Source organism: Streptomyces sp. NPDC111628, from assembly GCF_055635195.1.
Map to the genome: position 1 here is coordinate 1,312,370 of NZ_JBVKBZ010000002.1, position 56,895 is coordinate 1,369,264.

48 protein-coding genes (2 of these 48 only partly in view) are annotated in these 56,895 nt (G+C 73.3%); 25 read left to right on the forward strand and 23 right to left on the reverse strand.

Annotation, left to right across the window (positions count from 1 at the left end):
* Nucleotides 1-315 carry the 3' end of an ATP-binding cassette domain-containing protein gene (locus ACZ7MF_RS13630; RefSeq protein ID WP_471476806.1) on the forward strand. 612 nt of this gene lie to the left of the window's left edge, so only the last 315 of its 927 coding nucleotides appear in the window; the start codon falls outside the window, past its left edge; the stop codon is at nt 313-315.
* A gap of 11 nt (nt 316-326) precedes the next feature.
* On the opposite strand, the gene ACZ7MF_RS13635 is transcribed toward ACZ7MF_RS13630, so the two are convergent.
* On the reverse strand, nt 327-1,265 hold the full coding sequence (locus ACZ7MF_RS13635; protein ID WP_471477233.1) for an ROK family protein: 939 nt from the start codon (nt 1,263-1,265) through the stop codon (nt 327-329).
* 62 nt (nt 1,266-1,327) lie between these two features.
* Between ACZ7MF_RS13635 and ACZ7MF_RS13640 the strand changes: the two genes are divergently transcribed.
* The 4 genes from ACZ7MF_RS13640 (at nt 1,328) to ACZ7MF_RS13655 (ending at nt 6,706) form a co-directional block, all read left to right on the forward strand.
* Nucleotides 1,328-2,110, forward strand: a complete 783-nt coding sequence (locus ACZ7MF_RS13640) for a creatininase family protein (protein WP_471476808.1) — start codon at nt 1,328-1,330, stop codon at nt 2,108-2,110.
* A gap of 23 nt (nt 2,111-2,133) precedes the next feature.
* Nucleotides 2,134-3,261 carry a mandelate racemase/muconate lactonizing enzyme family protein gene (locus ACZ7MF_RS13645; RefSeq protein WP_471476810.1) on the forward strand — a complete coding sequence of 376 codons (1,128 nt, stop codon included), beginning with the start codon at nt 2,134-2,136 and terminating at the stop codon, nt 3,259-3,261.
* The gene (locus tag ACZ7MF_RS13650) at nt 3,258-3,671 is read left to right on the forward strand and encodes a RidA family protein (protein ID WP_471476812.1); all 414 of its coding nucleotides are present in this window, start codon (nt 3,258-3,260) and stop codon (nt 3,669-3,671) included. The genes ACZ7MF_RS13645 and ACZ7MF_RS13650 overlap by 4 nt, the downstream gene beginning before the upstream one ends.
* Before the next feature lie 92 nt (nt 3,672-3,763).
* A complete protein-coding gene (locus tag ACZ7MF_RS13655; protein ID WP_471476813.1) occupies nt 3,764-6,706 on the forward strand; it encodes an FAD-binding and (Fe-S)-binding domain-containing protein in 2,943 nt (980 codons plus the stop codon).
* On the opposite strand, the gene ACZ7MF_RS13660 is transcribed toward ACZ7MF_RS13655, so the two are convergent.
* Nucleotides 6,703-7,047: an STAS domain-containing protein gene (locus ACZ7MF_RS13660; protein ID WP_361009065.1), complete on the reverse strand. Its 345-nt coding sequence runs from the start codon at nt 7,045-7,047 to the stop codon at nt 6,703-6,705. The two genes, ACZ7MF_RS13655 and ACZ7MF_RS13660, sit on opposite strands and share 4 nt — an antisense overlap.
* A gap of 67 nt (nt 7,048-7,114) precedes the next feature.
* Entirely contained in the window at nt 7,115-9,874 is a 2,760-nt protein-coding gene (locus ACZ7MF_RS13665; RefSeq protein ID WP_471476816.1) for an AAA family ATPase, read from the reverse strand.
* A 226-nt stretch (nt 9,875-10,100) separates the two neighbouring features.
* On the opposite strand from ACZ7MF_RS13665, the gene ACZ7MF_RS13670 reads away from it, so the two are divergent.
* The 3 genes from ACZ7MF_RS13670 to ACZ7MF_RS13680 all read left to right on the forward strand — a co-directional run bounded on the left by ACZ7MF_RS13670 (nt 10,101) and on the right by ACZ7MF_RS13680 (nt 14,189).
* Complete coding sequence (locus ACZ7MF_RS13670; RefSeq protein ID WP_471476818.1) at nt 10,101-10,823, forward strand: sigma-70 family RNA polymerase sigma factor; 723 nt, start codon at nt 10,101-10,103, stop codon at nt 10,821-10,823.
* Nucleotides 10,824-10,877: 54 nt separating this feature from the next.
* Nucleotides 10,878-13,652 (forward strand): helix-turn-helix transcriptional regulator, encoded by a 2,775-nt coding sequence (locus ACZ7MF_RS13675; RefSeq protein WP_471476820.1) that lies wholly within the window; start codon nt 10,878-10,880, stop codon nt 13,650-13,652.
* A gap of 390 nt (nt 13,653-14,042) precedes the next feature.
* Nucleotides 14,043-14,189: a hypothetical protein gene (locus tag ACZ7MF_RS13680; protein ID WP_109032326.1), complete on the forward strand. Its 147-nt coding sequence runs from the start codon at nt 14,043-14,045 to the stop codon at nt 14,187-14,189.
* A gap of 86 nt (nt 14,190-14,275) precedes the next feature.
* On the opposite strand, the gene ACZ7MF_RS13685 is transcribed toward ACZ7MF_RS13680, so the two are convergent.
* The 3 genes from ACZ7MF_RS13685 to ACZ7MF_RS13695 all read right to left on the reverse strand — a co-directional run bounded on the left by ACZ7MF_RS13685 (nt 14,276) and on the right by ACZ7MF_RS13695 (nt 17,045).
* Complete coding sequence (locus tag ACZ7MF_RS13685; protein ID WP_471476822.1) at nt 14,276-15,133, reverse strand: glycoside hydrolase family 16 protein; 858 nt, start codon at nt 15,131-15,133, stop codon at nt 14,276-14,278.
* A 98-nt stretch (nt 15,134-15,231) separates the two neighbouring features.
* Entirely contained in the window at nt 15,232-16,425 is a 1,194-nt protein-coding gene (locus tag ACZ7MF_RS13690; RefSeq protein WP_471476824.1) for a glycoside hydrolase family 64 protein, read from the reverse strand.
* Between the two features lie 146 nt (nt 16,426-16,571).
* Nucleotides 16,572-17,045 carry a hypothetical protein gene (locus ACZ7MF_RS13695; RefSeq protein ID WP_388519949.1) on the reverse strand — a complete coding sequence of 158 codons (474 nt, stop codon included), beginning with the start codon at nt 17,043-17,045 and terminating at the stop codon, nt 16,572-16,574.
* A gap of 274 nt (nt 17,046-17,319) precedes the next feature.
* On the opposite strand from ACZ7MF_RS13695, the gene ACZ7MF_RS13700 reads away from it, so the two are divergent.
* A complete protein-coding gene (locus ACZ7MF_RS13700; RefSeq protein WP_471476826.1) occupies nt 17,320-18,195 on the forward strand; it encodes a helix-turn-helix domain-containing protein in 876 nt (291 codons plus the stop codon).
* 44 nt (nt 18,196-18,239) lie between these two features.
* Nucleotides 18,240-19,055 (forward strand): SAM-dependent methyltransferase, encoded by an 816-nt coding sequence (locus ACZ7MF_RS13705; RefSeq protein WP_471476828.1) that lies wholly within the window; start codon nt 18,240-18,242, stop codon nt 19,053-19,055.
* Between the two features lie 42 nt (nt 19,056-19,097).
* Here ACZ7MF_RS13705 and ACZ7MF_RS13710 read toward each other — a convergent pair whose 3' ends face one another.
* Complete coding sequence (locus ACZ7MF_RS13710) at nt 19,098-20,588, reverse strand: vWA domain-containing protein (RefSeq protein ID WP_471477234.1); 1,491 nt, start codon at nt 20,586-20,588, stop codon at nt 19,098-19,100.
* A gap of 164 nt (nt 20,589-20,752) precedes the next feature.
* Entirely contained in the window at nt 20,753-21,970 is a 1,218-nt protein-coding gene (locus ACZ7MF_RS13715) for an AAA family ATPase (RefSeq protein ID WP_471476830.1), read from the reverse strand.
* A gap of 136 nt (nt 21,971-22,106) precedes the next feature.
* Here ACZ7MF_RS13715 and ACZ7MF_RS13720 point away from each other — a divergent pair, with 136 nt between their 5' ends.
* On the forward strand, nt 22,107-23,981 hold the full coding sequence (locus ACZ7MF_RS13720; RefSeq protein ID WP_471476832.1) for a glycoside hydrolase family 9 protein: 1,875 nt from the start codon (nt 22,107-22,109) through the stop codon (nt 23,979-23,981).
* Nucleotides 23,982-24,024: 43 nt separating this feature from the next.
* On the opposite strand, the gene ACZ7MF_RS13725 is transcribed toward ACZ7MF_RS13720, so the two are convergent.
* The gene (locus ACZ7MF_RS13725; protein WP_471476834.1) at nt 24,025-24,597 is read right to left on the reverse strand and encodes a TetR/AcrR family transcriptional regulator; all 573 of its coding nucleotides are present in this window, start codon (nt 24,595-24,597) and stop codon (nt 24,025-24,027) included.
* Between the two features lie 60 nt (nt 24,598-24,657).
* Entirely contained in the window at nt 24,658-25,023 is a 366-nt protein-coding gene (locus ACZ7MF_RS13730) for a MerR family transcriptional regulator (protein WP_361009088.1), read from the reverse strand.
* 116 nt (nt 25,024-25,139) lie between these two features.
* Here ACZ7MF_RS13730 and ACZ7MF_RS13735 point away from each other — a divergent pair, with 116 nt between their 5' ends.
* On the forward strand, nt 25,140-26,213 hold the full coding sequence (locus tag ACZ7MF_RS13735; RefSeq protein ID WP_471476836.1) for an alkene reductase: 1,074 nt from the start codon (nt 25,140-25,142) through the stop codon (nt 26,211-26,213).
* Nucleotides 26,214-26,394: 181 nt separating this feature from the next.
* On the forward strand, nt 26,395-27,684 hold the full coding sequence (locus ACZ7MF_RS13740; RefSeq protein ID WP_471477235.1) for a phosphatase PAP2 family protein: 1,290 nt from the start codon (nt 26,395-26,397) through the stop codon (nt 27,682-27,684).
* Nucleotides 27,685-27,702: 18 nt separating this feature from the next.
* On the opposite strand, the gene ACZ7MF_RS13745 is transcribed toward ACZ7MF_RS13740, so the two are convergent.
* The 3 genes from ACZ7MF_RS13745 to ACZ7MF_RS13755 all read right to left on the reverse strand — a co-directional run bounded on the left by ACZ7MF_RS13745 (nt 27,703) and on the right by ACZ7MF_RS13755 (nt 32,009).
* A complete protein-coding gene (locus ACZ7MF_RS13745) occupies nt 27,703-28,623 on the reverse strand; it encodes an SDR family oxidoreductase (RefSeq protein WP_471476837.1) in 921 nt (306 codons plus the stop codon).
* Nucleotides 28,624-29,066: 443 nt separating this feature from the next.
* Nucleotides 29,067-30,587 (reverse strand): catalase, encoded by a 1,521-nt coding sequence (locus ACZ7MF_RS13750; protein WP_471476839.1) that lies wholly within the window; start codon nt 30,585-30,587, stop codon nt 29,067-29,069.
* A gap of 462 nt (nt 30,588-31,049) precedes the next feature.
* Nucleotides 31,050-32,009 (reverse strand): LysR family transcriptional regulator, encoded by a 960-nt coding sequence (locus tag ACZ7MF_RS13755; RefSeq protein ID WP_471476841.1) that lies wholly within the window; start codon nt 32,007-32,009, stop codon nt 31,050-31,052.
* Between the two features lie 112 nt (nt 32,010-32,121).
* Between ACZ7MF_RS13755 and ACZ7MF_RS13760 the strand changes: the two genes are divergently transcribed.
* The 3 genes from ACZ7MF_RS13760 (at nt 32,122) to mgrA (ending at nt 34,620) form a co-directional block, all read left to right on the forward strand.
* Nucleotides 32,122-33,015 carry an NAD(P)H-binding protein gene (locus ACZ7MF_RS13760; protein WP_471476843.1) on the forward strand — a complete coding sequence of 298 codons (894 nt, stop codon included), beginning with the start codon at nt 32,122-32,124 and terminating at the stop codon, nt 33,013-33,015.
* 68 nt (nt 33,016-33,083) lie between these two features.
* On the forward strand, nt 33,084-33,449 hold the full coding sequence (locus ACZ7MF_RS13765; protein ID WP_471476844.1) for a darcynin family protein: 366 nt from the start codon (nt 33,084-33,086) through the stop codon (nt 33,447-33,449).
* A 124-nt stretch (nt 33,450-33,573) separates the two neighbouring features.
* On the forward strand, nt 33,574-34,620 hold the full coding sequence (mgrA, locus tag ACZ7MF_RS13770) for an L-glyceraldehyde 3-phosphate reductase (RefSeq protein WP_356857464.1): 1,047 nt from the start codon (nt 33,574-33,576) through the stop codon (nt 34,618-34,620).
* Nucleotides 34,621-34,644: 24 nt separating this feature from the next.
* On the opposite strand, the gene ACZ7MF_RS13775 is transcribed toward mgrA, so the two are convergent.
* From ACZ7MF_RS13775 to ACZ7MF_RS13785, 3 genes are read right to left on the reverse strand one after another with little or no spacing between them, the layout of a single operon-like run.
* A complete protein-coding gene (locus tag ACZ7MF_RS13775; RefSeq protein WP_471476847.1) occupies nt 34,645-35,820 on the reverse strand; it encodes an anhydro-N-acetylmuramic acid kinase in 1,176 nt (391 codons plus the stop codon).
* Nucleotides 35,821-35,857: 37 nt separating this feature from the next.
* A complete protein-coding gene (locus ACZ7MF_RS13780; protein WP_471476849.1) occupies nt 35,858-37,429 on the reverse strand; it encodes a sodium:solute symporter in 1,572 nt (523 codons plus the stop codon).
* Between the two features lie 8 nt (nt 37,430-37,437).
* Nucleotides 37,438-38,427 carry an N-acetylglucosamine kinase gene (locus tag ACZ7MF_RS13785; RefSeq protein ID WP_471476851.1) on the reverse strand — a complete coding sequence of 330 codons (990 nt, stop codon included), beginning with the start codon at nt 38,425-38,427 and terminating at the stop codon, nt 37,438-37,440.
* Nucleotides 38,428-38,634: 207 nt separating this feature from the next.
* Here ACZ7MF_RS13785 and ACZ7MF_RS13790 point away from each other — a divergent pair, with 207 nt between their 5' ends.
* Nucleotides 38,635-39,573, forward strand: coding sequence for a MurR/RpiR family transcriptional regulator (locus tag ACZ7MF_RS13790; RefSeq protein WP_471476853.1), 939 nt, complete (start codon nt 38,635-38,637; stop codon nt 39,571-39,573).
* A gap of 7 nt (nt 39,574-39,580) precedes the next feature.
* Here the strand turns inward: ACZ7MF_RS13790 and ACZ7MF_RS13795 are convergent, their stop codons facing one another.
* Nucleotides 39,581-40,795: an alanine--tRNA ligase-related protein gene (locus tag ACZ7MF_RS13795; protein ID WP_471476855.1), complete on the reverse strand. Its 1,215-nt coding sequence runs from the start codon at nt 40,793-40,795 to the stop codon at nt 39,581-39,583.
* Between the two features lie 327 nt (nt 40,796-41,122).
* Here ACZ7MF_RS13795 and ACZ7MF_RS13800 point away from each other — a divergent pair, with 327 nt between their 5' ends.
* The 4 genes from ACZ7MF_RS13800 to ACZ7MF_RS13815 all read left to right on the forward strand — a co-directional run bounded on the left by ACZ7MF_RS13800 (nt 41,123) and on the right by ACZ7MF_RS13815 (nt 47,197).
* Nucleotides 41,123-41,815: a helix-hairpin-helix domain-containing protein gene (locus ACZ7MF_RS13800; protein ID WP_471476857.1), complete on the forward strand. Its 693-nt coding sequence runs from the start codon at nt 41,123-41,125 to the stop codon at nt 41,813-41,815.
* Nucleotides 41,816-41,945: 130 nt separating this feature from the next.
* Nucleotides 41,946-42,776 (forward strand): hypothetical protein, encoded by an 831-nt coding sequence (locus tag ACZ7MF_RS13805; protein WP_471476859.1) that lies wholly within the window; start codon nt 41,946-41,948, stop codon nt 42,774-42,776.
* Entirely contained in the window at nt 42,773-44,959 is a 2,187-nt protein-coding gene (locus tag ACZ7MF_RS13810; RefSeq protein WP_471476861.1) for a bifunctional serine/threonine-protein kinase/ABC transporter substrate-binding protein, read from the forward strand. The genes ACZ7MF_RS13805 and ACZ7MF_RS13810 overlap by 4 nt, the downstream gene beginning before the upstream one ends.
* 3 nt (nt 44,960-44,962) lie before the next feature.
* Nucleotides 44,963-47,197, forward strand: a complete 2,235-nt coding sequence (locus ACZ7MF_RS13815; RefSeq protein WP_471476862.1) for a bifunctional serine/threonine-protein kinase/ABC transporter substrate-binding protein — start codon at nt 44,963-44,965, stop codon at nt 47,195-47,197.
* Here ACZ7MF_RS13815 and ACZ7MF_RS13820 read toward each other — a convergent pair.
* Complete coding sequence (locus ACZ7MF_RS13820) at nt 47,170-48,651, reverse strand: amidase (RefSeq protein ID WP_471476864.1); 1,482 nt, start codon at nt 48,649-48,651, stop codon at nt 47,170-47,172. The genes ACZ7MF_RS13815 and ACZ7MF_RS13820 overlap by 28 nt on opposite strands.
* Before the next feature lie 88 nt (nt 48,652-48,739).
* On the opposite strand from ACZ7MF_RS13820, the gene ACZ7MF_RS13825 reads away from it, so the two are divergent.
* On the forward strand, nt 48,740-49,327 hold the full coding sequence (locus ACZ7MF_RS13825) for a TetR/AcrR family transcriptional regulator (protein WP_356857486.1): 588 nt from the start codon (nt 48,740-48,742) through the stop codon (nt 49,325-49,327).
* Between the two features lie 50 nt (nt 49,328-49,377).
* Here ACZ7MF_RS13825 and ACZ7MF_RS13830 read toward each other — a convergent pair whose 3' ends face one another.
* Complete coding sequence (locus tag ACZ7MF_RS13830) at nt 49,378-50,316, reverse strand: LysR family transcriptional regulator (RefSeq protein ID WP_471476866.1); 939 nt, start codon at nt 50,314-50,316, stop codon at nt 49,378-49,380.
* 73 nt (nt 50,317-50,389) lie between these two features.
* Nucleotides 50,390-51,010, reverse strand: a complete 621-nt coding sequence (locus tag ACZ7MF_RS13835) for a TetR/AcrR family transcriptional regulator C-terminal domain-containing protein (protein WP_471477236.1) — start codon at nt 51,008-51,010, stop codon at nt 50,390-50,392.
* A gap of 79 nt (nt 51,011-51,089) precedes the next feature.
* Here ACZ7MF_RS13835 and ACZ7MF_RS13840 point away from each other — a divergent pair, with 79 nt between their 5' ends.
* Both ACZ7MF_RS13840 and ACZ7MF_RS13845 read left to right on the forward strand, forming a co-directional pair.
* Nucleotides 51,090-52,358, forward strand: coding sequence for an FAD-dependent monooxygenase (locus ACZ7MF_RS13840; protein ID WP_471476868.1), 1,269 nt, complete (start codon nt 51,090-51,092; stop codon nt 52,356-52,358).
* Between the two features lie 70 nt (nt 52,359-52,428).
* The gene (locus ACZ7MF_RS13845; RefSeq protein ID WP_471476870.1) at nt 52,429-53,295 is read left to right on the forward strand and encodes an endonuclease/exonuclease/phosphatase family protein; all 867 of its coding nucleotides are present in this window, start codon (nt 52,429-52,431) and stop codon (nt 53,293-53,295) included.
* Nucleotides 53,296-53,302: 7 nt separating this feature from the next.
* On the opposite strand, the gene ACZ7MF_RS13850 is transcribed toward ACZ7MF_RS13845, so the two are convergent.
* Both ACZ7MF_RS13850 and ACZ7MF_RS13855 read right to left on the reverse strand, forming a co-directional pair.
* Entirely contained in the window at nt 53,303-54,724 is a 1,422-nt protein-coding gene (locus tag ACZ7MF_RS13850) for a M1 family metallopeptidase (RefSeq protein ID WP_471476872.1), read from the reverse strand.
* Nucleotides 54,725-54,777: 53 nt separating this feature from the next.
* Nucleotides 54,778-55,584 (reverse strand): hypothetical protein, encoded by an 807-nt coding sequence (locus tag ACZ7MF_RS13855; protein ID WP_471476874.1) that lies wholly within the window; start codon nt 55,582-55,584, stop codon nt 54,778-54,780.
* Between the two features lie 68 nt (nt 55,585-55,652).
* Here ACZ7MF_RS13855 and ACZ7MF_RS13860 point away from each other — a divergent pair, with 68 nt between their 5' ends.
* Nucleotides 55,653-56,774: an ABC transporter substrate-binding protein gene (locus ACZ7MF_RS13860; protein ID WP_471476876.1), complete on the forward strand. Its 1,122-nt coding sequence runs from the start codon at nt 55,653-55,655 to the stop codon at nt 56,772-56,774.
* Between the two features lie 33 nt (nt 56,775-56,807).
* Here ACZ7MF_RS13860 and ACZ7MF_RS13865 read toward each other — a convergent pair whose 3' ends face one another.
* Nucleotides 56,808-56,895 carry the final stretch of a serine hydrolase domain-containing protein gene (locus tag ACZ7MF_RS13865; protein WP_471476878.1) on the reverse strand. Its footprint extends 1,031 nt past the window's final position, so 88 of the gene's 1,119 nt are visible here — the last part of the coding sequence; its start codon lies beyond the right edge, outside the window — the gene reads right to left on this strand; it ends in the stop codon at nt 56,808-56,810.

A 56,895-nucleotide genomic window follows, 5' to 3' on the forward strand; every position in this document is an offset into this window, starting at 1 on the left:
GCGACCGTCCTCGACCTCCTGGCGGACCTGCAACGGCGGCTGGGCCTCACCTACGTCTTCGTCTCGCACAACCTCGCCGTGGTGGCGCAGGTGGCCGACCGGGTCGCGGTGATGAGCCGGGGGAGCCTGGTCGAGGTCGGCGAGGCGGCGGCGGTGCTGCGCACCCCGCGCCACCCCTACACGCGGCAGCTCCTCGACGCCGTACCGGTCCTCGACCCGCGCCGGGGCCGACGGGCCGCGGCACGCGCGACCGCCCCGACGGACGAACCCACGGACGCACCGACGGACGAAGCGACGGACGAAGCGAGCCGATGAACCGCCCCACCCTAGAGGTGCGACAGCACCAGACCCGCCCCGCCCAGAAGCGCCACGTCGTCGACCGCGGCGGTGCCGACCAGCACCCGCGGCTGCTCGGCCCCCGCGAAGGCGACCGCGTCCCGCAGCCGCTCCTCCACCACGGTACGGAAGCGCTCACCGCCCTCACGGGCCTCACCGTGCAGGATGAACAGGCCCGGCGCGAAGAGCTGTTGCACGTTCACCAGCCCCAGGGCGAGGTTGTGCGCGTACTCCTCCACCACCCGCCCGGCGAGCGGGTCCCCGCTGCCGACCAGCTCGGCCAGCGACACCGCCGCCCCGAGCCCCGCGGCACGCGCCCCGGCCCGCAGCCAGCCGGTCGTGGCCAGGGTCTTCCAGCAGCCCCGGTTCCCGCAGGTGCAGCGCTCGCCGCTGGCCGACACGGTCATGTGCGCGCCACTGCGCCCGCCGGGCGGAGCCATCACCTCACCGTCGTAGAGGACACCCACCCCGAGGACCTCGCCGGTCGAGACCGAGGCGAAGGTGCGCCGCCCGCGGCCCGCGCCGAACCAGCGGTCGCCGAGCACCTGGAGCCGCGCCCGGTGCTCCACCCGGACCCCGACGCCGGTGAGGGCGCCCAGCCGTTCCGTCACCGGAAAGCCGTGCAACGCCGGCACGTCGTTGACCTCCAGGATCAGTCCCGTGCGGGGGTCCACCAGCCCCGCGGCGGCCACGCCGATCCCCTGGACCTCGTGGGCGGCGAAGACACCGGCCACCCCGGCCAGTGCCCCGTCGATGTCCGCGGGGGTCGCGGTGGCCGCGTCGTACGACGCCTCGGTGCGGGCGAGCACCCGGCCGGCCATGGACAGCACGGCCGCCGTGACCCGGCCGGGCACCAGCTCGACGGCACCCAGCCGCCGGGGTGCCGCGGGAGTGGCCGGTTGCCGCGCGGCCTCGGGGACCAGTCGCAACGGAGAACTTTCGTGGACCATGCGCCGACTCTGCCATGGCCGTGTTTGGGAGAGGTAGCACTGTGAGCCAATCGAGACTGACCGAACTCACCTGGCGGGAGGTGCGCCGGGCCGGCGAGCAGGGCATCGCCCTGCTGCCCATCGGCTCCCAGGAGCAGCACGCCGCGCACCTGCCGATGGGGACCGACACCCTCCTGGTGGAGGAGGTCGTGGACCGGGCGCTGGCCCTCCTCGACCACGAGACCCCCGCGTCCCCCGAGCTCCCCGCTTCCCAGGTCGTGCGGCTGCCCGCGCTGCCCTTCGGGCACAGCCCGCACCACCTGTTCGCGGCGGCCGTCTCGCTCTCCGCGGCGACCCTGGGCGCCGTGCTCGACGACGTCCTCGACTCGCTCGTGACCAGCGGCTACCGCCGGATCATGGTCGTCAACGGCCACGGCGGCAACGACGAGATCATGCGGCTCGCGGTGAAGCGGTTCGCGCTGCGCGCCCGGGTCACGGTCGCCGCCTGCTCGTACTGGACCCTCACCGCGGGCGAGGACGAGGCCGGACGGCCGGACGTCACCCCGGGGCACGCCGGATGGTTCGAGACGTCCCTCATGCTCGCCGCCCGTCCCGCCCTGGTGCGCACTCCGGTGCCCGCCCGCACCCCCGTCGAACCACCACCGCTGTTCGACCACCCGCCCCACCCCGGCCTGACCGTCGAGCGGCACGGCGAGTGGGAGCGGGTCGACGGCTCCACCGACGACGCCTCCGGCGCCGACGCCGACCGGGGCGGCCGGCTCCTGGACGACCGGGCGCGGGGACTGGCCCGCGCGATCCGGGCCTTCGACGCGGCGAGCCGGTGACCCCCATGATGCGAGGAGAAGAAATGAAGATCACCGACGTCGACGTGTGGGTCGTCAACCTCCCACTCGTCAACCCCTTCACCAGTTCCTTCGAGACCAAGACCGGGGAGACCCGCACCGTCGTGCGGGTGCGCACCGACGCCGGCGTCGAGGGCTGGGGCGAGACGATGTGGGGCGCGCCGGTCGCCGCGATCGTGCGCCGGATGGTGCCGGACCTGATCGGGACCAGCCCGTTCGCGCTGGAGGGCTTCCACCGCAAGCAGCACATGGTGCCCTTCTTCTACGGCTACCTCGGCTACGCGGCGATCGCCGCCGTCGACGTCGCCTGCTGGGACGCGATGGGCAGGGCCACCGGCCAGTCCGTGACCGACCTGCTGGGCGGCGCCGTCCGCGACGAGGTGCCGATCACCGCGCTGATCACTCGCGCCGACGCGCCGGGAGCGACCCCGGCCGACCTGCCGAAGGCCATGGCCGAGCACGCGGTGCGGGTCGTCGAGGAGGGCGGTTTCGACGCCGTCAAGCTCAAGGGCACCAAGGACTGCGCGGGCGACGTCGCCATCCTGCGCGCGGTCCGCGAGGCGCTGCCCGGCGTGAACCTGCGGGTCGACCCGAACGCCGCCTGGTCGGTCCCCGACTCGGTCCGGGCCGGTATCGCCCTGGAGGAACTGGACCTGGAGTACCTGGAGGACCCCTGCGTCGGCATCGAGGGCATGGCCCAGGTGAAGGCGAAGGTACGCATTCCGCTGTGCACCAACATGTGCGTCGTCCGCTTCGAGGACTTCGCCCCGGCGATGCGCCTGAACGCGGTCGACGTCATCCACGGTGACGTCTACAAGTGGGGCGGCATCGCCGCGACCAAGGCGCTCGCCGCGCACTGCGAGACCTTCGGCCTGGGCATGAACCTGCACAGCGGCGGCGAACTCGGCATCGCCACGGCCGCGCACCTCGCCGTCGTGTCGAGCACGCCCGTCCTGTCGCGGGCCATCGACAGCATGTACTACCTGCACGCGGACGACATCATCGAGCCGCTGCACCTGGCGAACGGCCGGCTGCGGGTGCCCTCGGGACCGGGCCTGGGCGTGAGCGTGGACGAGGACAAGCTCCGCCACTACGCGGGCGTCAACGAACGGGACGGTGACCTGACCGGATGAGCGAGCCGAACGGCAAGCAGGCGGTGCACACGGACGGGGCGCCCCGTCCCGCGGGCGCCTACTCCCAGGGGCTGGTGGCGGGCGGGTTCCTGTTCACGGCCGGTTTCGGCCCCCAGGACCCGGCCACCGGCGCCGTACCGGAGGGCGTCGGAGCGCAGACCGTGCAGGTGCTGCGCAACGTCGCAGCGGTCCTGGCCGCGCGGGGCCTGTCCCTGCGGGACGTCGTGAAGGTCACGGCGCACCTCCAGCACCTGCGGCGGGACTTCGCCGCCTACGACGCGGCCTACCGCGAGTTCTTCGAGGAACCCTGCCCGGTGCGCACCACGGTCGGGTCCGACCTGATGGACATCCTCGTGGAGATCGACGTGGTGGCCCTGCTGCCGGGCCCGGGCCCGGACCTGCCCGGGTGATCCGTCGGTGCTCGCCGGTCCCGCCGGGGCCGGCGGGCACCGCAGTCGTACGCTGATCAGCACCGACCGACATCGTGTGGGAGTCGAACGTCATGCCCCTGCTGGAGCCCAAGCCGGAAACCCTCCGTCCCGGCACGCACCGTGCCGCGTCCGCCGACCGGGTGCCCGACGCCGGGGCCACGGGTACCCCCGAGCCGCTGCGGGCCGGCCTGACCGCTCTGCTGGGCCCCGACAAGGTCCGGTGGAAGGTCTCCGACCTGGTGAAGTACGCCTCCGACGCGAGCCCGTACCGGTTCGTGCCGCAGGTCGTCGTCCTTCCCGAGAACATCGAGGACGTGGCCGCGGTGCTGGCGTACGCGCGCGACCACGGCCGCCAGGTCGTCTTCCGCGCCGCCGGCACCAGCCTCAACGGCCAGGCCCAGGGTGAGGACATCCTGGTCGACGTGCGGCGGCACTTCACGGGCATCGAGGTCCTGGACGGCGGCGCGCGGGCCCGCATCCGGCCCGGCACCACGGTCATGCGGGCCAACGCCACCCTCGCCCGGTACGGCAGGATCCTGGGGCCCGACCCGGCCAGCGCCATCGCCTGCACCGTCGGCGGGGTGGTCGCCAACAACGCCTCCGGCATGACCGCGGGCACCACCCGCAACTCGTACCGCACCCTCGCCTCACTGACCTTCGTGCTGCCCGGCGGCACCGTCGTCGACACGGCCGACCCGCACGCGGACGAGACGCTGGCGCGGACCGAGCCGGAGTTGTGCGAGGGGCTGCTGGCGCTGAAGGCGGAGATCGAGGCGGACCGGGAGCTCACCGCCCGCATCCGGGCCAAGTACGAGATCAAGAACACCAACGGCTACCGGCTGGACGCCTTCCTGGACGGCGCGACGCCGGTGCAGATCCTGCGCGGGCTCATGGTCGGCTCCGAGGGCACCTTCGGCTTCATCTCCGACGTCGTCTTCGACACCCTGCCGCTGGACCGCAGGGTCTCCAGCGGCCTGCTCTTCTTCCCCTCGCTGACCGCCGCCGCGGCGGCCGTACCCCTGTTCAACGAGGCCGGGGCCCTCGCCGTCGAGCTGATGGACGGCAACACGCTGCGCGCGTCGGTGAGCGTGCAGGGCGTACCGGCCGACTGGGCCGGTCTGCCACGCCGGACGGCGGCGCTGCTGGTGGAGTTCCGGGCGCCCGACGAGGCGGGGCAGGCGGCCTTCGAGCGGGCGGCGGCCCAGGTGGTGGAGCGCCTCCAACTCGTCGCACCGGTCGCCTCGGTGACCAACGAGTTCACCCGCGACGCCAAGGTCGTCTCCGGCTACTGGAAGGCCCGCAAGGCCTTCGTCACGGCCGTCGGCGGCTCCCGCCCGGCGGGCACCACCCTGATCACGGAGGACTTCGCGGTCCCGCCGTCCCGGCTGGCCGACGCCTGCGAGGCGCTGCTCGGCCTCCAGGCGGAACACGGCTTCGACGCCGCCGTCGCCGGTCATGCCGCCCACGGCAACCTGCACTTCCTGCTCGCCTTCGACGCGGCACAGGCCTCCGACGTCGACCGGTACGCCGCGTTCATGGACGACTTCTGCCGGATGACCGTGGAGCGTTTCGACGGGTCGCTGAAGGCGGAGCACGCCACCGGACGCAACATCGCCCCCTTCCTGGAGCTCGAATGGGGGCCCCGGGCCACCGAGTTGATGTGGCGGCTCAAGCGGCTGATCGACCCCGAGGGCGTGCTGGCGCCCCGGGTCGTCCTCGACCGGGACCCGAGGGCCCATCTGCGCGGACTGAAGACGATCCCCGGGATCGAGCCGGTCGCCGACCCCTGCATCGAGTGCGGCTTCTGCGAACCCACCTGCCCCAGCCACGACCTGACGACGACTCCGCGCCAACGCATCGTGCTGCGCAGGGAGATGCTGCGACAGCCGGACGGCTCGCCGGTGGAGGAGCAACTCCTCGCCTCCTACGGCTACGACGCCGTCGACACCTGCGCGGGTGACTCCACCTGCGCGATCGCCTGTCCGGTCGGCATCGACACCGGCGCCCTGATGAAGGACTTCCGCCACCGCAGGCACTCGCCGCGCGAGGAGCGGATCGCCGCACTCACCGCCAGGCGGTTCAAGACCGTCGAGGCGTCGGCCCGCCTGGCGGTCGGCGCGGCCGAGAGGATCAGCGACCGGCTGCTGGAGGCCGCCACCAACCTCGCCCGCAAAGCCGTACGCCCCGATCTGGTGCCCGAGTGGCTGCCCCAGATCCCGGGCGCCGCCGCCCGCACCGCGCCGCCCACCTCCCGGGCGGGAGCGAGCGCCGTCTACTACCCGGCCTGCGTCAACCGGATCTTCGCCGGCCCCGACGGCGACGGCGCCCCCTCGCTCCAGCAGGCCATGGTCGACGTCTCGGCCCGCGCCGGCCGGCCGGTGTGGATCCCGGACGACGTGGCGGGCACCTGCTGCTCGACGATCTGGCACTCCAAGGGCTACGAGGAGGGCAACACCGTGATGGCCAACCGCGTCGTCGAGGCCGCCTGGGCCTGGACCGACGGCGGACGGCTCCCGCTCGTCGTCGACGCCTCCTCCTGCACGCTCGGCATCCAGCACGACGTCGTCCCCCACCTCACCCCGGCCAACCGGGAACTGCACGCACGCCTGAAGGTGGTCGACTCCGTCGTGTGGGCCGCCGAGGAGCTCCTGCCGCGGCTGACGATCCGCCGTACGACCGGTTCGGCCGTGCTGCACCCGACCTGCTCGATGCAGCACCTGGGCGACGTCGACCGGCTCCGCGCGGTCGCCGAGGCGGTCGCCGACGAGGTCGTCGTCCCGGACGACGCCGGGTGCTGCGCCTTCGCCGGGGACCGGGGCATGCTGCACAAGGAGCTGACGGCGTCGGCGACGGCGAAGGAGGCCGCGGAGGTGACCTCGCGCGCCTACGACGCCCACCTGTCCGCCAACCGCATGTGCGAGATCGGCATGGACCGCGCGACCGGCCGTACGTACCACTCGGTCCTCATCGAGCTGGACCGGGCGACCCGACCGGACCGGCCGGCCGGTACCTAGGACGTGCGGCGTGCCTGGTACACCGAGTCGTAGATCGGGAAGACGTGCCGCAGGCCGGTCAGGGCGAAGAGCTGCTTGGTGTTGGCGTCCGTGATGACGAGCTTCAGCTCGCCGTGCACCGACTGGACCCGTTTGAGGGCGCCGACCAGCACGCCCAGGCCCATGGAGTCGATGAACGCCACCGCGCGCAGGTCGACGACGAACCGCCGGTGACCGTCCGCGAGTCGCTCGATCATGTACTGCTTGATCGTGGGCACGGTGTACACGTCCACCTCTCCGCGGATCTCCACGATGGTCCAGTCCCCGACGGCGCTGTGGTTGATCTCGATGGGAGGTTCCATACGTACTCAACGGCATGCCGTGGGCAGAGGTGGTGCCGCACATTCGTTCTGCATATGCGTGCGGGCGTCAGGGCCTCGGGACCGACCGGTCCAGCTCGGCGAGCGCCGTCCTCAGCTCGGTGCGCCGCTTGATGCCGAGCTTGGTGAAGACCTTGCGCAGGTGGTACTCGGCGGTGTGCGCGCTGATGAACAACCGGGCACCGATGTCCCGGTTCGTCAGCCCCTCGCGCGCGAGCCGGGCCACATTGAGTTCCTGGTTGGTCAGCTGCGCCGCCGACCCCCGCACCGGCACGCGCAGGGTCTCCCCGCTCGCCCGCAGCTGCTCCGCCGCGCGCCGGGCGAAGCCGTCCAGGCCGCACTCCGTGAGCACCGTGTGCGCGGACCGCAGGTGCTCGCGCGCCTCGGCATGCAGGCCCCGCCGGCCCAGTGACTCGCCGTACAGCAGGTGGCAGCGGCCGACCATGACCGGGATCCGCTCGCAGGTGAAGCGTTCGATCGCGTCCTCGTAGAGCGCCCCGGCCGCGTCGCCCTCCCGCAGCTGCGCCTCCGCCATGGCCAGGACGGCGGACGCCCAGTTCGTCCCCACCGGCCGGGTGACGCCCGCCAGCTTCTCGAACGCGTGCTCCGCGAGCGAGGTGTCTCCGGTGTGCGTGGCCGCCTCCACGAGTTCGAGCAGGGTGCGCATCGCATGGTTCAGTTCGTGCGTGTACGGCAGTTCACGGCTGCCGGAGGCCACCGCCTCGGTGAACCGCCCCAGCCCGTTGTAGAGGATGGCCTCCGAGAAGTTGACCGCGCTCAGCCCGTACCCCTCGCCCCGGGCGTGCGCGTCGGTGCGGATCCGCGCCGCCCAGCGCTCCGCCTCCTCGGCGTGTCCACGGTAGGCGGCGAGGAAGAGCCGGCCGTACTGCGGCAGCGGATTGCCGGTGACGTCCTTGATGGCGTCGATCTCGTCGCAGGAGGCCTCGGCCGCGTCCAGGTCGCCGTCGACCGTCTGCGCCAGCATCAGCAGGCTCAGCGCGATCGGCAGCACCGTCACGATGCCGCCCGCGCGGGCCAGCTCCACCTGCCGGTCGGCGAGGGCGCGCAGCGCGTGGGCGTCCCACAGATCCTGGGCCGCGCGCGAGGCGAACCACATCCAGTGCGCGCCGAGCGAGTCGGGGGCCTGGTCGAGGAAGGCGCGCTGCGCCCGGCGCAGGGTGTCGAGCGCCGCCTCCTGCCCCTTGGCGGCGAGCAGCGCCTGGCCGCGCAGGATCAGGTCGCGCGCGCTCTTGGACTCCTCGGCGTCGGTCGCCTCCAGGATGGCGTTCGACACGGCGGCCACCTGCTCGGCGTCACCGAGCCGGCCGCCGTAGATCGCGGCCGCCAGCGCCTCGATGTAGGTGTCACGGGCGAGGGCCCGGTCCAGACCCTCCAGCCCCTGCGCCGCCGCGAGGAGGAGCGGCGCCCCGCTGCTGTCGCGGCGCAGCGCGTATCCGGCGCGGGCGCGCAGCCGGGCCACCAGCGCCTCCTGCAACGCGGTCAGGGGGAGGCCCCGGGCGGTGTCGAGCAGGCGCAGGGCCGCCGCGGGTGCCCCCGCGTCGTGCTTCGCCCCGGCCGCCGCGATCAGCCGCCGGCCGCGGTCGACGGGCGCGGGCGTCAGTTCCGCGGCCCGCTCCAGGAACGCGCCCGCGGCGGCCGCCCCGCCCCGGGTGCGGGCCCGCACCGCGGAGCGCTCGAGGTCCGCGGCGACCTCCTCGTCCGGGCGCAGCGTCGCGCCGGCCAGATGCCACGCCCGGCGGTCGGGGTCCTGGTCGGCGCCGGTGACGTCCGCCAGAGCGGCGTGGACCCGCCGCCGCTCCTCCGGGGACGCGGCCCGGTACACCGCGGAGCGCACGAGGGGGTGGCGGAAGCCGACGCGGGTACCGACGACGAGCGCGTCGGCGTCCTTGGCGGCGTCGAAGGCGTCAGGTCCCAGTCCCAGTGCCGCGCTCGCCCGCCACAGCAGCCCGGGATCGCCGGTCGGATCCGCGGCGGCCAGCAGCAGGAGCAGGCGTGCGGCTGGGGGCAGCGGCTCGAGCTGCACGAGCAGGCTCTGCTCGATGCGGTGCTCCAGCGGCATCGAACCGGTCAGCGCGAACCCGCCGGCGATCTCGGCCGGGCTCAGCGCCCGGGGGAGTTCCCGCAGCGCCAGGGGGTTGCCCCGCGCCTCGGCGATCAGCTGGTCGCGCACCCGCCGGTCGAGACCGCCGGGAGCCGACAGGCGCAGGAGATCGGACGCGTCACCGTGCGCCAGCCCTTCGACGACCAGCTGGGGCAGTCCCGCGAACACCTCGTCGACCCGTCGCATGGAGAGCACGAGGACGACACCCTCCGCGTCCAGACGCCGGGCGGCGAACGCGACCGCGCGCGCCGACGCCTCGTCCAGCCATTGCGCGTCGTCGACCACACAGAGCAGCGCCTGGTCGCCCGCCGTCTCCGTGAGCAGCCCGAGCAGCGCGAGCCCCACCAGGAACGGGCTGGGCGCGGAGGCCGGGCGCAGACCGAACGCGGCCTCGATCGCCTCGCGCTGCGGGGCGGGCAGCACACCCGCCGAGCCCATCATGTGCCCGCACAGCTGGTGCAGACCGGCGTAGGCCAGCTCCATCTCGGACTGCTGCGCGACGATGCGTTCGACGCGGGCATGGTCCGCGGCGCGGGCCGCCATCACGTCCAGGAGCGCGGTCTTGCCGACGCCCGCCTCCCCGGAGACCACCAGCGCGCCGCTGCGGCCCGCGCGGGCCCGGCTCACCAGCGCGTCCAGCTCCGCCGACTCGCGTCGCCGGCCGCGCAACGGAGTGGGGTGGGCCACGGTGTCCGCCTTCGCCGTCGAGTGCCGACATATGAGGTCTCAGACATCAAATCCTATCGAAGGCTCGCGGGGCGCATCGGCGTCCGCGCGCTCCCCGGCCACGCACCCGTGACCGGACACTACGCGCACGGCTACGGCTTCCCCGGGGCGCGATCGGACACCCCCGGGCGCGACGTTGGAGTCAGCCGCCCTTCCGGGGCGGCCGAACCACCGAGAGGAGCCGGCCGTGAACCACCGACTGACCCAAACCGGGCGTGACCCGGAGGCGCTCCGTTCCCCGGCCGGCCCGGGGAGCGACGCGCTGGGTGAGGCCGTGTCGGTGTTCACCCGGGCCAGGCCCCAACTCCTGAAGGTCGCCGGCCGTATCCTCGGCGACGCGGAGGAGGCCGAGGACGTCCTGCAGGAGACCTGGGTCCGCTGGCAGGGAACCGACCGAACGGTCGTCCTCAACCCGTCCGCGCTGCTGCGGACCACGACCGTGCGGCTGGCCGTCAACGTTCTCCAGTCCGCCCGCAGGCGCCGGGAATCCAGCGCCGGCCCCTGGCTGCCCGAACCGGCGGACGACCGGACGACCCCGGAGGCGATGGCCGAACGCCAGGACACCGTCGAGCGGGCCGTCTACCTGCTGCTGGAGACGCTGACTCCGAGACAGCGCACGGCCTACGTCCTGCGGGAAGGGTTCGGCTACCCCTACGCCCGGATCGCCGAGCTGCTCGGCATCAGCGTCGTCAACGCCAGGCAGCAGGTCAGCCGCGCCCAGGACCGCCTCGACGCGGACCGCCGCAAGCGGCCGGTGGACTCCGTCGAGCACCGCCGGCTCGTCCAGGCGTTCCTCGGGGCGGCCCGGTTCGGTGACCTCGCACGACTGGAAGACGTCCTCACGGACGGAGGGCAGCCGTCGTCCTCCGTGGCACCCGGTGCGCACCCGACGGCCCCGTGCACACCCTGACAAGCCCGGATTCAGCCGGATGACGGCTTGATATGCTCGCCGTGTGCGGTGCTCATGGTGAGTGAGGCTCGGCTCAGGCGGTTGCGCGGCCGGCGCGGCGAGTTGGAGACGCTCGATCGGCTCGCGGCCGATGTGGAGTCCGGACAGAGCGCGGCACTGGTGCTGCGGGGCGAGGCAGGCATCGGGAAGACCGCACTTCTGGACCACCTCGCGGACCGGGCCGCCGGCCACCGCGTGGCCCGGGCGACGGGCGCCGAGTCCGAGATGGAGCTGCCCTTCGCGGGCCTGCACCAACTGTGCGCCGCCTTCCTGGGCCGGATCGACCGCCTTCCGAAGCCGCAGGGCGAGGCCGTCGCCACGGCGTTCGGACTGAGTGCCGGACCCCCGCCGGACCGCTTCCTGGTCGGCCTCGCGGTGCTCAGCCTGCTGGCCGACGCGGCCGCCGAGCAGCCGCTGTTCTGTCTTGTGGACGACGCCCAGTGGCTCGACCGGGCCTCCGCGCAGACTCTGGCCTTCGTCGCGCGGCGGATGTACGCCGAACCGCTCGCGCTGGTCTTCGCCTCGCGGGAACCGAGGGGCCGGGGTGACCTGGCGGGCCTGCCCGAACTCGCCGTCGAAGGCCTGGGCGACGCCGACGCCCGCGCGCTCCTGGACTCGGCGGTGCGCGGTTCCATGGACGAGCGGGTCCGCGACCGCATCCTCGGCGAGGCGCGCGGCAACCCCCTCGCCCTGCTGGAACTGCCCCACGGCCTGGTCGCGACCGGGCCGGTCGACGGGTTCGGGCTGCCCGACCCCGGACCGGTGCCCGGGCGCATCGAACGCAGCTTCCTCGGGCGGGTCACGTCCCTTCCGCCCGCGACACGGCGGCTGCTGCTGACCGCCGCCGCCGAACCGATCGGTGACGTGACGCTGCTCTGGCGCGCGGTGGACCGGCTCGGCATCGATCCCGGCGCGGCCGGCCCCGCCGTAGCCGCCGAACTGATCGACATCGGCGCCCTGGTCCGGTTCCGGCACCCCCTCCTGCGCTCGGCCGTCTACCGGTCCGCCGGGCTCGCGGAGCGGCGCGAGGCCCACCGGGTGCTGGCGGAGGTGACCGACCCCGTCCGCGACCCCGACCGCCGAGCCTGGCACCTGGCGCGCGCGACGATGCGGCCGGACGAGGCGATCGCCGCCGAACTGGAGTCGTCGGCGGGGCGGGCGCGGGCGCGCGGCGGCGCGGCGGCCGAGGCGGCCTTCCTCGCGCGCGCGGCCGTGCTCACCCCCGAGCCGCGGCGCAAGGCCGTACGCGCCGTCACCGCCGCCGAGGCGAAACTGCGGGCCGGAGCCCCGGCGGACGCCCGCGACCTGCTGGCCGTCGCCGAACGGGAAACGCTGGACGAGCTCACCGACGCGCGCGTGGACCTCCTCCACGCCCGGACCGCCTTCGCGTCGAGCGGGGGCGGGGGAGCCGCCCCCCTGCTGCTGGCCGCCGCGGAGCGCCTCGTGCCGCTCGACGCCGGGCTCGCCCGCGCGACCTTCCTGGACGCCCTCTCCGCGGCGATGTTCGCCGGCCGCCTCGCCGGTGACTGCGACGCGCGGAAGGTCGCCCGCACCGCGCGCGAGGCCCTGCCCGCGGCGCGGCCCCGGGACGCCGCCGGACTGCTGCTGGACGCCCTGATGCTCCGGTTCGCGGCCGGATACGGCGACGCCGTCCCGGCCGCGCACGAAGCGGTGCGGGCGCTGCGCGCGAGCGACGACGCGGAGGAGGTGCTGCGCCGGTCGTGGCTCACGTCGGCGCTCGCCGCCGAGACCTGGGACGACGAGGGCTGGGAGGCACTGGCCGCACGCCACGTGCGGACCGCCCGCGCCGTCGGAGCGCTGAGTGAACTGCCCCTCGCACTCAACTCGCAGGTCGTCGTGCACACCTGCTTCGGGGACCTGGACGCGGCGGCCTCGCTCGTCGCGGAGATCCCGGCGGTGCAGGACGCGGCGGGAGGCAGCCTCACGCCCTACGGCGCGCTGGTGCTCGCCGCCCTGCGGGACGGCGGGGACGCGGCGGACGCGCTGATCAGGGAGGGCCTGGAGGGGGCCGTCACGCGCGGTGAGGGGATCGGTGTCGCCATCGCACAGCGGGCCAGGGCCCTGCTCTGCAACGGCCGGAGCGAATACGAACGGGCGTTCGAGGCGGCGCGTCGGGCGAGCGAGTACCCGGACGACCTGGTCGCGGGCAACTGGGGCCTGACCGAGCTGGTCGAGGCCGCGGCCCGCACCGGCGACCGCGAGGCGGCCGGCGCCGCGCTGGACCGGCTTGCCGCGACGACCCGCGCCGCCGGCACCGACTGGGCCCTGGGTGTCCAGGCCCGCTCCCGTGCCCTGCTCGCCGAGGGAGACGCCGCCGAGGAGCTGTACCGCGAGGCGATCGAGCGGCTCGGCCGCACCCGCGTACGGGTGGAGCTGGCTCGGGCGCACCTGCTGTACGGCGAGTGGCTGCGCCGGGAGAACCGCCGCGCCTACGCCCGCGAGCAGCTGAAGCGGGCCCACGGCATGTTCACCCGGATCGGCGCCGCCGTCTTCACCGAACGCACCCTGCGCGAGCTGAAGGCCACCGGCGAAACGGTGGCCAGGCGGCGCACCGCTGCCACGCCCGAGGCGCTCACCGCTCAGGAGGCGCAGATCGCCCGGCTGGCCCGGGACGGGTACACCAACGCCGAGATCGGGGCCCAGCTGTTCCTCAGCCCGCACACCGTGGAATGGCACCTGCGCAAGGTGTTCGCCAAGCTCGGCATCACCTCCCGCCGCCAGCTGCGCACCACCCTCACCGACAGACCCGCGACCACCGCTCCCGCTTAGGGGGTGTCGTTTGGATCTTGCCGGGGTCGCGGGGTCTGGCACGCACTCCCCCACTGCCCCAAAGGCGTGGGAGGTACCCCCAGCGGCGTTGTCGTCGGTTGCCAGGGCTCCGCCCTGTCGCCCTCCTCCGCCTTGCAGCTGCACGCTCCCCCACGCTCGGCTTCGCTCGCGCGGGAGGGGCCCCCATCGCCCCCGCTCGGGTCGGCCACAAGGCACCGTCTCCCGGAGCCGGCCTGATCCGGACGACACCCCCAGGGCCTGTCCGCAGGAGCGGCCGGCGTCGCCCGCGGCGTACCGGCTCCGTCGGCTCCCGCCGTGCGGGTTCAGCCATTCGGGCCCATCCTTGAAGCCGGGCCACGAAGCCCACAGACCGACCCACCGGGAGGTCCTGTGATTCTGCTCGCGCTGCTTCTCCCAGTCGTGATGATGGCCTTCCTCTTCGCCGCGGACGCGCTCGAGGATCTGATCTTTCCGCCCCCGGCGGCCCCGGACGAGGACGCCCCGGCCGCGGACATCGCCCGGACGACGTCCCCCTGACCGGAGTCGGGCCGGCCGAACGGGAGGCGGACCGGGGGAGGCCGCGGTCCGCCTCGGGTTCCGGGCGCGGCCCGGGACGGCGGGGCTCAGCCGTCGCTCGTGGTCACCTTCACCTCGTCGACCACCAGTTGCTGCGGGAAGGTGGTCGAGCCGTCGGGGTCGCCGGGCCAGTAGCCGCCGACCGCGAGGTTCAGGATGAGGAAGAACGGCTTGTCGAAGACCCAGTCCTTGCCGCCCAGGTCGGCCGGCGTACGGGTCTGGTAGACGTTGCCGTCGACCGACCAGGTGATCCTGTCCGGCGCCCAGTCCACCGCGAAGGTGTGGAAGGCGTCGGCGAACGCCTCGCCGTTCGGCAGCGTGTAGGCCGCGCCGATGCCGCCCGAGCCGGAGTAGCCGGGGCCGTGGATGGTGCCGTGGACCGTGGACGGCTCGAAGCCGACGTTCTCCATGACGTCGATCTCGCCCGAGTTGGGCCAGCCGACCTCGCCGATGTCCTGGCCGAGCATCCAGAACGCGGGCCAGATGCCCTGCCCGCGCGGGATCTTCATCCGGGCCTCGACGTGGCCGTAGGTCGCGGTGAACCTGCCGGAGGTGTTCAGCCGCGCCGAGGTGTACTCGCAGGTGCCGTACCAGCACTGGTAGTTGCCCGGGTTCTCGCGCCGGGCCTCGATGACCAGATTGCCCTGGCCGTCGAGCTTCGCGTTGTCGGTGCCGGGCGTGTAGTACTGCCGCTCGTGGTTGTTGACGTTGTCGCCGGTTTCGAGCTGCCACTTGGAGGTGTCGACGCCGGATCCGGCGGGTCCGTCGAAGGTGTCGGAGAACGTCACCGCCGCGGCGGTCTCCGGACCGCGCTCCGCCTGGGCGGGTGTCACCGCGGCGGCCGCGACCAGGGTGGCGGACAGGGTGGCGAGCAGGCAACTGCGGAGCAGTCGTGGGGAGGCCATGTCTCTCCCTTTCGTGGGCCCGCTCCCACGGGGCGGGAGCGGGCGCGGGGTGGGGGGATGGTGGTGCGTCGGTTCGGGCGCGGGTGGGGCCGGCCCGGTCAGTCGAAGGACTCCAGCGTGATCGCCGCGTCCTTGGGGTCGCCGTCGTGCACCAGCGACTCGTGGTTGCCGACGTCGTCGAAGGCGAAGGCGTACGCCTGGCCGTCGCGCATCTGGGCGTGGACGAGGCGGGCGTAGTGGTTGGTGACGTCGTCCTGGTAGAAGCCGGAGGCGTCGGCGTCGGGCTGCTGGGAGTTGGTGAGCAGCGTGGAGCGGTTGTACGCGGCGCACAGTGTCCGCGAAATGGGGCCGCGCACCTGGTCGTTGGGGGCGTCGAGCTTGTTGTAGCAGCCGAAGACCGAGTCGGAGTCCGGCTTCTCGAAGGAGGTCACCACCGCGCCGCTGCCGTCGGTGAAGTCCATCTTGCCGCCGTTCACCTTGCCGAAGTACTTCGTGTCCGGCTGCTCCTTGAACGGCGTCACCGTCAGCGTCTCGGAGGCGTACTTGCTCCAGACCCGGTCGATGTAGTCGTCCATCACGCCGGCGGGCAGGTCGCCGGAGCCGATGCCGTGCCCGGGGGCCAGGACGCGCAGCGGCGAGCCGTCGCTCCGCGTCTGGACCAGCCCCTGCCAGCCGCCGCCCTGCTGGGTGAGACCGTCGGCGACCGCCTTGTACCCGCCGGGCTTCAGCGAACCGGTCTGCTTCGTGGAGCCGTCGCCCGCCGTCAGGCCGACGGAGTAGGGGGCCGAGAACATGTCCACCTGGGTGGAGTTGATCCACAGCCCGGAGTCGTTGAGCGTGTACTCGGTCCAGTTGAACAGCGTGTCGTGGTTGGGGTCGGCGGCGTTCTGGACGGCGGGCTGCACGAGGCCGCCGTCGGCGAGCCGGAAGTCGAGCTTCTGGCCGTACGAGAAGTAGACCCGGCCCGAGAACTTCGGAAGCTGAACGGTCTTTGACCCGCCGTTTGCGGGCCCCTCGAACGAGGCGTCGGGCGCCGGGACGGGCGGCGCGCCACCGGCCGGCCAGGCGTGGAAGGCGCCGCTCTCGTCGGCGTATCCCTGTTGCCCCGAGGCGAGTTCGGTGCCGATCACGTAGACGTAGACCTGTTCGGCACTGCCGGAGTCGTTCTTCAGGGTGAGCGGGATGGTGTCCGGCACCGCCGACGCCGGTTCGGCCGGCCCGACGACGACGGCCACGGCGCCGATCGACGCCGCGACGGCCAGGGACGCCGTCAGCTTGCGTGGGGAAAGCACACGGTCCTCCTTGGTGTGGGGGACTTGCAGCGTTGTAGTCCTTCCCTGTGCATGTCAACTAGTTGAACGAGATCAATCGGAAGAAGGCGCTCCAGGTTCGGAAGGTGAAGCGGGGTGCGCTCATTGACATGTCCGCTATTAATTACTCAGGGCGCGAGGGACCAGCGCGGCGCCACTCCGGCGAGCCCGCAGACCAGGAAGTACAGCGGAAGGGGCGCGGTGTAGGGCGAGTCGCCGTCGGGGCCGTGGACCAGGCGCGGCCCGGCCGGGCGGCCGCCGGGCCGCGGCCGGGTCCAGGACGGGTCGCCGACGACGTAGTGGGTGCCGGACGGCCACGCGATCCCGATGTCGGATCCGGAGGGCACGATCCACCACCAGCGCCCCTCGTCGGCGAACACGCAGCCCGCACGCGGAAGACGTGCCAGGATGCGTTCGCCGTGTGACGCGGAGGTGCCCACGGCGTCGTGCCCCAGGTCGGCGCGGAGTCCGGCGGGAAGGCTGAGCGGGGCCGGGCCCGGACGCCGTCGGCGGGGCGGGCGGGCCGCGGCGCCGGACGAGCACGGGCGGTCACGGACGGTGGCTGCGGACGGACGTGGATCACGGGTGTGCTGCAGGTCCATGGGGGGTGGTCCTTTGGCCGCGACGGACGGCAGGAGAACGTTGTCAGGCGAGATCGCCCCATGGGTGGGGGACGGGTCTCCAGCAGGACGGTCCTGGTGTGAGGGGTCGGGAAGCGCAGGGGGCGGTGAAGCCACTGTGTCATCCGTCAACAACCCTGCGCAACCAGCAAGTTGAAATTTGCAGCGGACCGGAGGCATGCTCCTGCGGCGGGGCGGAGCCCGTGACAGACTGGCGTGTCCGGGCCCGGGCGCGGGACGGCGAAGGGGAGACGGTGTGACCGCGGAGACCGACTGGGGCGGAGCACCCTCCGTGCTGCGGATGATCCTCGGCAGACAGCTGGAGGAGCTGCGCACCCGCGCCGGTCTCACCTTCGAGCAGGCCGGCGAGGCGATCGGCGTGAGCCACTCCACGATCCGCCGGCTCGAGGCGGCGAAGGTGGCCCGGCTGCGCCTCCCGGACGTCGAGAAGCTGCTCCAGATCTACGGTGTCCGCGACCAGCAGGAGATCGACACCTTCCTGAAGTCGGCGCGGGAGGCGAACAAGCGCGGCTGGTGGCACACCTACCGCGACGTCATGCCGGACTGGTTCGCGGCGTACCTGAGCCTGGAACAGGCGGCCCTGCACATCCGCGCCTACGAGGCCGGTTTCGTGCACGGCCTGCTGCAGACCCCGGCCTACGCGCGGGCCCTGCTGAGCGCCGGCAACCCGCACGCCTCCTCGGTCGACACCGAGCGGCGGGTGGCCCTGCGCATGCGGCGCCAGGAGATCCTCACCCGCACCAGTCCGCCCCGCCTGTGGGTCGTGATGGACGAAACGGCCCTGCGCTGGCCGGTCGGAGGCGCCGAGGTGATGCGGCAGCAGGTGGACCATCTGATCGAGGTGGGCAGGCTGCCCCACGTGACACTCCAGATCATGCCGTTCGCCGCGGGCCCGCACCCCGCCATGCGGGCCGGCGCGTTCGACCTCTTCCGGTTCCGGGCCCCCGAACTTCCCGACATCGTCTACCTCGGCGGCCTCGTGGGCGCCGTCTACCTGGACAAGGGCGACGACGTGGTGGTCTACCGCGAGGCCCTGGACCGCCTGGGCGCCCAGGCGGTGCCGGCCCGAGGCACCGAGGAACTCCTCGGCGCGCTGCGCAAGGAGCTGTGAGGACTTCCCCTCGTACCGCACAACCCCACGGAGAAAGGCGAACGATGTCCGACAGCGGATGGCCGGCCGACCGGATCGACACCGAGCACGCGCACTCGGCCCGGATCTACGACTACATCCTGGGAGGGAAGGACTACTACCCCGCCGACCGCGAGGCGGGCGACGCGATGGCCGGGGAATGGCCCGCCCTGCCCGTCCACATGCGCGCCAACCGGGACTGGATGAACCGCGCGGTGCGATGGCTGGCCGAGGAGGCGGGGATCCGCCAGTTCCTCGACATCGGCACCGGCATCCCCACCTCGCCCAACCTGCACGAGATAGCGCAGTCGGTGGCCCCCGAGTCACGCGTGGTCTACGTGGACAACGACCCCATCGTCCTCACCCTGTCCCAGGGGCTGCTGTCCAGTACGCCCGAGGGCCGGACGACGTACATCGAGGCGGACTTCCAGCGTCCCGAAGCCGTCCTCGAATCCGACGAGTTCCGCAGGACACTGGACCTGGGCAGGCCCGTCGCGCTCACGGTGATCGCGATCGTCCACTTCGTCCTGGACGAGGACGACGCGGTCGGCATCGTCCGCCGCCTCCTGGAGCCCCTGCCCGCGGGAAGCTACCTGGCCATGACCATCGGCACCGCCGAGTTCGCCCCCGAGGAGGTGGGCCGGGTCGCGCGCGAGTACGCGGCGCGCGACATGCCGATGCGGCTGCGGACCATCGACGAGGCGCACGAGTTCTTCGACGGGCTGGACCTGGTCGCACCGGGCATCGTCCAGGTCCACAAGTGGCATCCGGACGGCAGCGGCGAGCAGGGCATCCGGGACGAGGACATCGCGATGTACGGGGCGGTGGCCCGCAAGCCGTGACGGCCCCGAAGCCGTGACTGCCGGGCGAGCCGGGCGGTCCGCTCAGATGACGCGGAACAGGTCGGCGGCGGCGTGGACGTCGGTGAAGTCCTCGACGGAACGGAGGTTGTCGCACAGGGCCTCGAGGACCGAGCCGGCCGCCGCGACGCGCGGCGAGCCGACGCCCACGCCGAAGACCCGGAAGCCCAGCCGGCGCTTGGCCTCGTTCCAGCCCCGCATCCACGCCTCGGTGACACCGCAGTCGTCGTCGGTGAGCATCACGATGTCGCCGCGCGTGCGGGCGGCGTCGTCGAACTCCGCCTCGAGCAGTTCGCCCGCCGCCGACAGGGGCCGCTCGTAACTGGTGCCGCCGCCGAGGAAGGTCTCCGCGAAGTCGAGGGTACGGGCGAGATCGGCGGGTTGGTCGGCCGGGAACCGGAAGACCTGGAGCCGGTCGGCTGCGGAGAACACGATGCCGACGAAGTCCCGCCCCGCGTGACGGGCCTGGTCCAGCAGGGCCAGCGCGCACGCCTTCGCCCAGGCCTCCCGGGTGATGCCGCCGGGCCCCGCCTCGTACATGGAGTGCGAGGTGTCCACGCAGGCGATGACGGCGCCCCGGCCGGTGGCCTGTTCCCCCTGGCTGTCGTAGAGCATCAGCTCTCCGGCGGCGTAGCGTGCGGCGAACACCGCCCGCAGTTCGGGCAGTCCGAGATTGGCCAGCTCGGACGGGATGACCCGGGAGAGGTCGTCGCCGAGCGTGACCCCGATCAGCTCCCCGGTGGCGTTCTCCACCTTGCGGGCGCGTTCGCCCTCGGCCATCTGCCGGAAACGGCCGATCAGTTCGGCCCACCGGGCGAGACGTCCGGTGCGCAGCCGCTCGGCCAGCCGGGCGCGTTCCTCGAACGGCATCCGCTCCAGCTCGCCGGAACCGACACCCCAGGCCCGCATGAGTGCGGTCTCCTCCCGCGCGGCCGCCGCCGACTTCGCCACCGCGCCGCGGGCGGCGGCACGGACGCCGGGAACCGCCACGGCGAGCGACCGGGCCGCGTCGGAATGGGCCCGTCTCCCGGCGGCGTCCGCCTCCTGGACCGCCCGTCGTACGGCGTCGGCCGCCGGTCCCGGCACGGTGCCGTCCTCGTCGGCCTCGTCGGCGGCCTGCCGGAGCGCCTCGGCGACGGCGTCCGCGGCGTCCTCGGCCTCCCGCCCGGCCCGCTCCGCCCGCTCGTCCCGGTCCCGGGCGGGCCGGGAGTCCGCCAGCATCCGGCGCAGCGCGCTGCCCTGGACGAGCACGGCCATGGCCGCGGCGTACGGGTCGCCGGCCGTCTCCCGGTGCAGCTCGGCGAAGTCCGGTGACTCCAGCAGCGCCGCGAGGAGACGGTGGTTGACCAGCCGGGAGGGCTCCAGCTCGGCAGGCTCGCGCAGCCGCGGGGCGGTCTTGTAAGCCGCCAGGAAGACGTCGGTGAGGAGGTCGGCCGTGTGCGCGTGGTGCTCGCCCAGCTCGTCGGCCAGCTCGCGCAGCGCGGGCGACTGCTCGTAGGTGTCGCGCCAGGCCATGCGGTCGAAACGGTCCGCGGCCACGGCCCCGGTGTGCCGTGCGGGGGCGCCCCCCGACCGGGCCAGCCACGTCCCGGCGCGGTCCGCCAGCACGTCGAGCCGGCTCGCCGTCCCGGCCCCGTGCGTGTCCGTGTTCTCGTCCACGGTGCCGTCCGCCGCGGTGCTCAGAGCTGGGCCTGGACCGTGCTCGCGTCCACGCCGAGGGCCTCGGTGAGCACCCGGGCGCGGACGGCGCGCTGGCGGCCGGTGACCCGGTCGATGGCGGTGGTGGAGCGGCCCGCGCCCACCGCCTCCGCGCGCAGTCTCTCCAGCCGCTTGCCCGCCATGGCCAGCTGGTTGTGTGCCTTCTTGATGACCCACTCGCTCAGGGCCTCGCGGGACTGCCCGGCCATCGCGTCGAGCTGGGCCTCCAGCTCCTCGATGGTGTCGGCGAGGTCGAGCGCCTCCTTGGCGTCCGGATTGACCAGGTGCAGTACTTCACGCTCGACCGTCGGGCGTTCGGCGGGAGAGTTCCACAGCACGTGGGTCAGCACCGACAGATCGCTCTCCGTGACCGAGGGACGCCCGTCGAGGTACGCGGACGCCTGGAGCAGGCCCACCGCCTGTCGCCAGCGGCGGTCGGAGGCGATCAGCTCCTTGCGGCGCAGGGCGGCCCGCAGCGTGCACACGGCGTCCACGATCCCGTCGGGCACCTCCACGGCGGGGACGGCCTCGGCCACGGCGTGCCGCAACGCGGCCAGGTCCACGGTGGTCCGCTTCGGCGTGGCCGGGCGGCTGACGGCGGAGCGCACCAGAGCGGCGAAGTTCGACGGATCCTCCAGGTACGTGACCTCGATCCGCACCAGAAGCCGGTCGTAGATCGCGGCCGAGTCCTCGCCGTCGGGCAGCTCGTTGCTCGCCGTGATGGCGCCGATGAGCGGGCAGCGGACGGGCTCACCGCCGCTCTCGGGGTGGTAGATCCGCTCGTTGAGGTAGCCCAGCGTCTCGTTCAGCGCCGCCGTGGAGCACTTGAAGATCTCGTCGATGAACGCGACGTGTGCGGTGGTGGCGCGCCCTTCGTAGACCTGGCGGTACTCCCCGCGCGCCAGCGCGGCGACGTCGACGGGCCCGAACATCCTCGTCGGCGCCGTGAACTTGGACAGCAGGATCTCCCAGTAGGACGCCCCCACGATCCGGCCCGTCAGTTCCCTGGCCAGCTCGGACTTCGCGGTTCCCGGCGGGCCGAGTATCAGCGAGTGCCGACCGGCCAGCAGCGTCACCAGCAGCGTCCGTACGACGTCGGCCCGTTCGTAGAAGCGGTCCGACAACTCGTCGCCGATCGCCCGGAGCCGCTCGGCCGTGTCCTGGGCGGCCGGTGCCTCCTGCGGGTCCTTCTGGCCCATGGCCGACTCCTCCTGTGGCGGTCCGGGTGGGCTGGCGGATCAGAGCCTATCCCGCACAAACGTCCACTTCCCCGCCGTGCCCCCGGTCGGTACCTCGGCCCGCGCCGCGGTGGTGCCATCGACCAGACTGTGCGCCATGAACCACTTCCTCTCGCCGTCGGCCCGCTCCGTGTCGGCCGTGACCGCTTCCGTCCTGGCGGCCTGCTGCCTCACCGCGTGCTCCGGGGACGGCGGCGAGGCGCCGGCGGCCATCCGCGTCAACCAGGTCGGTTACGTGGCCGGCGAGAAGAAGTTCGCCTATGTCATGGGCGACCGGGACACCTTGGCGGACGCCGGGTTCGAGGTCCTGGACGAGCGCGGCGACACGGCCGGGCAGGGCACCCTCGGGCCCTCCCTCGGCGGCTGGAACGACACGTACACCGCCGTGCGCACCATCGACCTCTCCTCGCTGCGCCGCACCGGCACCTACCGGCTGCGTCTGGTCGGCGCGGGCGGTGACCCCGAGGTCCGCTTCCGGGTGGCGCCGGCGGGACGGTTGCTGGACCCGCTGCGCGCGGACGGCGTGCGCTTCTTCGGCACCCAGCGGGACGGCGAGGACGTACTGGCGGACGCGACCGGGCGGGAGCCCTCGCACCTGACCGACGAGCGGGCGCGTGTCTACGAGCCGGCGGGCACCGGTCCGCCGGCCGAGGTCGGCGGTCCCGTGGACGTCTCGGGCGGGTGGTTCGACGCGGGCGACTTCCTGAAGTTCACGCACACGACGTCCTACGTGGTGGCACAGATGCTGAGCACCGTCCGCGACACACCGCCGGTGCCCGGACTGCGGGAGGAGGCACGGCACGGTCTGGCCTGGCTGGACCGGATGTGGGACGGGAAGACGGGCACGCTCTACGCACAGGTGGGGCTCGGGTCGGGCGGCCAGGAGGTCCGCGGCGACCACGACGTGTGGCGGCTGCCCGAGCAGGACGACCGGCTCACCGCGCGACCCGGGGACCCGGACTACCTCCTCAAGTACCGGCCCGTCTTCCGCGCCAACGAGCCCGGCGAGCCCCTCAGCCCCAACCTCGCGGGCCGGGTGGCCGCGGCCTTCGCCCTCGCCGCGCAGACCGGGGCCGAGGACCATCCGGCCCAGGCCCGCGAGTGGCTGGACAAGGCGGCCGCCGTCTACGCACAGGCGGACACCCGGCCGGACGCCGGGAAACTGGTCACCACCGTGCCCGCCGACTACTACCAGGAGCACTCCTGGCGCGACGACATGGAGTACGCCGCCGTCGAACTCTCCCGCGGCGCCGACGCCCTGGGCGACGCGCGAGCCCAGCGGTGGCGCGGCGAGGCGGTCGGCTGGGCCCGCGCGGCCCTGCGCGAGGAGCGCGGCGGCACCCTCGGCCCCGGCGACGTCAGCGCCCTCGCCCACACCGGCGTGCTCACCTCGGCGGACCCCGACGCCGACCTCGCGGGCGCCCTGGAGGCGGACCTGAGGCGGCAGGTGGAGACGGGGAGAAAGCGCGCGGCCGAGGACCCCTTCCGGTCGGGCGTCATACCCACCGACTTCGACGCGGTACCGAACACCTTCGGGCTGCTCGCGACCGCCGAGCTGTACGCGCGCGTGACCGGCGACCACCGGTACGACGACTTCGCCGCGCAGCAGCGGGCCTGGGTCTTCGGAGCCAACGCCTGGGGCACCAGCTTCGTCGTGGGCGCCGGCGACCTCTACCCGCACTGCCTCCAGCACCAGGTCGCCAACCTGGCCATGAGCCGCACCGGCCGCGGTGACATCCTGCGCGGCGCCGTCGTCAACGGGCCCAACGACGCGGACCTGCTGAAGGAGCCGGACGCCTTCGACGGGAGCCGGCCCTGCTCCTTCGCCCCGGAGGGCGGGCCGTGGTCGCGCTACGACGGTCACGGCGCGGGCTATGTCGACGACGTGCGGGCCTGGCAGACGGTGGAACCGGCCGACGACTTCACCTCGACGGCCCTGTACGCACTCTCCCTCACCGTCGCGCGGTCCTGACGCGAAGGGGGGACACCGCCCGTTGTCCGTGTCCGAGGCCGGGTCAGGACGTGGTCGGCCAGGTCCGCAGCAGGACGTCCAGCGCGTCGAGGATCTCCGTCCAGCTCTCCTGCGAGCCGGGGGCGCTGTGGCTGAAGCCTCCCGAGGCCTCCAGACCGACGAAGCCGCTGAAGACGCTGCCCAACAGCCGCACGGCATGGGTCTGGTGCGGTTCCGCCAGGCGGTATCCGCGCAGGATCGCCCGTGACATCTGGGAGTGCCGGACCCCGGCACTGGAGGCCGCCGCCTCCGCGTCGAGGGGGAACTGCGTGGCGGCGAAGCGGCCCGGGTGCTCATGGGCGTAGTCGCGGTAGACGTTCGCGAACGCGGTCAGCGCGTCCTTGCCGGCCCGTCCGGCCACCGCCTCGGAGGCCAGGTCGGCCAGCTCCTCCAGGGCGAACAGCGCGATCCCGGTCTTGAGGTCGTGGGCGTTCCGCACGTGCGAGTACAGGCTCGCCGTGCGGACACCGAACCGCCGGGCCAGCTCCGTCGGCGTGGTGCGCTCGAAGCCGATCTCGTCGGCCGTCTCGGCCCCGGCCCTGATCAGGCCCTCGGTCGTCAGCCCTACCCGAGCCACACCCGTCCTCCGCATCGCTCACCCGGCAACCGGGGAAGATTATGAGCTTGCCTGACATGACTAGGCAAACTGGGCGTCCCGGTATTCGCGGGCCGCCGTCATCAGGGCGTTGAGCGCGTCCCTGGTGCGGATGAGGTCGGCGATGTGCTCGCTCAGCCGGTCCCGCTCCTGCGCCATGCGCTCCAGCGCCGCGTCGGAATGGGCCTCGCTGGGCGCGTCCACGCAGGGCAGCAGTTCGGCGATGGTCCGGCTGGACAGGCCCGCGGCGTACAGCCGCTGGAGGAACCTGACCCGCTCGACCTCGTGCTCCGTGTACTGGCGCTGGCCGCCGGCGCTGCGCGTGCTCGCCAGCAGCCCCTGGTCCTCGTAGTAGCGCACCGACCGGACGCTGACCCCGGCCCGAGACGCCACTTCCCCGATGCGCATGCCCTGCTCCCTGCTGTGATCCGCGGCACACATACTTGCCTCTGACGTCAGTGTCAGGTTCTAGCGTAGCCGTCGTGCCCGAGATCCGGGCCCGCGGACGACCAAGGAGTCCTGACATGACGTCCCTCTTCGACAGTTACCGGCTCGGCGACCTGACGCTGCCCAACCGGATGGTCATGGCCCCGATGTCGCGGGTGCGTGCCGCCGAGGGCGGCCTGGCCACGCCGTCGATGGCCACGTACTACGCCCAGCGCGCCACCGCCGGACTGATCGTCTCCGAGGGAGTGCAGCCGAGCCTGGTCGGGCAGTCCAACCCGGGGACGCCGGGACTGCACACCGACGAGCAGGTGGCCGCGTGGCGCCCCGTCACCGCCGCCGTGCACGCCAACGGCGGACGGATCTTCGCCCAGATCATGCACGGCGGCCGCGTCTCGCACCCCGACACCACGGGCATGGTGCCGGTCGGTCCCTCGGCCGTCCCGGCCGTCGGGGAGGTGTTCACCCCGACCGGCCCGCAGCCCGTGCCGATGCCGCGCGCCCTGGAGACCGCCGAAGTGCCGGAGCAGGCCCGGTCCTACGCCGGGGCAGCGCGCCGCGCCGTCGACGCCGGCTTCGACGGCGTCGAGCTGCACGGTGCCAACGGCTACCTCATCTCGCAGTTCCTCTCCTCGAACGCGAACCTGCGCACCGACCGCTACGGCGGCCCGGTGGCCCACCGGATCCGCTTCGCCGTCGAGGCCGTGTCCGCGACCGTCGAGGCCGTCGGCGCCGACCGGACCGGTATCCGCCTCTCCCCGGCGGGCACGTTCTGGGGTGTCGAGGAGGCCGAGGTGCTCGACCTCTACACCGAGCTGCTGACCGAGCTGGCGAGCCTCGGGATCGCCTACGTCCACATCGAGGCCACCGCCGACGAGGACCTGCTGGTCGCCCTGCGCCGGGTGTGGCCGGGCACGCTCGTCATGAACCCGGTGCTGCCGATGGGGCCCAAGCAGACCGGTCGCGACGACGCCGACCACTGGCTCGGGCTCGGGGCGGACCTCATCAGCTTCGGCCGCGGCTTCATCGCCAACCCGGACCTGGTCGAGCGGCTGCGCACGGGCCTGCCGGTGGCGCCGGTGGACGAGGCCACGTACTACCAGGGCGGTGACGCGGGCTACCTGACCTACCCGGCGTACCAGCACACGGCCTGACGCACGCCCGGGGTCGGCTCAGCGGTGCCGTTAGCATGTTCGAACTCGTGACGATCCGTACGAGTGACCTATTTGTCCGACCCCTAGCAAACGGGCCAAACAATTGAAAACCCTACCGACACGAATATCCTCGCGAAGAGACCGCGGCCCTCTGTCCGCCGCGCTGCGTCGGCCGCGGGTCCTGCTGTGGACCGCGGCCGGCGTGGTGACCCTCGGTTTCCTCGTCGCGCTGGAATTCGCCGCGCGCCACTACGGCGTGCGGGGCCCGATCACCGAGCAGGCGCGAGAAGTGGTCTTCGCGCCCGCCTCGGGGCCGCTGCTGTACGCCGGCCTCGCCCTGACCATGGTGGTGCTGACCTGGCGGCAGCGCCTGGTCGCGGCCGGTGCCGCGATCGGCATCGACGTCGTCTTCTGGCTGGTGCGCTGGGCGGCCGGCGCCGACATGAACTTCGGCAACGGCGCCCTGTGGGTGGTCCTGGGCTGCGCGGTGGTCGCCGTGACGCGCCGCGAGGGCGGCGAGCGTGCCCTGCTGCTGAAGGGCGTGGGGCTGGGGCTGCTCCTGGTGGCCGGTCACAAGACGGGCGACACCTGGCTGCTCATCACCTCGGAGACCCGCAAGGCGGTGCTCGACCCGTACGTGGCCACCGCCGACCAGGCGCTCGGCAACCCCTCGTGGCTGGTCGGCCGGTTCGTCGAGGCCACCGAGCCGGTCGGCGGCCACGTGCTCCACCTCGTCTACGGCCAGCTTCCCCTGGCCGCCGCCCTCGTCGGGCTGTACCAACTGCGCCACGTGGCGTTCGAGCGCCGGTTCCCGAGCCACCACCTGGTGCGGACCTTCCTCGTCATCGGTCTGCTCGGGCCCGCCGTCTACATGGTCTTCCCGGTCGTCGGACCGGTCTTCGCCTACGGCGCCGACGGCGGCCAGTGGGCGGTGGCCAACCTGTGGCCGCACACGCTGCCGCCGACCGGTGCGCCGCACCCGATCCCGTTCGACGACATCACCCCGCGCAACTGCATGCCCAGCCTGCACACGGCGTGGGCCACGACGCTGTTCGTCCACTCCCGCAGGGGCTCACGGGGCATGCGCTTCGCGGGCACGTTCTGGCTGGTCGCCACCCTCACCGCGACCCTGGGCTTCGGCTACCACTACGGCGCCGACCTCGTCGCCGGCGTGGTCTTCGCGCTCACGGTCGAAACCGCGATGCGCGCGTCCGCGCGGGGCTGGGACCGTGCGGCCGTCCGGCTGGTCGCGTACGGCACGACGGTGTTCGCCGTGCTCCTGGTGTCCTACCGGTACCTGCCGGTGGAGATGGCCGAGCACCCGTGGGCCGCGGGGCCGCTGCTTCTCCTCGCGATGGCCTCCGTGATCCTCGGGTACCTGCGGACCACCCGGCGGTGGGAGGCGAAGGCCGTGCCGGCGCGGCAGCCGGAACCGCCGCGCCCCGCGGAACCGCAGCCCGAGCTGGTCTGAGACCCGGAAGGACCGGGGCTACTTGAAGTAGTGGCCCTGCTCCAGGTCCTCGACGAGCCCGGGCTGGACGGGCTCCCACCCCAGCAGCTCGCGGGTCAGGACGCTGGAGGCCGCGCGGTTGGCGGCGAGGGGGCCCGCCAGCCAGCCGAAGTGGGCGTCCGCGTCCGCGGCCGGGACCGACACCACCGGCAGGCCCAGCTGCCGGCCGACCACCTCGGCGAGGTCCCGAACCGGCAGGCCCTCCTCCGCGACGGCGTGCAGCGTCGAGCCCGCGGGAGCCTTCTCCAGCGCGAGGCGGAACAGGTGCGCGGAGTCGAGACGGTGCGCGGCCGACCAGCGGTTGGTGCCGTCCGCGAGGTACCCGGAGACGCCCTTGTCGCGGGCGATCCCGATGAGCGCCGGTACGAATCCGTTGTCCCCCTCGCCGTGATTGGTCGGCGCCAGCCGCACCACGGAGGAGCGGACACCGCGGGCCGAGAGGGAGAGGGTCAGTTCGGCGGTGACGGCCCGGATGTGCTGGGCGTCGCCCCGGGCGGCCGCGGCCCGGTCCACGTCGTGACCGTCGTGTTCGGTCGCCACGTGCCCGGGAATCGCGGGCGTCCCGGACGCGATCGTGAACGGCCGGTCGGACCCGGCGAGCGCCTCGCCGATCACCTCGACGGCCCGCCGGTCGGCCTCGCCGGCGCCCTTGAAGTCGCCCGAGAACGCGATGTCGTGCTTGAAGGCCAGGTGGACGACCCCGTCCGAGTCGGCGGCGGCCCGCCGCAGGACGTCGAGGTCGTCCAGGGTGCCCCGGACCACGCCGGCCCCGGCCGCGGCGAGTGCCTCGGCCGAGGCGTCCGAACGGGCGAGTCCCACGACCTGATGACCGGCCCCGATGAGCTCGGGAACGACGGCTGAGCCGATCCAGCCGGAGGCGCCGGTGACGAAAACACGCATGAGATTCCTCCAGGTATGTCGGTATGCGGCGACTGCCCGTCCGGGATCGAGTGCGGGTGCGTGCGACGAGCGCGGCACCGGGACCTTCGATGACAGCCGCTGTCATCGAAGGTAACACGCGATGTCAGCGACTGTCATCGCTGGCCCTCAAGGAACGCGCCGCGGTGCCGAGCGACGCATCAGCGCGAGGTCGTCGCCCCAGACGTCCAGCGTCGCCGCGTGGCCCGGCTCGCGCGCGTCCCACCCCGGCAGCGGGAACCGGTCCGTTCCCACTCCAGGTACGTGCGCCCGCCGAGCCGGTCGACAAGAGGGCGGTCACTCCGTCCGCGGCGGCCGAGGCCACCGCACCGCAGATCAACGCACGCCCGGATGCCGGCAGCCCGAGAAACGGGGCGTGCGCCGGTCGGCGCACGCCCCGTCGGAGCGGAGAACCACGGGAGGACTCAGGCCTTGTCCTGCATGGACTGCCGGGCCGGATTGCGCTGCTCGGCGGCCTTGAAGTCCTTCTCGCCCGCCTTCGCCCGCACCCCCTTGGCGATGCGCTCGCCGATGGTCCTGTCGATGTTCGACCAGTACTCGAAGGCCCGTTGCAGCACGGGTTCGGTCACCTCGTTGAGGAGGTGGTCCACCACGTTGTCGACCAGCCGGTCCCGGGCCGCGTCGTCCAGCACCTCGCGCACCAGGGTGCCCGGCTGCCCCCAGTCGTCGTCCTCGGCGTGGCTGACGTAGGCCGTGCGGGTGATGGACCCGTCCGTCTCCCAGCTGGGCGGCGTGCCGAAGTGCTCGGTGTCGGCGGCCGGACCCCCCTTGGAGTTCGGCGCGTAGACCGGGTCGGTCGTCTTCCGGTAGGCCATCGCACCGTCCTTGGAGTAGGTGCGGACGTCGACCACCGGGGCGTTCACGGGAAGCTGCTGGTAGTTCGCGCCGATGCGGTGGCGGTGGGCGTCGGCGTACGAGAAGAGCCGGGCCAGCAGCATGCGGTCCGGGCTCGGGCCGATGCCCGGGACCAGGTTGTTGGGCTGGAAGGCCGCCTGCTCGATCTCGGCGTGGTTGTCCGTCGGGTTCCGGTCCAGCGTCATACGGCCGACCGGGATCAGGGGGTAGTCGCCGTGCGGCCAGACCTTCGTCAGGTCGAACGGGTTGAACCGGTAGCCCGCGGCGTCCTCGTACGGCATGACCTGCACGTGCAGCGTCCAGCTCGGGAAGTCGCCGTCGCGGATGTGCTCGAAGAGGTCCCGCATGTGGTAGTCGGTGTCGGCCGCCGCCATCTGGTCGGCCTCGTGCTGGGTGAAGTACTCGATGCCCTGGTCCGTCTTGAAGTGGTACTTCACCCAGAAGCGCTCGCCCGAGGCGTTGATCCACATGTAGGTGTGGGAGGTGTAGCCGTTCATGTGGCGCCAGGTGCGCGGGATGCCGCGGTCCCCCATGAGCCAGGTGACCTGGTGCGCGGATTCCGGCGAGAGCGTCCAGAAGTCCCACTGCATGTCGTGGTCGCGCAGGTTGCTGTCCGCCCGGCGCTTCTGTGACCGGATGAAGTGCTGGAACTTCATCGGGTCCTTGACGAAGAACACCGGCGTGTTGTTGCCGACCATGTCGTAGTTGCCCTGGCTGGTGTAGAACTTCACCGCGAAGCCGCGCGGGTCGCGCCAGGTGTCCGGGCTGCCGCGCTCGCCCGCGACGGTCGAGAAGCGGGTGACCAGGTCGGTCCGCGTGCCCGGCTGGAAGACGGCCGCCTTGGTGTAGGCGCTCACGTCGTGCGTCACCTCGAAGTGGCCGAAGGCGCCGCTGCCCTTGGCGTGCGGCTGGCGTTCGGGGATGCGCTCCCGGTTGAACTGCGCCATCTGCTCGATGAGGTAGGCGTCCTGGAGGAGGACCGGACCCGCCGGGCCCGCGGTGAGCGAGTGTTCGTCGCTCTCCGCCGGTGCGCCGGAGTCCGTGGTGGTGGCAGGCGGGGTGTCCGTCATGAGACTGCCTTTCGTCGGGGAGTGGCTGACGCTCAGGGGCCGCGCGACTCGGACACGGGGCACGGGACCCTCTTCGCCCTGCCCGGCAGAGCGGATCCGCCGACGCCCGGGCCGTCCCCGGGCCCCCGGCCCGCGCGGTTCCCGCCGCACGTGTGCCCTGGAGCGGCCGCGCCAATCGGATGCGGATGCGGGTGCGGGGACGGACCGGGCAGGGGGGAGGAGGGGGCGGAGTCCGTCGGCCCGTCGGCTCGTCGGCCGTGCCGCGTCCCGGCGCCGGGACGCACCGCGTGCTCGCCCATCCGTCCAGGCCTTCCGGAGTGCCGTCGTCCGTATCAGTCTCCGCCGCCGCCCGGCCCCCGCAAGCGGAGCGGCCGACGGGTGCGGGGGCGGCGGGACGCGGGGGCGGCGGGTGCCGCGGTGGGGACGGCGGATCGGCACCTGCCCCGCCACCCCGTCACCCCGTCACCCGCGCCGGCCGGACGGCTCGGCACGCAGCACCCGGCGGACCGCGGCGCGCAGCCAGTGGTGCGCGCCGTCGGAGGTGTGCCGGGGGTGCCAGGCCATGCCGATGGCCACCGGCGGCAGGGGCAGCGGGATGTCGAGAAGCCGCAGTCCGAGGACCGAGGCCTGTTCGGTGAGGGGGCTGGGTGAGGAGTCGCCGTCCGGCGCGGCGGGCACCAGCGCGACGACGTCGGTGCGGGCGGCGAGGGACAGTGCGGCCAGATGTCCCGGGAGGACGACGGCGACCCGGCGGCTGAGGCCGTGCTCGGCGAGGGCGGCGTCGACCGGACCGTCGAACCGGCCGCGGCGGCTGACCGCGACGTGCTCGGCGGCGGCGAACCGCGCCGGGGTCAGGGGCCCCTCGGCGAGCGGGTGGCCGGGCCGGACGGCGGCCGTCATCCGCAGGGTGACCAGCTCCTCGACCCGCGTCTCGGGATCCACGTGGTCGATCGCCCCGACCTCCAGGTCCACCCGGCCGTCGCGCAGGGCCGGTCCGGCCTCCAGTTCCTCGGCCCGGAACCGCAGCGAGATCCCCGGCGCCTCCTGCCCGGCCAGCGTCAGCAGACCGGCGGCGAGGGCCGCGCCGACCAGGTCGGCGGCCTGGAGGCTGAGGGTGCTGCGCAGCGTGGCCGGGTCGACGCCGGTGGCCGGGGTCAGCAGCGCGCCGAGCCGGTGTACGACGGTGGCGGCCTCGTCCCGCAGGGCCAGCGCCCTCGGGGTCGGCACCATGGTCTGCCCCGCCCGGACCAGCAGGGGGTCCTGGAGGATCCGCCGGAGGCGGCCGAGGGTGCGGCTCATGGCCGCGGGGGAGGTGCGCAGGCGGGCGGCGGCGCGGGTGACGCTCTGCTCGGCCAGCAGGGCGTCGAGCGCCACGGCGAGGTTGGCGTCGATGACCGGCGCGATCCGGTCTGTGCTGTTCACCAGTGTTATTCCGTTCCGGGCAACAATCCCTTGCTGAAGTTCCCATTGTGGCAACATCTCGTGGCTCCGCAGGATGTGGGCGTACCCGAACGGAACGACCCACGAGGTTTTCATGATCGTCATCACTGCACCCACCGGGAACATCGGGCGCCGACTGCTGCCCCTGCTCCTGGACTCCGCCCCCGCCCGGGGCGAGGAACTGCGCGTGATCGTGCGCGACCCCGCACGCCTGGCCGCCCCGGTGCGGGAGCGCGTCGAGGTGGTCACCGGCTCGCACGGCGACCCCGCCGTCGTCGACCGGGCCTTCGACGGCGCCGACGCCGTCTTCTGGCTCGTCCCGCCGGACTCCTCCCGCGCCCCGGACGACGCCTACCGGGGCTTCACCCGGCCCGCCGCGAAGGCGCTCGCCGCGCACCGCGTCGGCCATGTCGTCGGCGTCTCCGCACTCGGCCGCGGCACCCCGGTCGCGGCCCGGGCGGGGCTCGTCACCGCGTCCCTCGCCGTGGACGACCTCATCGCGGAAACCGGCGTCGCCTACCGGGCCCTGGCCAACCCGTCGTTCTTCGAGAACCTCCTGGAGGAGGCCGGCTCGATCCGGGAGCGCGGCTGTTTCACCGACGTCGTCGACGCCGAGCGCAAGGCCCCGCTCGTGGCCGTCGCCGACATCGCCGCGGTGGCCGCCGGTCTCCTGCTCGACCGGTCGTGGACCGGCACCGGCAGCGTCCCGGTGCTCGGACCGCGGGACCTGTCACCCAACGACCTGGCCCGCATCATGACCGAACAGCTCGGCCGCCCCGTCCGCTACGAACGCCAGACGTACGACGACCTGCGCGCCGCCCTCGTCGGCCACGGCCTGGACCGGGAGTTCGTGGACGGCGTCGTCGACATGAAGCGGGCCAAGGACGACGGTCTCGACGCGGGCGTCACCCGAACCCCGGACACGGCCACCCCGACCACCTTCGAGGACTGGGTCGCCCGGACCCTCGGGCCCGTGGTCCTGTCCTGAATCCTCACCCACCCCCACCCCCACCCCCAGCCCTCACACTCACTCTCACCCCGGAACAGGGAGCAACCATGCCGGAAGAGACGACCCACACCCCGGTCACCGCGTTCATGCTCGTCAAGACCACACCCGAGTGGCTCGCCCTGACCGTCGAGCAGCGGGTGCACGCCTTCACCACGGAGGTCGTTCCCGTCGTGAAGGCCAGGACCACCGGCGTCCGGTCACGCTTCTACGACACGGAGTTCTACTCCGCCCGCGTCACCGACGTGTGGGTCTGGGAGGCCGACGACCACCACGCCTACCAGCTCCTCGTCGACGCCCTGCGCGAGACGCCCTTCTGGGACCGGTACTTCGAGGTCGTCGACCTCCTGGTGGGCACGGAGAACGGTTACGCGCGCACCTACGGAGTCGACGCGGTCACCACCATCTCCACCTGACCGGACCGGGTGGATCACGCCGTCGCCGACGACGGTGAGAAACTGACGGCGCCCGCGATGCCGCCGCGGCCGGACGGTCAGGTGGCACGGGCCGTCCGACCCGCTTCCCCACCGGAGAACCCCCATGAACCACGTCGCGGACCCCAGCCGCTACGACGGCACCATGCAGTACCGCCGCACCGGACGCTCCGGGCTCGACCTGCCCGCGTTCTCCCTCGGCTACTGGCACAACTTCGGCGACGACAAGCCGTTCGAGACCCAGCGGCGGATCGCCCTGCGCGCCTTCGACCTCGGCATCACCCACCACGACCTCGCCAACAACTACGGTCCGCCGTACGGGTCCGCCGAGATCAACTTCGGCCGGATCCTGCGGCAGGACCTGGCGCCGTACCGCGACGAGCTGGTGGTGTCCACCAAGGCCGGGTGGGACATGTGGCCCGGCCCCTACGGCCAGGGCGGCGGCTCCCGCAAGTACGTGCTCGCCTCCCTGGACCAGTCCCTGAAGCGGACGGGTCTCGACTACGTCGACATCTTCTACTCCCACCGCCTGGACGCCTCCACCCCGCTGGAGGAGACCATGACGGCACTGGACACGGCGGTGCGGCAGGGCAAGGCGCTCTACGTCGGCATCTCCTCCTACGACGCCGAACGCTCCCGGCAGGCCGCGGCGATCCTCCGCGACCTGGGCACCCCCCTGCTCATCCACCAGCCGTCGTACAACATGCTCAACCGGTGGATCGAGACCGAGGGTCTGCTGGACGCGGCCGCCGACGAGGGCTTCGGCGTCATCGGGTTCACCGCGCTGGCCCAGGGGCTGCTCACCGGCCGCTACCTCGACGGCGTGCCCGAGGGGTCCCGCGCCACCCAGGGCAAGTCCTTCGCGACCGGCTGGCTCACCGAGGACACCGTCCGGCGGCTGCGCGCCCTGAACGACATCGCCGCCCGCCGGGGCCAGAGCCTGGCGCAGATGGCGCTCGCCTGGGCGCTGCGCGACCCGCGCGTCACCTCGCTCGTGATCGGCGCCTCCCGCCCCGAGCAGCTGGAGGAGAACGTGGCCGCCCTGGCCAACCCGTCCTTCAGCGACGACGAACTGGCCGAGATCGACAAGTACGCGGTCGTCGACGGCGACGTCGACCTGTGGCGGCGGGCCCGCACCGGCGACCTCGGCTGAGGCGTCCCCCGTCCGCGGAAGTGCTCAGGGCCCGCCGACGACACGCAGCACCCGGGGCGGCTCGCCGGCCGGTTCGGGCAGCCGCAGCGGCTCCCGACCGGGTGTGATGCTGCCGAGCAGGGACGCCCGGCGGGCGCCCGTCCCCGAGGGGATCGCGCCGGGCAGGCCGTTGACGGTCAGGAAGCCCAGGAGGGCGAAGGCAAGTGCCTCCTTGGCGTCGGACGGCAGCCCGAGCGCGTCGCTGGAACCGAGGGTCACCCCGGGCAGCTCCTCGGCGAGCATGCCCATCAGCACCGGGTTGTGCGCGCCACCGCCGGACACGACGAGCCGCGTGATGCCGTGCGCCCGGCAGGCCTCGGCCACCGTGACGGCGGTGAGCCGGGCCAGGGTCGCCAGGACATGGTCGGGTTCGGCGACGGGTGCCGCCGCGAGCGCCCGCAGCAGATACGGCAGGTGGAACTGCTCCTTGCCGGTGCTCTTCGGAGCCCGCCTGCCGTAGTACGGGTCGTCAAGCAGCACCCGCAGCAGCCCCGGATCGACCCGGCCGGCCCCGGCCCGGCGCCCGTCCTCGTCGTACGCGGCCGCACCGCCGGTGAAGTGCCGTACGGCGGCGTCCATCAGCGCGTTGGCCGGGCCGGTGTCGAAGGCCAGCGGCTCGGCCCCGGGGGCGACGACGGTGACGTTGGCGATCCCGCCGAGGTTGAGGGCGGCGGGGACGCCGGGCAGCGCCGCCATGGCCAGGACGTCGGTCATGGCCACCAGCGGCGCCCCCTGACCGCCGGCCGCGACGTCCCTGCCACGCAGGTCGGACACGACGGGCAGACCGGTCGCCTCGGCGATCCAGGCGGGCTGGCCGAGCTGGAGGGTGCCGCGCACGGCGCCGTCCTCCACCCAGTGGTACACGGTCTGCCCGTGCGAGACCACCAGGTCGGCCGCGCCCTCGCACAGCTCGCGCACCGCCCGCACGGCCACGTCGGCGAAGGCCTGGCCGATGCCGGTGTCGAGCCGGGCGACGGTCCGGACCGTCGCCGCCGCCGGGGGCAGGCTGCCCGCGATCAGGTCCCGCAGCCCGTCCGGGTAGGGGGCGGAGAGATGGCCGAGCGGGCGCATCACCAGGGCCTCGCCCCGCAGTTCGAGATCCGCGGCGGCCGCCTCGATGGCGTCGTAGGACGTGCCTGACATCAGGCCGATCACACGCACGATGTACTCCTGCGAGGGTTGAGCGGTCCGGACGGGGTCAGTTCCGGCCGGCCGTCGTGGTCAGCCGGTCGGGTCCGGCGCCGGGCTCCTCGTCGAGAGCCGGGCCCGCCGAGGGCTCCGGCGCCCGGTGGAACAGGCTCAGCACACCGCCGACCAGCAGGGTGATCAGTACGCCGATCGGCACCAGCCACTGGGCCGCGATCGCCTGGGACACCGTGGTCCCGCCGGTGGTGACGTCGATCTTCACCCCGCGCACGATGTACGTCATCACCCCGATGGTGACCAGGAAGGCCACGACGGAGTCGACCTCGTTGGCGCGTTTGACGAGCCGCCCCAGCAGGAAGGCGCCGAGCAGCGCGCCGTAGGTGTAGCCGGCGATGGTCAGACCGGTCAGGTACACGTTGCCCGTGCTCGCGCTGAACGCGCAGGCGAAGACGGCCATGAGCGTCGCCCACACCAGCGTCATCCAGCGGGCGAGCCTGAGCAGCGCCTCCTCGGACGGTGTGGTGCGGAAGAAGCTGTGGATGATGTCGGCGACCGTCGAGTTCGACATGGAGTTCAGCGCCGAGGACAGCGATCCCATCGCGGCGCCCAGGATGCCGGCCACGAGCAGGCCCGAGACCACCACGGGCAGCCCGTGCAGGATGAACTCGGGGTAGAGGGTGTCCGAGCTGGACAGCCCCAGCTCCGCGAAGGACTTGCCCTCGTTGTACGACCACAGCAGCGCGCCGACGAGCGAGAACGCGGCGAACTGGACGGTCACGAAGACACCCGAGGCGATCATGGCCTTCTGGCCCTCGCGCAGCGTCCGCGTCGCCAGCACCCGCTGGACGATCAGCTGGTCGGAGCCGTGCGAGGCCATGGCGAAGATGGCGCCGCCGATGATGGCCGTGGGCAGGGCGAACGGACTGGTGAGGATGTGGGCGAGGTCGAAGTCGGTGTCGAAGAGCGCGAACTTCCCGGCGTCCAGGGCACGTGCGTAGCCGTCACCGCCGACGTGGGCGGAGAGCACGGCCACGGCGAGGACCGCGCCGCCGAGGTAGAGGACCATCTGGATGGCGTCGGTCCAGATGACCGCCTTGATGCCGCCCAGGTACGTGTAGACCACGGTGATGAGCGTGATCACGATGATGATCACGCGGTAGCTCGCGTGCACACCGAACTCGTCGAGCAGCAGCTTGATCGGGATGGCGGAGGCGAACAGCCGCACGCCCTCGGCCAGGAGCCGGGTGAACACGAAGGTCACCGAGGCGAGCCCCTGGAGCTTCAGCCCGAACCGGTCGCCCAGGTACTGGTAGGCGCTGACGAAGCCGCCGCGCTTGTACAGGGGGATGAGCACCGTGGCCACGACGACGCGTCCGACGACGTAGCCCAGGGCGAGTTCGACGTTGCCGAAGCCCTGGCCGCTGTAGGCGCCGCCGGGGACGCTGATCACCGTCAGCACACTGGTCTCCGTGGCGACGACGGAGAAGGAGACCGTCCACCACGGCATGTGGCCTTCACCGACGAAGTAGTCCTTCGCCGACTTCTGCCGGCCTGCCTTCCGCAGGCCGATCCAGGCGATCCCGATCAGATAGACCACGATCACCACGAGGTCGAGCTGGCGCACGCTTGCTCCTAGACACTGGCCGGTGGGGTCGCCGGCGTGGGGAGAGGGGGGTTGGCGGCCGTCCGGCGGACGCGGACGACGAGGGAGGTGTGAGGGGTCGCGCGGTCCAGCGCCAGCAGGCGGGCCCCGTCCAGGGGGTCGCCGAGCGAGGACGTGAGCCGCACGGGGAGTCCGGAACCGGTGAGGGCGGCGGTCAGCGGCGCCATCAGGGCCGGGCCGAGGCCGGTCAGCCCACCGGTGACGGCCGTCGGCAGCGGCTCGTCGCCCGCGGTGATCCGGCGGGCCGCCGCGAGCGCGGTCTCGGCCAGGTCGGCTGCGGCGTCCCGGACGATCGCCGCGGCCACGGCGTCCCCCGCCTCGGCGGCGCGGGCCACCTCGGGGGCGAACGTGGCGGCCGTACGGGCCGGATTGCCGTCCCGTCCGACGGTCGCCGGCAGCCGTTCGAGGTCACCGAAGAGGTCGACGGCGGCGTTCAGCAGCAGGGTGTCCGGACCCCGCCCGTCGTGGGCGCGCAGGGCCGCTCGCAGTCCGGCCGTGCCGATCCGGGCGCCGCTGCCGTCGTCGCCGAGCAGCGGCCCCCACCCGTCGACGCGTGCGTACGTCCCGTCGGCGCCGATGCCGACCGCGACCGCACCGGTGCCGATCGCCAGCACCACCCCCGCCCGGCCGCCGAGCGCGCCGGCGTGGGCGGTGACGGCGTCGCTGGTGACAGCCGCCTCCTGGACGGGCAGGTCCTCCAGAAGGGCACCCACCAGGGACCGGGCGGCCGCGGGGGCCGAAGCCGCTCCGGCGGCGCCCACGAGGACGGACTCCGGCCGGGCACCGCCCCGTTCTCGAAGGAGCGGCTCGACGGCCGCGCGCACGGCGGCACGCGCAGCGGTCACCCCGTCGGGCGCCGCCAGACCGGGGGCACCGGCCACGGAGCTGACGGCCCGTGACGAGTCGGCGCTGTTCCACAGCATGGCGCGGCAACCGGTCTTCCCGAGATCTACCGCCACTACTGAAGTCATACGGCTTGCCCTTTGCCCGAGTGACCCGGCACGTCGAGAGCCACCAGGTCGTCGGTGACCGGTGCGGATCGCCGTCCGAGTATGGGAACGCCGCCCTCCGGATGTCAATAAGTAACGTCATGTTGTTCAGTGCGTAACTTTTTGACCCCCTCGGGTCACCCCATTACCCTGTGCTCACCACATCCAGGAGGGGCCATGGTCCGCCAGTCCTCGTCCCGCGTGCCGGAGCCGTCCGCCCAGGACGCAGCCCCGCTCGCCGACATCCTCACGCGCGTCCGCGCCGCCCGGCCCTCCCTGGCCCCCTCGGAACGGCGGGTGGCCGACGCGGTCCTCGCCGACCCGGGACAGGTCGCGGAACTGTCCATCCACGCGCTGGCGGAGCGGGCGAGCACCTCGGCGGCCACCGTGATGCGGTTCTGCCGCACCATCGGCACGGGCAACTACCCCCAGTTGCGCCTGGCGCTGGCGGCCGCCGCCGCCCGGGAGCACGCCCTGGGCGGCGAGCGGGCGGCGCACGGCGGCACCGACATCAGTCCGACGGACTCCCTGGACCGGATAGTCAGCAAGATCATCTACAACGAGGTGCGGGCCCTGGAGGAGTCGGGCGCCGCCCTCGACGTCGACGCGCTGGGCCGGGCGGTGGACGCGGTGGCCAAGGCCCGCAGGGTGGACATCTTCGGCGTGGGGGCCAGCGCGTTCGTCGGCCAGGACCTGCACCAGAAGCTGCACCGCATAGGCCGGATGGCCTTCATCTGGAGCGACCGGCACGCGGCGCTCACCGCGACGGCCCTGCTGGGGCCCGGCGACGTGGCCCTGGCCGTCTCCCACTCCGGGGAGACCGAGGACACCACCGAGCCCCTCCAGGCCGCGGCCGAACGCGGAGCCACCACCATCGCCCTGACCAACGACCCGGGCTCCACACTGGCGACCGCTGCCGACCTGGTGCTGACGACCTGCGCGCGGGAAACACCGTTCCGCTCCGGCGCCACCGTCAGCCGCATCGCCCAACTGGCCGTCATCGACTGCCTCTTCGTCGGCGTCGCGCAGCGCTCCTACGACGCGGCGACCACCGCCCTCGAAGAGACCTACGGAGCCGTCCAGCGCCGCCGGCGCCCCACGCGCCGCACCGGGTGACGGCGCGTCACGACCGCACGGCCCCCACGCCTCCCGTCTTCGGGTACTCGCCCTCGCGCAGGCTCGTCACCAGCTCGCGCGGCAGACCGTGGGTGTCATGGAGGTAGTGGAAGTCCTCCTCTCCCAGCGGGCCCCGGAAGCGGGGCCGGGCGAGCACGTTCCTGCCGCGTTCCAGGAGGCGCCGGAACCGGCGCTCCTCCTCCACCAGCAGGCGCCGCACGAGGCCGGGGAGGCCCGGGTCGCCGTCCTGCCGGAAGTGGTCCAGGGTGTGCGTGATCAACTCGTCCGGCAGGTCACCGAGCACGCGCGAGGGATCGTCCCGCCACAGCACGGTGAGCAGCCGCCGCACCAGGCGCCGCAGCACGTAGCCCCGGCCGGTGTTGGACGGGCGGACACCGTCGCCGACGAGCACGACGGCCGACCGGAGGTGGTCGCAGACCACCCGGAACGACGGTTCGTCCAGCGACCACAGGACGGGCAGCAGCCGTCGCCACGGCTCGAAGACGTCGCACTCGAACACCGACGACTTGCCCTGCAGGAGCATGGCGAGGCGCTCCAGGCCCAGGCCGGTGTCGACGTTGCGCTGCCCGAGCGGCACGAGGCGGCCGTCGTCCAGCCGGCGGTGACGCATCATCACGTGGTTCCACACCTCCACCCAGCGGTCGTCGCCGGTGGGCGTGGACCGGGGCGGGGCGTCACCGCTCCACAGGAAGATCTCCGAGTCGGGTCCGCACGGGCCCACCGGCCCGTTGGACCACCAGTTGTCGTCCACCGTCTGCTCCACGGGAACCCCGCGCTCCTGCCACAGCCGCAGCGACTCGGTGTCCGGCCCGACCTGCTCACCGCCCCCGTACACGGTGGCGTGCAGCAGGCCCGGGTCGACCCCGAGTCCCTCGGTGAGCAGCCGGTGGGCCCAGTCGAGGCTCCGCGAGCCCTCGTAGTCGCCCAGCGACCAGGTGCCGAGCATCTCGAAGACCGTCAGATGGGTGCTGTCCCCGACCTCGTCCAGGTCAGTGGTGCGCAGACAGCGCTGTACGTTGACCAGCCGCCGGCCCAGCGGGTGGGGGCGGCCCTCCAGGTACGGGGTGAGCGGATGCATGCCGGCGCTGGTGAACAGCACCGGATCGCCCGGCTCGGGCAGCAGCGTCGAGCCGGTGATCCGGCGATGGCCCTGATCCTCGTAGTACTCGACGAACGTGCTCAGGACGCGCTCGGTGTCCATGGGGTGACTCCTTCGCTTCGAGGCGGGAGAGGCACCGGAGAACGGAACCGTGCGGTCCTCGCACCTGGGCGAAGGTGGCGGTGCGCCACGTGAACCACCGACGAACCGTTTCCGGTCGCCGGTGGGAAAGGGGGAAGGTCAGGCGGCGGCAACCGGCGAGCTGGTCGCTCGCGCGGTCGCGAAGATGATCCTGCCGATGACGTTCATGCCTCGAAGATAACGCCCCGGGCGCGTGCGAGCACCCGGATATTCCGCAACCGCGCCGCCCCGTCCGGGAGTCCCTACCTTGGTAGGGACAGCGCGGGCCGACGGATACGGGGGAGCAGCATGGCCGACTTCCATCCCTTCAGCAAACGAGAGCATCTCGCCCGGACCCTGCTCACCTCGCTGTGGGCGCTGATCCCCGTCCTGACGCTCGGACTCGGGACGCTGCCCCTGATGATCCACGCGACGGTGCGCACCAAGAGCCCGGCGCAGGCACTGGCCACCGTGCCCTACGGCGTGGCGGCCGCGCTGTTCGTCACCTTCGACCCGGACGTGTCCGCCACGTACGAGGTCGTGTTCGACGCCGCCATGTTCTTCAACATCCTCGTCGGGACCGGGCACGCCTTCGCGATCCGGTCCCGGGTGTGGAAGGGCCCCGACACCGAGCTGATGCGCCCGTTGCAGAACCGGCAACGTGCCCTGCTCGCCGCGCACCGCGACGAGGGGGCGGCGCGGGAGACCGCGCGGGGGATCGCCGCCACCGACCCGCGTCAGGCGCTGGAACTGCGCATCGGCCGCGTCGACCTGGCCGACCGGGCGTTTCCGGACGGCGGTCTGGTCGACGTCAACAACGTGCCCGCCGGCGACCTGGCCCGCCACCTGACCCTGTCCGACGAACGGGCCGCGGCGGCCGTGCGCATGCGGACGGCGGTCGGTGGCTTCGCCTCCGTCGAGGACCTGTCCGTCACCATGGACCTGCCACCGCGGCATCTGGACGCCGTCGCGGACCGGTTGGTCTTCCTGCCGCCCTCGTAACGCCCCGGCGCTCACCCTGCATCGGTTTCGTCACGGCTCCCCGTCCCGCCGTCGGCGGCGTGGCGGACGGCAGGCACGATGGGACGGTACGACGGCATTCGCTGCCGGGAACGCGGGACACGGGGGACGCATGGCCTGGGGGAGAAGGACACCGGTGCGGGTACGGCTGGGCGGCGGCGCGCTCGCCCTGGCCGTCCTCGCGACGGGCTGCTGGGGCGGGGACGATGCCGACGGCACCGGCGGGCCGTCCGCGAGCCCCGAGACGTCCGGGAACCAGCTCGCGTCCGGCGGCCCGGACCCCGGCCGGACCGACGACACGTTCCTGGACTTCGTCCCGGACCCGGACCGGCAGCCGGAGAACCGCGCACAGGCCTTGCGGATCGCCCGCAAGGTCGTCGCGAAGCCGGCCGACTGGGGAGCCGGGTACGTGAAGGGCAGCGACTACAGGAGCGGCCCCCGGCGCTCCTCCGAACTGGACGAGGACTGCGTGTGGGAGCAACGGCCACTGCCCGCGTCCCAGTTCGTCGCCGTCGTCCGGCGCAGCGAGCTGCCCGCGAAGGGCGACGCCGGGCCGCTGCGGGTCACCGCCGTCGTCACGGTCCACCGCACCGAGGAGAGCGCCCGCTGGGAGATGGCCCGCACTCTGGAGGAACCGCTGCGCTGCCCCGACCAGCGGCTGAACGCCACCGAGAGGATCACCGGACTGCGCTCCGGTGGCGATCTGTCCCCGGACCCGAGCGGGGACGGCGACTACCTCCAGGAGACCGGCCGGATCCACAGCGACCTGCCCGGCAGTCCGCACCCCTACATCTGGGACGTGGCCCGGATGGGGCTCGTCACCTTCGCCGTCTCGGTGAAGGGCGGCACCGGCCACGAGGAGCGGGAGCTGCAGGCCGCCGGGTCGAAGGTCATCGGGTACATGTCGGCCAGGGTCGAGATGGAAACAGGGGTGCGCAAGTGAGCCAACCGCTGCTGCCGGGCGACCCGGCGACGATCGGCGGCCACCGCCTGCTGGCCCGGCTCGGGGCGGGCGGCATGGGAGTCGTCTACCTCGCACGGTCCGCCACCGGAGCGCTCGCCGCCATCAAGGTCGTCCTGCCGGAACTCGCCGACGAACCCGACTTCCGGGTCCGGTTCCGGCGCGAGGTGGAGGCCGCCCGCCGGGTGGTCAGCCCCTGGGCGGTGCCGGTGACCGGCGCGGGACCCGACGAACCCACACCGTGGCTGGCGACGGCGTTCGTCCCCGGCCCCTCGCTGGGCGAGGCGGTCCACCGCTCGGGTCCGCTGCCCACGTACAGCGTGCGCGCGCTGGGCCGGATGCTCGCCGCCGCGCTGCGCGCCGTGCACGCGGCGGGGATCGTCCACCGCGACGTCAAGCCCGGCAACGTGCTCCTCGCCGTCGACGGGCCCCGGCTCATCGACTTCGGCATCGCCCGGTCCACCGGCCACACCGCGCTCACCGCCACCGGCCTGGTCGCCGGGACCCCCGGCTTCCTCTCCCCGGAACAGGCCGAGGCCCACCCGGGCGCGCTCGGCCCGCCGAGCGACGTGTTCTCCCTCGGCTGTCTGCTCGCCTACGCGGCCACCGGACGGCTCCCGTTCGGCGAGGGCACCGCGCAGGCCGTGCTGTACCGGACCGTGCACGACGAGCCCGACCTGGCGGGCATCGCCGACGACGGCGGCGACGTGCCCCGCCCCGCCGATGCCGCCGCGGCCGGCGAACTGCGCGCGCTCCTGCGGCAGTGCCTGGCCAAGGACCCCGCGGCCCGCCCCGAAGCGGGGGAGATCGAGGCCCGGCTGGCGGGGGACCCGCCGTCCGGCGGTGCCTGGCTGCCCCCGCACGTCGTACGGGACATCGCCGACCGCTCGGCCCGCATGCTGGCGCTGCCCGACATCGACCGCACCGTCGTCGACCGGCCGGACGGCGCCCCGGCTCCGCCGCACACCGGCCCGAGCCGACGCGCGGTCCTCGCGCTCGGCTCCGGCGGCGCGGTGCTCGCGGTGGCCGGGGGCGGTGCCGCGCTGTGGGCCGCGACCCGCGACGACGGCGGCGCACCGGCCGGGGAGGAGGTGTGGGCGGTAGGCGTGCACGCCGACCTCAGCGGACCCGGCAAGGCGGCGGGGCGGGCCCACGAGCAGGGCGTGCGGCTCGCCGTGGAGCAGTACAACGCCCGCGCCGGCAAACCCTTCGCACTGCGCCTGCGGACCGCCGACGACGGCGGCTCGCTCCGGCGTGCCCAAGGCGCCGCGCAGAGCCTGGTGCGCGACCGCCGCGTGCTCGCCGTGGTCGGACCGACCACCGACGCGTGCGTCGACGGCGCCGTCGCCACGTACGAGGAGGCGCTGCTGCCGATGCTCCTCGTCAAACCCGGCGCCTTCCGGCTGGTCGGCGGCCGCCACCGGGTGCCGCTGCACTGCCGGCCGCTGGTGTACGCGCTCGGGTTCGGGCTCGCCGTACATCTGACCCGGCAGGAGAAGGTCTCCTACCCGGGGCTGATGCAGGACCGCACGGCGGATCCCGTCGCCTGGCAGATCACCCAGGGCGTCGCCGACGGGATGCGCAAGGCGCGGACCCGGTTCTACCCGCGGGTGGTCCCCTCCGGCCTGGACGACCTCGGCCCGCAGATCACGGACATCCTGGAGGCGAAGGTCGACTCCTTCGTCTACGCGGGGCCGGCCGAGGGCGCGGCGGGCATCGCACGCGGACTCGCCGACGCGGGGTTCGACGGGCCGCGAGTCGGGCCGGAGGACGTGGCCGAGCCCGTCTTCCTCGACGAGGCCGGTGCGGCCGCCGAGGGCTGGCTGCTCGGCACGTCCTTCGTGGATCCGCAACGGCTGCCCGCCACCGCGTCGTTCACCCGCGCGTTCCGGCGCCGCTTCGACGCCCCGCCCGGCCGGTACGCGGTGGAGGCGTACGACGCCGCGAACCTCGCCATCGACCAACTGGTGCGCGGCGTACGCGACGGCCGGCCCCCGGAGCGCGCCCGGCTCACGACGCTGCTGCGTGCCGCCCGGTACCGCGGCCTGACCAAGACGTACGTGTTCAACCGGGAGAACGGCCGGTTCGAGGGCGAGGTCTGCTACCTGCACCGCGTGGAGAACGGCGAGTTCCGCTTCCTCGGTGCCGTGCCGGGAGGGGACTAGCCGGTGGGCGAAGGCGCGTCCGCGGTGCGGCCGCTGCGCCCGGGCGACCCCGTCGAGATCGGTGGCCGGGTGCTGCTCGGGAGGCTCGGGGCGGGCGGCATGGGCGTGGTCTACCTGGCCCGTTCGCCCGGCGGCGGCCTGGCGGCGGTGAAGCTGGTGCGCGCGGAACACGCTGCCGACCCGGCCTTCCGGGCGCGGTTCCGACGCGAGACCCGGGCCGCCGCACGGCTGTCCGGTCGCTGGCTCGTGCCGCACGCCGGCGCCGATCCGGAGGCCGCGGTGCCCTGGCTGGCCACGGAGTTCGTACCGGGGCCGAGCCTCGCCGACGCCGTCGGCCGGCACGGCGCGCTGCCCGGACACACGGTGCGCGTTCTCGGCGTACGGCTCGGCGAGGCCCTGGCCGACGTGCACAGGGCGGGGCTCGTCCACCGCGACGTGAAACCCGGCAACATCCTGCTCGCCCTCGACGGCCCACGGCTGATCGACTTCGGCATCGCCCGCGCCGACGGCGTCACCGCCCTCACCGCCAGTGGCCTGGTCATCGGGTCCCCGGGGTTCCTCTCGCCGGAGCAGGCCCAGGCACGGTCCGACGCCGCCGGGCCGCCCAGCGACGTGTTCTCCCTCGGCTGCGTCCTCGCCTACGCGGCGACCGGGCGGGGCCCCTTCGACGCGGGCACCGTGGCCGGCACGCTGTTCCGCACCGTCCACGAGGAACCGGATCTCACCGGCTCGCCGCCGCACCTGCGTCCGCTGCTGCGCGCATGCCTGGCCAAGGACCCGCGCCACCGGCCCGGCACCGACGCCGTACGGGAGCAACTGGCCGACGGGCTCCCGGCAGGGGCGTACGACGGCTGGCTGCCCGCGCCGCTGCCCGGAGTCATCGCCGAACGCACCGCGGCGGTCCTCGCGCTCCCGGACCCGGAGCCGCCCGCGCCCGCGACCCCGGCACCGGACACCCCGGTCGTGAGCCGGGGGACGACCCGCCGCCGGATGCTCCAAGCCGGTCTCGGAGCCGGGCTCGCCACGGCGCTGACCGGGGCCGGATTCGCCGCCCGGCGATTGGTGTGGCCCGGCGCGGCGGACGACGGCGGTGCCACACCACTGCCCCGGTACACCGTCGGGCTGCACGCCGACCTGTCCGGCCCGTCGAGGGCGCTGGGTCAGGCACAGGAGCGGGGCGCGCGACTCGCGGTGGCACACTTCAACGCCACCGAGGACCGCCCGTTCGACCTGGGCCTGACCGTCCTCGACGACCGGGGCGACGCCGACCGCGCGGCCGAGGTGGCCTACCGGTTCGTGGCCGACACCGGGATCGTCGCCGTGCTCGGCCCGACCACCGGGACGGGCTTCGCGGCCGTCTCGGAACGGTACGAGCGGGCACTGCTGCCCATGGTGACCGTCTCCGCGCGCCCGCTGCTCCTGTCCCTCGCCTCACGGCAGGCGCTCTTCCAGCTCCGGGCGGACAAGGTGGACGCGGCCGACGGCTTCCTGCGCTACCTCGGCACCGTGGAACGGACGGCACACACCGCCGTCGTCGACGACCGCGCCGCCACCGGCGACGAGGACTGGGGCCTGGTCGAAAGGATCCAGCAGACTCCGCCGGGCGGCGGCCGGGTCAGCGTCCACCGGGTCCCGTCGGGACCGGACGGACCGGGGCACGCGGCCCGGTCGGCACAGGAGTCGGGCGCACAGGCGGTGATCTACGCCGGGACCTCGCCGTCCCGCGCGGCCCGGTGCGCGAGGGCCCTGAAGGAGACCGGCTTCGAGGGCCCCCGCATGGCACCGGAACCCGTCCTGTATCCCGAACCGCCCGAGAACGGGGAGACACCCGCCTTCCCCTTCCCCGAGGAAGCGGGGGACGCCGCGGAGGGCTGGCTGTGCGTGACCGCGTACGCCGACGCGGCCCGGCTGCCCGGGGCGCGTCGCTTCACCGCCGCCTACGCCGAACGGTTCCCCGCCGCGCCCGCGCCCGGACCCGCCGCCCCCTTCGCCCTGGAGGCCTACGACGCCCTGCTGCTCGTCGGCTCCGTGCTGCGCCGCCCCGCCGACGGTGGTCCGGAACGCGGCTCGACCGCCGCGCGACTGCGCCGGGCCCGGTACGAGGGCCTCGCCAAGGCGATCGCCTTCGCCCCGGACACCGGGGAGTTCGAACGCGCGGCAGGTCTCTACCTCTACCGAGTCGAGCACGGCGCACCGCGCTTCCTGGGCAACTACCGGGACGTGACGGAGCCCGCCTGACCTGGCGGAACGGGAGGGTTTCCGGCCCACACGGCCGGGATGCGGTCCGACCACGGCTGCGCCTGTTCGAGCTGGCCGGCGAGGCGGAAGAGGAGCCCTTCGCGTCCGTAACCGGCGGCGAACTGCATGCCGATCGGGAGTCCCGTCCCGGTGTCGGCCGTCACCGGCACGGACATGGCCGGGGTGCCCGCCACGTTGAACGCCATGGTGAACGGGGAGCGGTCGTTGAGCCGTTCGATCCAGCCGAGGCCGTCGAGTGCCTCCGTGCCCTCGCCGTAGGCGCCCAGCGGCGGGGGCAGCTCCGGCAGGGTGGGGGTGAGCAGCAGGTCGTAGGCGCCGAAGTACCGTGCCAGGCCGCGGGCGACGCGGTTGCGGATCGCGAGGGCGGTGACGAACTGGGGGCCGCTGACCCGTTGCCCGTAGCGGTGCGCGGCCAGCGTGGCCGGTTCGAGGGACGAGGAGTCGACGGGCCGGCCGAGGGCCGCCGACAGGTCGTCGACCGAGGCCGCGAGATTCGCCGTCGACAGCCGGGCGTTGGCCAGTACGAACTCCTCCCAGTCGACGCCGAGGCCGACCGAGACCTCCTCGGTGCGGTGTCCGAGGGATTCGAGGAGACGCACGGTGCGCTCCAGCGCCTCGGCCACCGGGGCGGCGGTGGGGCGCCCGCCCCAGGCCCGGGCGAGGACCCCGATCCGCAGCGTGCCCGGCGGGTGGGTGACGTCCTCCGTGTAGGGGCGGGACGGCTGCTCGGCGAAGTAGGGGTCGCCCGGCTCCGGGCCGCGTATCAGGTCGAGCAGGGCCGCGCTGTCCCGTACGGTGCGGCTGACGCTGCCCTGGACGGCCAGGCCGTTGAATCCCTCGTCGAGGGCGGGGCCCATGGAGACCCGGCCGCGGGTGGGCTTCAGCCCGAAGAGGCCGTTGTACGCGGCGGGGATGCGCAGCGAGCCGGCGGCATCGGTCGCGTGGGCGAGGGGGACCGCTCCGGCCGCGACGGCCGCTGCCGCGCCGCCGCTGGATCCGCCGGCGCCGCGCCGGGGGTCCCACGGATTGCGGGTCGGGCCGTACAGCACCGGCTCCGTGGTGATGCTGTAGGCCAGTTCCGGTGTCGTGGTACGCCCGAGGGTCACGAGGCCCGCGCGGCGGAAGCGGCGCATCAGGAAGGAGTCGGAGCGGGCGACGTGCCCGGCCGCGAGACGGCTGCCCAACTCCGTCCGACGGCCCGCCATGGCGACTCCGAAGTCCTTGATCAGGAAGGGCGCGCCGGCCAGCGGCGTGCTGCCCGGGGCGGGCCGGTCGTCGGCCGGCCAGGTCTCCACGACCGCGTTGATCCGCGGATTGACCCTCCCCACGGCCTCGCGTGCGGCGGCCTCCACCTCGGCCGGGGTCACCTCGCCCTTGGCCACCAGCTCCGCGAGCCCCACCGCGTCGTGGCGCACGTACTCGGACACTCTCACTGTCACTCCTCGGGACATCGAACGATACCTGTGAGTCCCACACGATACCGAACGGTATCGAGCGGGACGGGCTGGTACCGTAGCAGGCATGACATCGACCGCCGCCAGGCCGGGCAGAGTGGCGAAGCTGCCGCCCCGCGAGCGCATCCTCGACGCGGCCGAGGAGCTGTTCCAGAGCGAGGGCATCCGGCGCGTGGGAGTCCAGGCGATCGCCGAGCGGGCCGAGACCACCAAGATGGCGATCTACCGGCACTTCGAGACCAAGGACGCACTCGTCGCCGAATGGCTGCGGATCCTGGCCGCCGAGTACCAGGCGGCCTTCGACCGCGTCGAGGCCGAACACCCCGGCCGGCCCCGGGAGCAGATTCTGGGCCTCGCCCGCTTCATCGCCGACGGGCTGCCGGGGCTGTCGTACCGGGGCTGCCCCTTCATCAACTCCCTCGCCGAGCTGCCCGACCGTTCCCACCCCGCGCGACAGGTGGTCGAGGAGCACAAGGCCCGCCAGACCCGCCGGCTGGTCGGCATGTGTGCCGAGGCGGGGATGCCCGACCCCGAACAGGTCGCGGCCCAGATCACCTTCGTCCTCGAAGGGGCGCAGGTCAGCACGCAGAACGGAAGCATCGACCGGGCGGGGGAGCGGTTGATGCGCATCGTCGAGGCGATCGTCGACCAGTAGCACGGGCCCAGCCGGATCGCGTCGGTGCCGCCGGCTTCCGGCCGGTGGAGCTACTCCGCCCGGCCCGGCGCCCAGGAGGGCAGCCAGGTGTCCTCGGGCAGGGGGGCCAGGTTCGCGAAATGGTTGACGACCGCCCGGAGTCCCGGATGCGGATTCTCCCGGGGGAGGAGCAGCGAGAGCGGGTAGGCGAGCGTCGGACCCGCGATCGGGATGCGGCGCAGATCGTGGCCGGTCGGCCAGACGTACCGGTCGCGCGAGCCCACGAGGGTGGCCACGTCGTCGGAGTCGGCGAGGATGTCGAGGAGTACCTCGTTGCCGAAGTTCGGGCCCGCGGCGTCCACACGGAGGCCGAACTCGGTGGTGAGCTGCTCGTAGAAGTCCGCCCATTCGCTGCCCGGCGCGATACCGGGCACCCAGATCCGGTGCCCGCGCAGCCGTGCCGGGGTCACGGTGCGCGCGGAGGCGAGCGGGTGTCCGGGGCCGACGACGAGTTCCAGCGGGGAGTGGAACGCGTGGATCATCCGCACCTCGGACGGCAGCGCGGCCGGGTCGGTGACCGAGCGGAACGAGGCGTCGACGTCGCCCGCCTGTACGGCGGCCACCGCCAGCCTCGGGTCGTCGACCTTGAGCGTCACCACGTCGAGTGCGGTTTTGGGATGGGAGCGCCAGTAGTCGTGCAGGACGACGGCCTGCGCGGACCGCAGGCCCAGGACGTCGATCCGCAGCGCCCGCGAGCCTCGCCGGATCGCGGTGACGGCGCGGTCGACGTTCGCGACGATGTTCCGCGCGTGCGGCAGGAAGGCCTGCCCGTCCAGCGTCAGCTCGACCCCTCGGGGAGTGCGGGTGAACAACCGGACGTCCAGGGCCCGCTCAAGGGCCGCGATCCGTTTCGAGACGGCCTGCTGCGTCACGCCGAGCTCGTCGGCCGCGTGCCGCAGCTGCCGGAGCTCGGCCGCGCGGACGAACGATCGCACCGCCTCGGTATCCATGGGGGCGAGCATAGGGCCGCCCAACCGATGGTTGTGGCACGCGCGTGCCGTCGGGCTGCCCGGGGCGGGACGATCAGCGGCCCCGGCCGGTCCGGTCCGGGTCCTGTGCCCGCCTGACCTGCTGTTCCAGCCCCTCCAGGATGAGAGCCAGGCCGGCCTCGAAGGCCGACTCGTGGTCCATCGGCGGCACGTCCGGCGGCAGCCCGGGCGGCACGGCGGCCGTACGGTCCCTGCCGTCGCCCGGGCCGGCGTCCGCCTGCTCCTCCAGCACGCTGCCGACCGTGAAGCGGCCGGCGGCCAGCATCGCCGTCCGCGCCGGTTCTTCGGGTACGCCCGCCGCGGTCAGGAACGCCATCTTGTGGGCGATGCGGTCGAGGTCCGCGCCGCCGGGACTGCTCCCGGCGTGCAGGCGTGCGCCGTCGCGGCGCGCCAGCAGGGTGCGCCGGAAGCCGCGCGTGTTCTCCAGGAACCAGTCGCGCCAGTCGTCGGCGGGCGTCGGCAGGGGAGCCGTCGCGTGCGGGGCCATCGCGGCCTCGCTCATGGCGCCGAGCAGTTCCCTCTTGTTCCGGAAGTGGTAGTAGAGCGACGGCTGTTCGACGCCCAGACGCCTGGCCAGCCGTCTCGTGCTGACGGCGTCCAGGCCGACCTCGTCCAGCAGGTCGAGCGCCTCGGTGAGGACGGTCTCGCGGTTCATTTTCGCCACATTGACAATCTATCGGTGATAGGCGACTCTGCAAAGCGTACCTATCACCGATAGAAAACGAGGGTGCGACATGACCCACGGATCATCGGCGCCCACCGGCGCCTCCCTGAAGGTCCTGATCTGCGGCGGCGGGGTGGCCGGTCAGGCGCTGGCCCACTGGCTCGCCCGGGGCGGTCACCGGGTGACCGTCGTCGAACGCTTCCCGGCGCTGCGGGCCACGGGCGCCCAGGTGGACCTCCGGGGCCAGGGCATCGAAGCCGTCGAGCGCATGGGGCTCCTGGACGCCGTCCGGGACCGGCTCGTGGACGAGGCGGGGGTCGCCTTCGTGGACAGCCGGGGCAGGAAACGGGCGACGATCATGGCCAACACCTCCGGCCGGGGCCGCCAGACCCTGACGTCCGAGTACGAGATCATGCGCGGTGACCTGGTGCGCATCCTCCACGAGGCGGCACGGGAGGAGGTGGACCACGTGTTCGGGACGAGCGTGGAAAGCTTCGAGCAGGACGAGCGGCGGGTCGTCGCCCACTTCTCCGACGGCTCGTCCGACGCGTTCGACCTCCTCGTCGGCGCGGACGGGCAGGGCTCGCGCATCCGCCGGGCCGTCCTGCCCCCGGGCACCCCCGACCCCTACTGGCGGGTGGGGATCCACATGGCCTACTGGTTCGTCCCGCGCATCGCGTCGGACAGCAACATCCGGGACACCTACCTCGCACCCGGCGGCCGGATGATCATGCGCAGGAGTCACCACCCGACCGAGACCCAGGTCTACTTCGTGCTGCGGGAACGCTCCGCGCAGGCCTCGGCCGTCCACCGGGAACCGGTCGAACGTCAGCGGCGGTTCTGGACCGACAGGTTCCGCGACGCGGGATGGCAGACCGCGCGGTTCCTCGACGGCATGGAGCGGACCGAGAGCTTCTACTCCCAGGAGGTCGTTCAGGTGCGCACCGACACCTGGTCCAAGGGCCGCGTGGTCCTGGTCGGCGACGCCGCGCACTGCGCCTCCCCCTACAGCGGCATGGGAACCTCCGGCGCCCTGGTCGGCGCCTACGTGCTGGCCGGCGAGCTCAACCGGCACGGCCACGACCTGCCCACCGCCCTGGCCAACTACGACACCGCGCTGCGCCCCTTCGTGGACGAGATCCAGGCCGAGGTGAAACCGCACCTCCTGCGCCTGGGCATGCCCGGCAGCCGGTTGGCCGTCGACGCCTTCCACGCGGTCACGGCACTCGCCTGCCGACTGCGCGTCCCCGATCTCGTCGCGCGCCGCTCGACGACCGACCGGGGCGGTGACTGGCGGCTTCCCGACCTGCCGAAGGGCAGAAACCGCGACGCCGGATGAGGCGTGTGCCGGGCGGTGCCGGGGTCGTCACCTCGGTGCCATAACCTCGTCCGTGGGAACGGCGGTTGCCATGTGTGTCCACACCGAGGAGGCGGCGGTGCTCAAATGGGGCGGCTCGCGATTGCTCGTCTGCGCGCTGGCGCTGGCCTGCGTGGCCCTGGTGGGGCCCAGCGCCCCCGGCGGTGCCCTGTCCGGCAGGTCGCTGCCCGTCGAAGCCGTCAAGGACGTCGTACCCGACCGGGTCATGACGTGGAACCTGTGCAACCCCTGCGACGCGAGCAACCTGGACCGGGCCGCCGAGATAGCCGCGCACGCGCCCCAGGTCATCGGCATGCAGGAAGCCTGCGCACGTGACGTCGACAGGATCCGGGACTACCTGGAGGCCTTCCACGGGCTCGTCTACCACGTCGCACACGGGTCGGTCCTGCAGAACTGGGGCCGTTGCGGCGGAGCGCCGTGGAATCCCGGGGGCTTCGGCCAGGCCATCCTCTCGGCGGCACCGATCACGGACGCGGTCAACGTCGAGTACCCCGACGGCGGCTCCGAGGACCGCGGATACCTCGCGGTCACCACCGAGGTCGGCGGCCGGTCCGTCCGGGTGTTCAACACGCACCTCGCCCAGCGCCGCCAGGAGGAGTTCAGGACGGACCAGGTCCGCGTACTCGCCGGGGAAGTCGCCCGGCACGAACGCGCCATAGTCGTCGGCGACTTCAACGCCGTGCCGGAAGCCTCCGAACTCGACCCCATGTGGGCCCTGGCGACGGACACCGACCCGCAGTGCCACCCCGCGCCCGTCGGTACCTGCGAGCCGACCACGGACTGGCAGAGCAAGTTCGACTACGTCTTCCTGCGCGGCATCGCCTCCCGCGAGCACCGCGTGGTCCGCACGGCGCACTCGGACCACGACATGCTGTACGCCGACCTGGACGTCACCTGAGACCCCGTCACCGGATGCGGTGGCTCTCCCAGAAAGGGCCGAGATCCTCGTCCGTCATGGACTGGGCGGCCCGCTTGAAGTCCTCGGTGGTGGAGACGCCGTACCAGTGGTCCCGGGCGTAGCGCTTGAGGAGCCGGGCCATGATGTCGGCGCCGAGGGTGCGTTCCAGGTCGGCCAGGGCGCAGGGACCGGCCGTGTAGACGAGGTGGTACTCGCCGCGGTGCCGCGACCAGTAGTCCATGGACGCGGTCAGTTCCGTGCCCTCGTCGGGCCAGTAGACGTCCGACCAGCAGTCGCGGGTCTCCAGGCCGTAGAAGCGGAAGTTGGCGTACTGGGCGAAGCTCTCGTCCAGCCACGGCGAGCCGTACTCGTCGTTGCCGACGATGCCGTACCACCACTGGTGCGCCAACTCGTGGACGACGGCGTTGCCCTCCTCGGTGGTGCCGAGCAGCACGAGGCCGGGATACTCCATACCGCCGCCGAAGCCGGTGGTCATCACCAGGTCGACCTCGCCGTAGGGGTAGTGGCCGAACTCGCGGCCGAACCGGTCGACGGCCGCGACGGCTTCCGCGCGACTGAGGCGGACCCCCGCGGCGGGAGTGCCGGGCGCCCAGAACGACTTCACACGCACACCCCCGGGCGTGGTCTCCGTCGCCGTGCGGAAGGGTCCCGCGGCCCACGCGAAGTCCCGCACGCGCTCCGCGAGGCTGAGGGTCACCGAACGCCCCGGGTCACCCGGCCGGGTCCTGGTGCGGCCCGTCGCGGGCACCGCCATGTCCGACGGGTGGTCGAGGCGGACCCTGAAGTCACCGGCCAGGGCGTAGAAGCTCTCGCCGACGGCCACGTACGGGTCGAGGTGCCACCCCTCGGTGTCGTGCACGGCGAGCACCGGCAGTGCGTTGCCGAGGAAGCGGAAGGCGCCCTCGCGGCCGAAGCGGGCATTGCGGTCGGGCACCGTGATGGAGACGTCGAAGGCGACGGACGCCCGCTTGCCGTGCGCGAGGGGCTCGGGCAGGGCGACGCGCAGAGCCGTGCAGTTCACCGTGAGCGGGTCAGCCGTGCCACCGCGCAGACCCGACACGACGACGGGGGAGGGCACGCCGGGCGCACCGGGCCCGGCGGGCGTCCCGCACCCGTCCTCGCCGTTGCCCCACAGGCGCAGGTACACCTCGCGCAGCGGCCGGTCGGACGCGTTGCGGAAGGACACCCGCTGCCGTCCCGTCCAGTGGCCGCCGTCGGCGTCGGAGCGCAGGTCCACGTCGTAGCGGGCGTGGTCGGGTGTCGCCGCGGGCCCACCGGCCCCGGCTGCCGCACCGGCCTCACCCGCCGGCGTGCCCACCGCCAGGAGCAGCACGAGCAGCACCACGAACAGACGACGACCGGCCCGGTGCGACCACGGGGCGGGCAGGGACGTGCCAAGCGGCGACATGACAGCGGATACTGCCACAACTGCCCGTCGAACGACCGGACTTCGCCGAAGACTCAGTCCCGCCGTGCGCCGTGGGCGAGCCCGGCTTCGATGGCCATGGCGATGAACGCGATCGTGTCGTCGGCCCGGCGTTCGGGGACCGCGTCGTAGGCGGACGGCAAGCCGGTGGACTCGCGCACCCGCAGGGCCTCGAGGACGATCGGGTGCCAGCGCGCGTCGAAGGCGGTCAGGGCGTACCGGCCCGCGCCGCTCTTGGAGGTGAGGGAGCCCGTCGCGAGCAGGTGATGCAGGCGGCTGACGCCGAGCACGCACCACTCCACGGCGTCCGGCTCGGCAGCCTCCGCCGGACTCTCGGTCAACTCCCGGTGCACGTGCGACCAGTAGCTCGACAGGTTGTCGTGGCTGAAGGCACGCAGCGCGGCGTCGTCGACGTGCACCTCGGACTCGGTGAGCACCGGGCCGCGGACCGTCACGCCGTGCCGGACCAGCTCGTGCCAGGTGACGGGGTTGATACCGAACCGCCCGGCCTCCTCGTAGACCCCCATCCGGGTGCAGGGCAGGTCGGGGCAGTGCTCCGGTGGCCCGGCCAGGTCCACGCGCACCGCGTGGAAACCGTCGAAGAAGGGGCGGGGGTGCTCCCGGCTTACGGTGTCGTGTGCCGCGGCCAGCGCCGCCAGCGCGGCCCGGTCCGGGCGCTCGGCCAGCACGCTCACGAAGTCGACGTCACTGCGGCCGGGGAAGAACTCGCCGAAACCGAGTGAGCCGCACAGGTACAGCCCCCGGACCAGGCCCGGCGCGGACGCGTCGATCGCGGACAGGAACGCGGACGTGGTCCGGTGGACCTCCGGCGGCAGCGACATGTTGGCCAACCTAACCACGGGCTCGCGCAACGCATAATCGGTTGCCGTCGGCGCCGGTGGTGGATGCAATGACCGCCATGGTCACCCAAGAGCCGCCGCCGGGGCGGGACGAGACGAACGGGCAGGTCCGGATCGGCGCACTCGCGCCGCTGACCCGGCCGGGCTGGGACGAGGCGGGCCGGCACCTGCTCGCCGGAATGGAACTTGCCGTACGCGAGGTCAACGACGCAGGCGGCATCCTGGGCAGACCGCTGGAGCTGGTGGTGCGGGACACCGCGGCCGACCCCCGCCGGGCCGCCGCGGCCGTGGAGGAACTGGCCGGGCTGGGCGTGGCCGCGCTGGCCGGGGAGTACCACAGCGTCGTCGCCCGTGCCGCTGCCGCCAGGGCCGACGCCCTGGGCGTGCCGTTCCTGTGCGCGTCGGCGGTGCTCGACGCGCTCACCGAACAGCCGACGCCGTGGGTCGCGCGGCTCGCCCCGGCGCAGTCCCACGGCTGGCGGATCTACGCGGACTTCCTCCTCGCCGCGGGCCACCGCCGCATCGCCGTGGCCGCCGACCCGAGCAGCGTCTACTGGGCGTGCGGCACCCGCGTCCTGCGGGACCACCTCGCGCCGCACGACGGCACCCTCGTCGAAATCGACGTGCGCGACCAGACCGCCGCGTCGGTGTGCGACACGCTCGTCGACCTGCGGGCGACCGCCCTCCTCCTGCTGGTCGGTCACCCCGAGCCGGCCGTGTCGATCGTCCGCTCCGTGCGCCGCGACCCGCGCCTGGCCGGGATCATGATCGGCGCCCCGGCCGGGCAGCCGGAGTTCACCGGATGGGCGTCGTCGCTGGGCGCGGACGGCGCCGCGGTTCCCTTCCTGCGCTACCTGCCCGAGCACCTGGGCCCGCTCGGCGCACGGGTCGCGACGGCCCTGCGCGAGCGGCTGGCCGAAGGGCCCTCCTTCGTCGCCTTCGAGGGCTACGACACGGTGGCGGTCCTCGCCGACGTGCTGCGTTCGCACGCCCCGGACCGGGCGTGGACCGCCGAATCCTGGGCGAGCGTCTCGGTCGAGGGCACCCGGGGGCGGATCCGGTTCTCCCGGACGCCGGGCATCGGCGTGTGGCAATGGGCCTGGGCGCCGGTCCAGGTGGTCGACCGGGATCCGGCGGAACCCGGCCGCCTGCGGGTCCTGCACACCGGCTGACGTGCGCAGCCTCCTCGGGTGCGCGGCGGTCGCTCAGCCGTACATCGCCACGCGGTGGAAGGCGGCGAGCGCGTCGTCGAGGGGGTGGGGCTGCGGCCTGCCCGCCGAGTCGAGTGCGTTC

Bases quoted from the DNA above. Each gene is read 5' to 3' on its own strand.
- ACZ7MF_RS13805 (WP_471476859.1), top strand. From the start codon at position 41,946: ATGGCCTGGGGGAGAAGGACACCGGTGCGGGTACGGCTGGGCGGCGGC.
- ACZ7MF_RS13660 (WP_361009065.1), bottom strand. From the start codon at position 7,047: ATGGAACCTCCCATCGAGATCAACCACAGCGCCGTCGGGGACTGGACC.
- ACZ7MF_RS13695 (WP_388519949.1), bottom strand. From the start codon at position 17,045: ATGGACCTGCAGCACACCCGTGATCCACGTCCGTCCGCAGCCACCGTC.
- ACZ7MF_RS13650 (WP_471476812.1), top strand. From the start codon at position 3,258: ATGAGCGAGCCGAACGGCAAGCAGGCGGTGCACACGGACGGGGCGCCC.
- ACZ7MF_RS13685 (WP_471476822.1), bottom strand. From the start codon at position 15,133: ATGGCCTCCCCACGACTGCTCCGCAGTTGCCTGCTCGCCACCCTGTCC.
- ACZ7MF_RS13790 (WP_471476853.1), top strand. From the start codon at position 38,635: ATGGTCCGCCAGTCCTCGTCCCGCGTGCCGGAGCCGTCCGCCCAGGAC.
- ACZ7MF_RS13735 (WP_471476836.1), top strand. From the start codon at position 25,140: ATGACGTCCCTCTTCGACAGTTACCGGCTCGGCGACCTGACGCTGCCC.
- ACZ7MF_RS13750 (WP_471476839.1), bottom strand. From the start codon at position 30,587: ATGACGGACACCCCGCCTGCCACCACCACGGACTCCGGCGCACCGGCG.
- ACZ7MF_RS13840 (WP_471476868.1), top strand. From the start codon at position 51,090: ATGACCCACGGATCATCGGCGCCCACCGGCGCCTCCCTGAAGGTCCTG.
- ACZ7MF_RS13860 (WP_471476876.1), top strand. From the start codon at position 55,653: ATGACCGCCATGGTCACCCAAGAGCCGCCGCCGGGGCGGGACGAGACG.
- ACZ7MF_RS13720 (WP_471476832.1), top strand. From the start codon at position 22,107: ATGAACCACTTCCTCTCGCCGTCGGCCCGCTCCGTGTCGGCCGTGACC.
- ACZ7MF_RS13835 (WP_471477236.1), bottom strand. From the start codon at position 51,010: ATGAACCGCGAGACCGTCCTCACCGAGGCGCTCGACCTGCTGGACGAG.
- ACZ7MF_RS13855 (WP_471476874.1), bottom strand. From the start codon at position 55,584: ATGTCGCTGCCGCCGGAGGTCCACCGGACCACGTCCGCGTTCCTGTCC.
- ACZ7MF_RS13825 (WP_356857486.1), top strand. From the start codon at position 48,740: ATGACATCGACCGCCGCCAGGCCGGGCAGAGTGGCGAAGCTGCCGCCC.
- ACZ7MF_RS13655 (WP_471476813.1), top strand. From the start codon at position 3,764: ATGCCCCTGCTGGAGCCCAAGCCGGAAACCCTCCGTCCCGGCACGCAC.
- ACZ7MF_RS13745 (WP_471476837.1), bottom strand. From the start codon at position 28,623: ATGCGTGTTTTCGTCACCGGCGCCTCCGGCTGGATCGGCTCAGCCGTC.
- ACZ7MF_RS13730 (WP_361009088.1), bottom strand. From the start codon at position 25,023: ATGCGCATCGGGGAAGTGGCGTCTCGGGCCGGGGTCAGCGTCCGGTCG.
- ACZ7MF_RS13715 (WP_471476830.1), bottom strand. From the start codon at position 21,970: ATGGGCCAGAAGGACCCGCAGGAGGCACCGGCCGCCCAGGACACGGCC.
- ACZ7MF_RS13760 (WP_471476843.1), top strand. From the start codon at position 32,122: ATGATCGTCATCACTGCACCCACCGGGAACATCGGGCGCCGACTGCTG.
- ACZ7MF_RS13830 (WP_471476866.1), bottom strand. From the start codon at position 50,316: ATGGATACCGAGGCGGTGCGATCGTTCGTCCGCGCGGCCGAGCTCCGG.
- ACZ7MF_RS13850 (WP_471476872.1), bottom strand. From the start codon at position 54,724: ATGTCGCCGCTTGGCACGTCCCTGCCCGCCCCGTGGTCGCACCGGGCC.
- ACZ7MF_RS13645 (WP_471476810.1), top strand. From the start codon at position 2,134: ATGAAGATCACCGACGTCGACGTGTGGGTCGTCAACCTCCCACTCGTC.
- ACZ7MF_RS13765 (WP_471476844.1), top strand. From the start codon at position 33,084: ATGCCGGAAGAGACGACCCACACCCCGGTCACCGCGTTCATGCTCGTC.
- ACZ7MF_RS13845 (WP_471476870.1), top strand. From the start codon at position 52,429: ATGTGTGTCCACACCGAGGAGGCGGCGGTGCTCAAATGGGGCGGCTCG.
- ACZ7MF_RS13710 (WP_471477234.1), bottom strand. From the start codon at position 20,588: ATGGCCTGGCGCGACACCTACGAGCAGTCGCCCGCGCTGCGCGAGCTG.
- ACZ7MF_RS13795 (WP_471476855.1), bottom strand. From the start codon at position 40,795: ATGGACACCGAGCGCGTCCTGAGCACGTTCGTCGAGTACTACGAGGAT.
- ACZ7MF_RS13675 (WP_471476820.1), top strand. From the start codon at position 10,878: ATGGTGAGTGAGGCTCGGCTCAGGCGGTTGCGCGGCCGGCGCGGCGAG.
- ACZ7MF_RS13705 (WP_471476828.1), top strand. From the start codon at position 18,240: ATGTCCGACAGCGGATGGCCGGCCGACCGGATCGACACCGAGCACGCG.
- ACZ7MF_RS13800 (WP_471476857.1), top strand. From the start codon at position 41,123: ATGGCCGACTTCCATCCCTTCAGCAAACGAGAGCATCTCGCCCGGACC.
- mgrA (WP_356857464.1), top strand. From the start codon at position 33,574: ATGAACCACGTCGCGGACCCCAGCCGCTACGACGGCACCATGCAGTAC.